Origin of the sequence: Pedobacter rhizosphaerae (assembly GCF_900111155.1) — a bacterium.
In the GTDB taxonomy this organism is placed as follows: domain Bacteria; phylum Bacteroidota; class Bacteroidia; order Sphingobacteriales; family Sphingobacteriaceae; genus Pedobacter; species Pedobacter rhizosphaerae.
This window is the reverse complement of sequence record NZ_FOGG01000018.1, coordinates 57,672-113,504: the sequence shown is the minus strand read 5'-3', so window position 1 is coordinate 113,504 and position 55,833 is coordinate 57,672. Positions and strand designations below refer to the sequence as shown.

The following is a 55,833-nucleotide window of genomic DNA, read 5'->3' as shown; positions in this document are numbered from 1 at the left end:
GGGGATATATTCAGGCTGTGTAAGAGTAAGGAGCAGGCTTTTAAAAGGTTGGCAATATGGTATAATGAGGTTGAATCATGTGAAATTGATTATTTTAGAACTGTTGCCAGATCAATCCAGTCGCACTATTTGTATATCCTTAACTTTTTTATTAATAGATCCACTAATGCTTCTGCAGAATCTTTCAATGCAAAGATAAAAGCTTTTAGAGCAACATCGAGAGGTGTAAGGGATATTAAATTCTTCTTATTCAGATTATCGAAAATATATGCTTAAAAGATGTTCCCCCAACTTTTCCGCTTGATCCCTATTTTCATTTCAATTGGATCTTAATGAATTTACTGAGCCTATGTTCTTTATTGGCAGCACCCTACATGGCTACAGCGCAAACTAAGCCTCGTATTTTGGTTAGCAGTGATATAGGTGGAACTGATGATGACGATTTTCAGTCGGCTATACACCTGTTAATGTATGCTGACAGGTTCCAGATTGAGGGATTGGTCTCTTCACCAACATTTCCGGATACCCTGACCCAGCCTACTTGCGTAGCGTTTGCAAACAAGGTGCTATTCCTATTGCATCATTTAAAGGCTATGATAAGCCCACAGAGGGCTCAAAATGGATTATTGAATGTGCAAAGAAGAAAGATAGGCGGCCGCTGTGGGTATTGGTATGGGGTGGTTTGGAAGATTTGGCCCAGGCGCTTCATGATGCACCGCAAATACAAAACAACATTAGGGTTTATTGGATTGGTGGACCTAATAAAAAATGGAGTGTAAATGCCTACGCTTATATTGCACAGCACTTCCCTCATCTTTGGATGATAGAGGCTAATGCAGCCTACAGGGGGCTGATTATTGATGCAGAAGCCGCTGAGAACTTCCGCTCGCATACCTTTTTCGAAAATAATATTAAAGGAAATGGTGAAATGGGAAAAGCCTTTATCAATTATTATGGTGGCCGACCAAAAATGGGAGATACCCCTTCGCTGGCCTACCTGATGCATGGTAATCCCGAACAGCTAGAGGGCGAATGCTGGGGAGGGAGTTTTACGCCTATTAATCGCAGTTCCAGGCATATATTCTATCGACATACTACGCTTGCTGATACTGTTCCTGCCTATGGCGTAGTAGAGTGGCATTTCAAAGGTATGGAAAGAAACCTGGCAGATACAATTGTCTGTTTTACCATGAAAATTGCAGGACAGGAATTTCCTGGTTACTATCTGGGAAGCGGGAAATATGGAATAAGATATACCTCTAAAGCTCCCGAAACTTTATCCTATGTAATAACGAGTAAGTACCCGGAGCTGAATGATAAAACGGGACAGTTGGTAAGTAACGTTCCCTGGCCAGGGAAGCCTGCAAAACAAGATTATATCCTGGGGAGAAATTGGTATAGTGATCGTAAGGAGCCAGAGTTATTTCTAAACAAACAGCAGGGTGCGAAAACCATCGCCAGATACAGGGAAGCATTTCTTGCAGATTGGGCTATAAGGTGGGAATGGCTCCGTACTAAGGATTGAACAAAGGAAGGCTTGCTTTTTGTTGCGCTCCAATTGACCACAGAAAGTTAATAATCTATTGCCTGTAAATAAATTGGATTTGATCTTTGGGTTATCTCCTAAAATAGGTTATTTTTTTGCAATTTTTGTACTTTTAGCTAAGTTTATCAGCCATGTACGAATCCCTGTTCAATTATATAAAACAACACAGTAAGTCGCCGATTTCGGCAGATGACGAAGAATTGATTAAAAAATCATTCCTTCCCAGAGGCTTAAAAAAGAAAGAATTATTCCTGGAGCAAGGTAGCATCTGCAATTACACTGGCTTTATATTGAAGGGGGCAATGAGGCAATATAGTGTTGACGATAGCGGTACAGAACACATTATTCAATTGGCTATCGAAAACTGGTGGATGGTAGATCGGGAAAGTTTTTTGATGAAAACACCATCGGTGTACAATATTGATGCCTGGGAAAATACCGAACTTTTAGTTTTAAGCCTGGAAAATCTGGAACGGATCCACACCATAGATGCCATCAAAGAAATGTTCTGGCAAATGAACCAGAGCAATTTTATCGCCTCCCAAAAAAGATTGAATTATTCTATTTCCTTACCAGCCTTAGAAAGGTATGAGGAATTGGTTAAAAATTACCCTGATTTTGTTCAGAGATTTCCTCAACATACCATTGCCTCATATCTGGGGATTAGTAAGGAAACCCTCAGCCGTGTGCGCAACAAATATGTGCATAAATAGATATACTGCTTTCCCTGCTTTCGCGGAGTTTTTGAACTTTAATTCTTTATTGACAAATGTCATCGTCGCAGGATTCTGACAGGGTATAACTTTGATCTATCAAATGAAGGTATTAAAACCGAGAACGATGGATCATTTCAAAAAAAAATGTTCAGCAAGATTATTTACACCCTTCAAAATAGGAAGGGTAATGTATTTAGATGGTCAGTGCTTTAATGACAAATGTCATCGTCAAGCGGTTTTAATGCAACGTAATTTTGACTATCAAATCAAGAAAAAAATTATTAAATTAAAATTTTAAACCATGAAACAGTTTAAAAAAGAGGACACTATCATGTTATTGGTAGACCATCAAACAGGAACACTTAATTTCGCGGCAAACAGATCACACGGCATGATTGTAAGCAGAACAAGGGCTTTAGCTCGTTTAGCAAAAGCTCTTGATATACCGGTTGTATTAACCAGCAGCCAGGAAGATCATGCTCAGGGTCCGTTGATTCAGGATTTAGCCGATTTGCTTCCTGAAGAATTTCAAAACAGGGTTAAAAGAGCAGGTATTACCAATGCCTGGGATGATGAAAATTACAAGTCTGCCGTATTGAAAGCAGCAAACGGTAAGAAAAATGTGATTATGGCTGGATTAACGAATGATGTATGTATTGTTTGGCCATCTATATCTATGCGGGAGGAAGGTTTTGATGTTCAGGTGGTGATAGATGCCGGAGGATCTCCATCGCAAATTGCCGACGATATTGCTCAGCAGACCTGGGAAAGCCATGGTGTAAGAACAACCACAATTAATCAATTAATATCTGAACTGGTACACAACTGGGCTACCGAAGATGGTCAAAAAGTATTGCCTATTCTCTTTGAAGAAGTTATGTCGAAAGTAGGACAGTTTTCTTAGTAATCAGGATTGTTAAGCCGGCCTCAGACCTGCTCTTGGGCCGGCTATTTTTAAAATTGATATTATGTTACAGAAAATAAGTAATTCCAGGTTTCTTGGGCACGGACCCATTAAAATATTATATCCTGGAACAGCAGTGTCTGATCGGGATACGGGGATCGGCAGTATAGGTAGAATAGACCATCCGGAAATTCACGGCAATACAGTTATTAAAATTCATCCGCATGTTAATGATGAAATACTCTCGTATTTCAGAACGGGTAAGGCAGAACACAGTGACTCGGAAGGTTTTGTGAAGATGATTGGCAAGAAAACGCTGATGTTAATGAAAGCTGGAAAATCATTCTATCACGAAGAAAAAATAATCGGAGAGGGAGAGCCTTTAGAAGGCTTACAGATTTTTATCCGTCCAGGTAAAAAAGATCTTAAACCAGAGGTTGTTTTTCTGGAACTGGAAGATATACACAGCGAAAATCAATGGCGATTATTGGCATCACCAGATCCGGAAACCACTTTTCAGTTTAGCAGTCAAACCTGGCTTTATGATGTAAAATTGTTAAAGAATAGTAGTATACAGGTGCCAGAATTATCGAAAGAAAATCTTACTGCACTGCTATATGTTTTTCAAGGGGCAGTGGTGGTAAATGATAATATCGCATTAACCAAAAAGGATAGCCTCTTATATCAGAATGAAAAAGTAGTGATCAAAGCTTCAGAAGATGCTGAACTGGTACTTTTTGTGACTGATGAAAGCGGAGAAATTTTTAAAGGTGGCATGTATAGCGGAAATCAAATGTAAAATGGATTTAAGTATAAACATAATTAATCCTGAAGTCGGTATTAGACTAGGGGTTGCCGGAGGCAATTACAGGGTCATTATTTCTGGAGAACAAACAGGTGGTAACTACGCAGTTATAGAGATGATTGTTCCCCCTGGGGGAGGTCCTCCACCGCATGCTCATCCAGATACCCAGGAAATGTTTTATGTCCTGGAAGGAGAGGTGGAATTTAAAACCGAAAGTGGAAAGCAAACTGTTAGCAAAAACGGTTTTGTGAATATTCCACTGGGTGGTGCCATACACTGCTTTAAAAATAACTCAACATCAAATGTCAGGTTGCTTTGTACGGTTGTGCCGGCAGGGCTTGAAAAACTTTTCGAGGAAATAGCTACGCCAGTTACTCCACAAGATATGCTTCCCCCACCAGCCCTTACACCTGAAAGAAAAGCTTTCCTTAAGGAGATGGATGAAAAGTACAATCAAAAAACCTATTCTCCCGATTTTCTCGACTGATGAGGTCGATCCCACTATAAGCTTTGGCTTAACCCTTATGGTTTGGCCTGCTCACTATTGGAGATTCCAAATGCTGAGTAGCTAAAAATATACTCGGATTTGGTTTATTTGTTTGATAATCATATGATCATTGGTGTAACTTTACCGGTGATGATCAGGCTCAAAAACATATTGAAGGCAGACAAGTAATGGGCTGGTATCCAATTTTTCAAGATAATACCTCTAGGTTATCGTGGCAGATTTCGATAAGAACAAGTTTGAAGCGGAATTCGGGAGCATTTTTATATTTTTGGGAATGGGCCACTTCTCGAATGCGATCGTTATTGAAGAGTACTCTCCAAATTGGAAGCTGGAATTTGAGCAAATGTCGAAGATATTTGTTGACAGATTAAGTAACCTTGTCTTATCGGTAGAGCATATAGGCAGTACTGCTGTTCCCGGTCTTTGTGCGAAACCAGTAATTGACATTGATATCGTAGTTGATTCGGTATCTGAGTTAAAAAAAAATATACCCATTTTAGTTGATCTTGGATATCAATATCAGGGAGAAGTATCCATTCCAGACCGCTTTGTGTTTCGTCCAACATCCAGAATTGTTCCAGATGATGGGTCTCAACGCTTATGGCTAAAGCACCATTTGTATTGCTGTATAAATGGGAGTACAGCATTAAGAAATCATCTCATTTTACGTGATGCCCTCAGGAAAGATGAATTGCTGATGAATGCATATGGCTTATTGAAAAGAACACTGGCAAAGACAGCAAACAATATGGATGAATATGTAATGGGAAAAACTAGCTTTATAACCAAGATCCTTTCCCAAAACGGGATGTCAAATGCAGAGCTGGAAGCTATTATGGAACAGAACAAAACCGTAATCCCTTTTCCTAGAAAATGATAATAATGCGGATTTATCTTGTTATTGAACCTGTTTATGGAGATAGGCAATTTCCAAAATATGGTCTAACCAGTTTGGAATTAGATTTCAGGGAGCGATTTTGAATTAACATTTATTATTTATGGTAACTGAAAAGGAAGTTGACGTTGCTTAGGCACTGAAGTCCTTAAATCGCTATATCGTTAATATTTTAAGGGAATATGAGATGATGGTGGGTATTCCGGTAAAATGGTTTTTCCAGGCTTTAAGTCTATAATTTTATTGTTGAATAGCATTTAAATTCTCACCGACTGCTGGTGTCGATATCAATGCTATAAACTTAAGTCGAAAACCAAAATGAATTGTCAATCCTGAGCCTGTCGAAGGGTAATCCATTTTAGTTTTCGACTTATTAAGAAGGTCTTCGATTACTTGTCCCGATTTTTCATATCGGGAAGCTCTGACTGACAGCATTTAGCTTAAGTTAACAGCATTGATGTCCTCATCGGTCAGCATGCAGCTCCCTTTGTTTAATTCTGCGTTCGTACAGCTTTTAAATCAGAGATCTGTCCCTCAAAAAAGGATAGCTTTATTTAAATACAATGTCAGCGAGCTAAAATGAGGGGATAGATAAAACAAATGAATAATTCTCCTCGTCAAAAACTAAAAATGATCTATTTCATTGAAAAAGAAAAAGTTGAGACAAATCGACAAAAAATTGAACAGATAATAAAAACAGTATTGCTTTACTTTGATTTCAATTAACCAAATAACAAACCTTACTGCAACATTGTCTAACTGGCAATAGCAAGCATATGCAGTATCAATACTTTTTATGAGACCAAAACTATTTATTTCAGACGATTGATAGCCATCAAATTAAGTAAGCAAACTAACTCAGGGAAATCAAAACTAAATTTATATTATGCTCATTTATACTTATCAGTTCTGAAAAGTCTTTCTTATCAGAAAGCAACTAAACACCACTAAATATTCTATTGATTAATACAAACCCTATCGGTTAGTATTAACCAAAAATAGCTAAGGATATCTTCAGGTATTCAAAGGAACTGATATGCCTGAATTTTCGGCAAGGCTAAGTATTTTTTTTTCAGAATCACAAACCGGTGTGTCATTTGTAACATCGGAGGGCATTTTTTTGCCTTTTTTCTGAGGAAGAATTGCTCCAGAGAGCCTGACGGCATACTGTGCAGCTTAGCATTAAGGTCGCTTAAGAACCTGTCAATTTTAATAATCCATCAATTAGCCCCTTATAATGGGTAGAGCACAATTAGTGATGAATAACCATCTGCTGCTTACTCCCGATAGGAGCTGGATCAAAACAAGGTGTATATGAAAAGAAAAAACAATGTTAAAAACATGCGTTGGCGAATCCGTTGGATGTTGTTCGCATTAATTGCGCTATCCTTATCGCAGTGTAAGCAAGAAGAATTGTTGTTGGAGGAGGGATATGATCCTTCAATGCCCACGGTGATTACGGATTTTTACCCCAAGCAGGGAAGTGTGGGGAACAATCTGGTGATTTACGGTGAGAATTTTGGTAATGATGTCGCTAAAATTAAGCTCACTATCGGCGGTAAACCGGCCAAAATCATCGGTGTAAAAAACAATAGTTTATACTGTATCATCCCAGAGGGAGCGTATAACGGAGATATAAAAATCAGTATTCTTGATGGCAACCAACAGATTGCGCAGGCAATATCGAAAGAAAATTTATCTTATACCCGTAAATTACTGGTTTCTACCTTCTTGGGTAAATATTATCAGGTAGCAACAGATTTTCAGGAAAAGGAAGGCCCTTTTAATGATTGTGGTGCATTTAAAGGCATCACCTGGCTCACTATGGATCCTAAAAATCCGAATCAGCTCTATTTTACAGCAGATGTTAACAGCTGCCGCCTCATCGATTTTGAAAAGAAGTACGTCAGTTATTTCAGAACAGACCTGGATAGGGTATCGATCATGAACTGGAGGATTGATGGGAACCAGGATATGATCCTCTCTCATAACCATTCGAGCGATACGAAGTACGGCAATTATATCTTCACCAGAGAGTCTAATTTTTTGCAGAAGAAGGCTATCGAGGTTTATGCCCGTGGTGTAAATGGCACGATGATTCATCCACAGAATGGCGAATTGTATTATTCGAGGTATAGAGCTGGAGATATACGCCGGTATGATTTCAACACTAAAGAGGATAAACTAGTCTTTTCTAATCCCTTTAGCGCTGTAGCGGTGTATATGGTGATGCATCCATCAGGCGATTATGCCTATCTGGTTGAATATGAGAAACATTACATCATGCGCACAGACTATGATCGCGCAACCAAAACCTTTAAAATACCCTATACGATTTGTGGAGCTGCAGGCACTGCTGGTTATGCTGATGGCATTGGAACGAATGCCCGCTTAAATAGCCCGGTACAAGGGGTTTTTGTAAAGAACCCTGAATATGCGGCTTCAGGAGGCGACCAATACGATTTTTATTTCTGTGATAAGGCCAATCACGCCATCCGCACCTTAACACCACAGGGAAGGGTAAGCACCTTTGCCGGAAGGGGAAATAATGGGACCAGTGGATACGTAGATGGTGATTTGCGCACGGAAGCCCGTTTTAATAACCCACAGGCCATTACTTATGATGAAACGAGGAAATGTTTCTACATCGGCGACACAGGTAACTGGCTTATTCGCAAAATAGCAAAAGAGGAATAATTACTAAAAACACAGTATATAATGACAAGATTTTTTTTACTCATATGCATTGCCGTGTTTGCAACCTGCTTCAAGGTCAGAGCACAGGATGTAATTGTTAAAGGCGTGGTAACTGATGCCGCAAAATTACCCATCCCAGGGGTAAGTATAGCTGTTGCCAACCAACCCGGAATGGGTGCCATTACCGATGCCGACGGAAAATTTAGCATCAAGATGCCACCTTATAACAGATTGGTATTTACCTATGTAGGATACGAAAAACAGGAGGTGCTGATTAAAGAGCAACGTGTTGTAAACGTTGTTCTTAAAGAATCTGAGGCAAGTGTGCTGAATGAGGTTGTGGTAACGGCCACGGGTGGCGAAAAAAAGATCGCGATAACTGGTGCAATTACTACAGTAAATGTTGATCAATTAAAGTCGAATCCTTCTACATCCATGGCCGATGCCCTCGCAGGGGTAGTGCCGGGTATTCAGGCCATGCAAACCTCTGGCAGGCCGGGAAGTATTTCTGAATTCTGGGTACGGAGTATTTCAACCTTTGGTGCCAGTAACGCAGCCCTGGTGTTAATTGACGGTTTTGAACGTGATTTTAATGAAATCAATGTAGAAGATGTTGAATCCTTTTCTTTATTGAAAGATGCTTCTGCAACTGCTATGTACGGAAGCAGAGGAGCCAATGGCGTGATCTTAATTAAAACGAAAAGAGGAAAGGAGGGAAAAGTAAATATTAATGCCAAAGTAGAAGGCTTTTATAATACACTAACCAAACTACCGGATTTTGTAGATGGGTATACCTATGCCTCTATGGCTAATGAGGCAAAAATTGTAAGAAACCAGGAGCCTCTTTTTTCCAAAACGGAACTCGAAGTGCTGCGGCTGGGGCTGGATCCCGATCTGTTTCCTAATGTGGATTGGATGGATGTGATATTACGTGATGGAGCCCAAAGCCAGCGGAGTATCCTCAATTTGAGCGGAGGTGGAAAAACTGCCCGGTACTATTTATCTGGAAGCTACCAAAACCAGGCAGGAATGTACAAGGTGGATGATGCTTTGAAAAGTTATAATACCAATGCCAACTTTAAGAGGTACACATACCGCTTGAGCGTGGATATGGACATTACCAAATCTACTTTATTAACCGCAGGGGTTTCGGGCTCTTTGCGCAAGCAAAATGATCCGGGGGTAGGAAGCGATGCAATTTGGACCGCCCTGATGGGATACAATGCAATAACAGCTCCATTACGGTACTCGGATGGAAAGATTCCCGCCAGTGATGACCGCGATGGCAATCCGGACAACGATATGGACCGGTTTAATCCCTGGGTTCAGGGTACCATGACTGGTTATAATGAAAACTGGACTAATAATATTCAAACCACGATAAATCTAAACCAGGGTTTGGATTTTATTACCAAAGGTCTTCGGTTTGTGGGGCGTTTTGGTTATGATACTTACAACAATAACTGGATCAAACGCTACAAATTTCCAGAGTTGTGGAGTGCCAACCGTTACCGCGATACGGCCGGACAACTGGTGTTTAAACGAATCAGAGAAGAACAGAAAATGACGCAATCATCAGCCTCGGATGGTGAGAAAAGAGAATTTTTTGAATGGGAAACACACTACAATAACAATATAGGAGCCCATTATTTTGGGGCGGTGGTTAAGTATACCCAACAAGCAAAAATATTTACCCAGAATATTGGTAGTGACCTTAAGAACGGAATTGCCCGTCGCAACCAGGGGATTGCCGGACGAGCCAATTACAACTGGAAAGCCCGCTATTTTGTGGACTTCAACTTCGGCTACACCGGATCAGAAAATTTTCATAAAGATTACCGTTTCGGTTTCTTTCCCGCCATTTCAGGAGCCTGGAATATCGGCGAAGAGGCTATTGTGAAAAAAATGGGTTGGGTAAATATGCTTAAAGTTCGTTATTCGTATGGAAAAACGGGTAATGACAATCTAGGTGATATCCGATTCCCATATCTCTACACCATTGAGCAGATGGCTGGCGGAGGATACAATTTTGGAGATTACGACTCTTCAAATGGATGGAATGGTATGCGTTATACAACCGTTGCCTCTCCAAATGTAACCTGGGAAATAGCAACTAAACAAGATTTAGGACTCGATTATTCTCTGTTTAAAGATAAGTTCAGTGGAACAGTAGACTATTTTCGTGAACGCCGTGAAGGGATTTACATGAGCCGCAATTTTCTTCCTGGTTACGTGGGATTGGAAAATAATCCTTCAGCAAATGTAGGTGAAGTAAAGGCAGCAGGGTTTGATGGCAATTTTACCTTAAAACAAAAGCTATTCAATGTAGACTTTACGCTGCGTGGCAATGCTACCTACAGCAAGAATGAAATTATTGAACGGGATGAAGAAAACACTATTTATAAATACAAACTGCAAGCGGGACATCGGGTTAATCAGGCGCGGGGTTTGGTAGATTTAGGCTTGTTTAAAGATTATGACGATATCCGTAATAGTGCCAGGCAGTCTTTTGGTGAAGTAATGCCCGGAGATATTAAATATAAGGATATTAACGGAGATGGTGTAATTGATGACAATGATATTGTTGCCATTGGCGCAACCACCAGACCAAACCTTACTTATGGTTTCGGCCTCTCCGCAAGTTGGAAAGGTTTGGACGTTAACCTGCATTTTCAAGGGGTAGGGAAGTCTACCTACTTTATAAATGGATCATCAGTTTACATGTTCAGTTTGGGTGAGAACTGGGGGAATATCCTGAGTGATGTTGCCAATGGCAGCCGCTGGCAATTAGGTGTAAATGAAGACCCGAATGCAAAATATCCTCGTTTAACCTATGGGCCGAATCCAAATAATTACCGGGCATCTACCTTCTGGCTCAGAGATGGTTCATATCTCCGTTTAAAAACCCTGGATATTGGCTATTCACTTCCTAAAACCCTTGTAAACAAGGCTCACCTAAATAATGTACGATTCTTTTTTATCGGAACCAACCTATTCACTTTCAGCAATTTTAAGCTATGGGATCCCGAATTGGGAAGTTCTACGGGGAAAGCATATCCGCTTAACAGAACATTGTCTTTAGGTGTATCAGTTAATTTATAAGCAATGAAGAATATGAAAAAAATATTTACAGTCTTAGCCATATTAGCCATCCTCACCAGTATAAATGGTTGCAAGAAATACCTGGATTCAGACTACCTCTTCGATGAGCGTTTGACAACCGAAGAGGTTTTTACCAACCCTGATTATGCCAACAGATGGTTGGCCCAGGCTTACTCTTTTCTGGGGAGCAACTATATGCAGGATATAAGCAGTAAGAAATTTGTGCCTTTTAATTTTGCCGATGATATGTATTATGGCGATGAGAGCGATGGGTACAGGCGATGGAAGAATGGACAATTTACTGAAAACGGCTTAAATGGCGAAAGTAAGGAGATATGGAATACGGCATATAAAGGCATTAGGCAATCCTCTATTTTTATAAAAAATATCGACATCAACCAGAAATTTTCAGCCAAAGAAATTGCTGATTTAAAAGGACAAGCCAGGTTTTTGAGGGCTTATTTTTATTGGGTTCTCCTGCGTACGTATGGACCTGTGCCTATTGTACCGGAGGAAGGTATTGACTACACAAAAGAGTACGATGAAATAGCACAACCGCGTAATACCTATGAAGAATGTGCAGTTTACTTATCGAATGAGCTTGCGGAGGCAGCAAAAGGGCTTCCTCTTCAACAGGGAATTCAACAAATTGCCAGACCAACCCGGGGTGCTGCATTAGCCCTTAGGGCCAGAATTTTATTATATGCTGCCAGCCCATTAGCTAATGGCAAGGCACCTGCTGAAGTGGCTGCCGCACTGGTTACCAAAGATGGAAAACCATTATTGTCGCGTACCTACGAAGAATCTAAGTGGGCAAGAGCTGCTGCTGCGGCAAAAGATGTAATGGACTTGGGTCAATACCGCCTCTACGTTGCTTATAAAAAAACAACCGGAGACATCGCCTACCCGGCAACGGTTACACCGCCATTTGATAGTAACTTTTCTGGCGGAAACTGGCCTTCTGGTTGGAATGATATCGACCCTTATGAGTCCTACCGCTCATTGTTTAATGGAACAGTTCCGGCCTATCAAAATCCAGAACTTATTTTTACACATGCTCAAAATCAGGGTAATGAGGGGATAAATGTACTGGTCCTCCACCAATTACCCCGCTTGGAAGGAAAAGGATATAATTCTCATGGCATGACACAAAAACAGGTAGATGCCTATTACATGAACGATGGAAGTGATATACCTGGAATGAACAACATGTATGCCGGCAGGCAGGGTTATGAAAGTCGTGTTAATACCAATCCACGCACATCAGGCTATGTAAAGCAGGATGAACTGGCCAATTACCCTGAGCTAGGACCATTAGGCCTGGGTGTCAATAAACAGTATGCGCGGCGCGAACCTCGTTTTTATGCCTCCGTTTCATATAACGGATCTACCTGGAATTTTCTAAACGCTGAGACACTAAAAGACGAAAAAACTAACGTTCAAATATTCTACTACAGGGGCGACCCCAACGGTTATAAAAATACATCATACTGGCCACGAACTGGTGTTGGGATAAAAAAATACGTTCACCCCGACGATATCAGTAATGTTTCCATTACCGCATACGACCAAAGCAGACTAAAGCCAAAGGTAGATCCTGCAATTCGCTACGCAGAAGTGTTGCTCATTTATGCTGAGGCCCTGAATGAGCTGAATGGCTCTTATAATATTCCTTCCTGGGATGGCAGCAAAACCCATTCAATATCACGGAATATCTTTGAAATGAAAGCAGGAATCCAGCCCATCCGCATACGTGCCGGATTGGCTGATTATAAAAGTGATGTTTATGCTGACCCCAATAAGTTCCGAATCAAATTAAAAAGAGAACGCCAGATTGAATTATTTGCTGAGGGACATCGCTATTTCGATCTTCGCCGCTGGACCGATGCCCAGGCAGAAGAATCGGCACCGGTTTACGGTTATAATGCCTACGCCACTAAAGCCCAGGCCGACCTTTTCCATACGCCCATTGAGACTCCCTCATTACCATCAATCTTTACATTGAAAATGTGGTTCTGGCCAATTCATTATGACGAGCTCAGAAGGAATAAATACCTGACTCAAAACCCTGGCTGGACAAATCCTGAATAATCTATTAAGCTACAATTATGAAAAGAAGTATATATAGTCTATTTTTATTAATCGCAGCAGCAACTTGCTGTTTGTCCTGTAATGATGAATGGAAAGAGGAGCAATTTGTTCAAATGGCCTCTTTCAAATCAAATCCAACAGCACAGGGTGTAACCTGGTGTTACGTTCGTTATAATGCCCAGGGAAATGTGAGGTTTAATCTCCCCATCATCATGAGCGGTTCTACGCCGAACAACAAAAATCGCACCATACACATTGGCTTAGACCCCGATACCTTGGCTAAACTAAACCAGGAACAATATGGCCATAGACAAGAGTTGTATTTCCGCCAGTTGGGCACCAATTATTATACCATGCCCGCTACAACGGTGGTGCCAGAGGGTGTTAGTACGGTTACAGTTCCTATCGACTTTAAACTGGGTGATTTGGATCAGGCTGATAAGTGGGTTTTGCCCCTGCAAATCTTAAGTGATGCTTCGTATGATTATCAGGCTAATCCAAATAAACATTATCGGAGAACGATGCTACGCATCACGCCGTTTAACGATTATTCGGGCGAATATGGTGGCACCTTGTATAAAATATTTCTGGAAGGCGATACAGAACCTTTAACTCTAAATACACACCGTACATTTGTGGTAGATGATAAAACAATCTTTCTTTACGCCGGAATCAGAGATATAGATTATCTGGATCGCAAAAAATATAAAGTGTTTATCCGGTTTACAAATGATAATATCGACATTCAGAAAAAGAAGTTGGAAATTTGGAGCGATAATCCCGATAATAAATTTAAGCTTGGTTCAACGCAATCTTATTATACAAAAGACGAAGCCTGGGATCCTAAGCTTCCTTATCTGAAGCACGTTTATACAACGCTATACCTTTCTTATGAATTTGAAGATTATACAACTATCCCCGGTCAAAGGCTGAAATATAAAGTAGAAGGAACATTATCGATGCAGCGAGACCTAAATACCTTAATTCCTGATGAAGATCAGCAGATTCAATGGTAAGGATTAAAACTGGCTGTGTAAAAATGGAGGCTGACTCATAGCGTTCAATTGTCTGTCTGAGGGTTAATTATCTGGTCATTGTAAGCTTCCCGATGTGAAATCCGGGACAAGTAGTCGAAGGACAATCAACTATCTTGTAATTTCTCTATTGGTTGTTGCCCCACCGACTGCAAGCCTTGGGTTTTGGGTACCTTTTTGCCAAGAAAAAGGTACGAGCCCTTCCGGCGGCGGGGAAAAGAGAAAAACATTAGGTTGTAGCGAGACGCTACAACTAGAAAAGATTGGAATACAGATTTAGCTAAACATCTTATTGATAGATAGCTATAAAACAACGCCAATAGTAGCTTGTCGAAGGACAATCAACTATCTTGTAATTTCTCTATTGGTTGTTGCCCCACCGACCAGATCATGGAGTTAATCTGAGGAATAATTGATGATATGACTGATATTTTTTATCCTCCTACACAGTCTTTCCCAGGCTCGCCGCCGCCGAAGAGCTCTTTCTTTTTGTTGGCAAAAAGAAACAAAAACCACTGGCTGAAAATTTTTCTTTTGAAGCCAGTGGTGCGGCCTGGGTATTGATGCCCGAAAAATTTGTTAGGCCAGGTTTAAGTAGAACGAAGATGTGGTGGTCTGGCCTTGTTGGGCGGAAATACATATCGACAAAAAGTGCCTGATTAATAAACGCTAATATCTTGTCATCCTGAGCCTGTCGAAGGACCATCAACTATCTTGTAATTTCTCTATTGGTTGTTGCCCCCACCGATCAGATCATGGAGTTAATGTGAGGAATATTTATGATATGACTGATATTTTTTTATCCTCCTACACAGTCTTTCCCCGGCTCGCCGCCGCCGAAGACACTTTCATATCCTAAAACGCATTAAGATTCCCTCCTGCGAGGGAATGACGACCGCCGAGGGGTATGCGCCATGCTAAGTTCCGTTAATAAAGCACTATCAATGCCAAGTATGACCCCGGCCTAGCAGCATATATAAGTTACAAGTTGCGTGTTGTAGGTTACGAGGCAGGATGCAAAGTCTTTTCCAGAGGTTTAACCCGCAACAGGTAACTCATAACCCATAACACAAGTATTACCGCTAATGGCATTCGGATGCTTCTAGCCAAGAAAGTATGCAAGCCTTGGGTTTTGGGTACCTTTTTGCCAAGAAAAAGGTACGAGCCCTTCCGGCGGCGAGGAAAAGAGAAAAACATTAGGTTGCAGCGAGACGCTACAACTAGAAAAGATTGGAATACAGATTTAGCTAAACATTTTATTGATAAATAGTTATAAAATAACGTCAATAGTAGCTTGTCGAAGGACCATCAACTATCTTGTAATTTCTCTACTGGTTGGTGCACCCAATCGACCTCCTACACAGTCAACAAAAAGTGCCTCATTGATAAAGGCTAATGTCAATGTAGCCCCGATCTAAGTTCAATGTGATTTGGGAAGGAGGCTTTTTTGGGGCTTACTCAGCTCAGTTAATCGTTCCTGATTTCAAATCTGCTGAAGATTCCATTTGCTGAAGTATTTCCTTTAGCTACAATCCCCGCCCTATAACCCATACCCCAAGGTACGTATTTGGATGCCAGAAAGGTTGTACTATGGAAACGCTGCCATTCAGCTCCTTCTTTTTTATAGAAAAATGTTATTTCTTTGCCATTATCACTGATCTGCATTTTCAGTTCCAGTGATCCGGATAGGTTATCTTTTGTTTGCTTTAATATGGTGTATTTGCCTTCGAAATTATCAAATACGATCAAACCATCCTGCGAAGCTGTAATGCCAATGCCGCCGAGCTCTCCAGGCCATTTGCTTTTAAAGATGGCACCACCGAGGCAGATTCCTGCATTAGCAGCAGTTGGAGTTATTTTAGCAATGATCTGGAAGTTTACCGTTTTGATGTATTGACCAAGAAAAGTCCCCAATGCATGGTTATCAGCTGAAGCAGCAAGATTTAATCCATTAGCGAAAAACATGGCCGGTTTTTGCAATTTTGAGGGCCACTGCCAGGCGAGATTCAAATTCTTATCCTTTTCGAAATGATCAGTAAAATCGAGTTCGGATTTTGGACGGTTAGCAACAGTTGAATTGTGCAACACAGGCCATCCGTCTTTACCTACAGTGAGCTCTTCAATCACGCCCTCTCTACCTACAAAAACATCATAATTTTTGTTAAATGCATGATACAACATGAACAATCTGTTATTTGCTGTCTTCACTACAGTACCATGTCCGGGACAATTCCATTTGTCGTTGCTTACCATGATCGGGTTGTTACCATATTTTTCCCATACGCCGCTAGATAGATCTTTAGTTCTGGCAATTCCGGTTTTATAGTTACATTTTGCATCACAACATCCACCAACAGCATATAAGCTGTAAACATATTCACCAAGTTTAAAAAAACAAGCCCCTTCAACAAGTGAAGTTTCCCAGGGTTGGCTATTGGTATATACCTTACGCTTTTGTCCGAGCAATTTGGTACGGCTTTCATTTATTTCCTGCTGCCATATCCAACTTTCCTGGCCACAGCCATTACCATCATTTTTCCAGAAGGCATAAATTTTTCCATTATGCTGTAGTTCAAATGCATCAATTGCACCACAGGCATCTTCAACGATGACCGGGCCATTATCCGTAAATTTTCCAGTTTCAATTCTGTCAGCATCAATCCAGGCAGTACCACATTGTAAGCCCGGGTTGCCCTTGGTTTCTCTGTTGTGTGCTGTGTAGTAGGCATAGATGCGGTTTTGTTTTTGATCATAAGCCAGTTCAGAAGCCCAGAAGTTATTTTCTCCCCACTGGTTTTTCATATCCTTAAATCCTTCAGGAAAAACGTGGTTAATCAGTGTCCAGTTTTTAAGATCGGTTGATTTATAAATGGTAAAATAAGGTGCCCATTCGTTTGTAGTGGATGTGGCATAAAATACATTGCCAACCCTTATGATGGAAGGATCAGGATTATCTCCGGGTAATGCCGGATTTACCAGCTCAGTGCTGATGGATATGCCCTCCTCGCTTGTCGATTGATTTTTTTTTATGCCGCAGGCGTTGAACAGCAAAGAACTTATTAAAAATGCAGCGGTTATTAAGTGATTACTACTTTTCAAGCCTTGAGTTTTTAAAATGCCTGAAGAAGCTGATTTTTTTTTGAAAATTGCAAAAGGTCCTGGTATCGAAAAATTATTCATGTATTTCAATGTGAAAAATGTTTGTTGCCATTGATTTATTTTTTCGAATGTAAGGAATTCTTAATACGAAGGAATTTTAGTAATCAAAGCAGCTTGCTTATTAGAAGAGCCTTTATGGCTGATTGATTTTAAATTGAATACTTGTTTATTCTTAGCTAAAGTGTTGGTGTACAGTTTTTTGTGATAATATGTTCTCGGTTGATGTCCATCAGTTTCAACCTCAAATAGCCGCTTGAATCTGCTTTAGCTAAGCTTAAACTGAGACAAATCGACAATAACTTGAACATATTTTACAATGTTCATTGGCTTACTTTGACATTAGAAAACCAATTATAAACATTGTTGCCATTGTAGCAGGCATGGCGGGTATTGTAAAATGAAGCCAGGTATTGACGAAAGCAAAATTATCCATGCCGATGATTGCACAGCATACCAATGTCTCCCTGGCATTATCCAGCCTAATGCGACAGCACAACAATCAAGATCAACATTAAACACATTTAAAATCAAGTAACACAGAACTTAATGAAAAACTACAGGTTAATTTACATGCTATTGTTTGGCATTTGTGCAGTAAATCTGGCTTATGCACAAAATACGCTCAGCAAAAACGAAAAAAAAGCAGGTTTCAAAATGCTTTGGAATGGTAAAGATGCAACAGGTTGGCGTGCCATATTCAAAGCGGAGTTTCCTAACAAGGGTTGGGAAATGAAAAATGGAATTTTAACAGTACTGGCATCGAACGGGCAGGAGCAGGGTTCGGGGGGTGACATTGTAAGTAAAGAAGAATTTTCGGCTTTTATTTTAAAGTTCGATTTCAGGCTTAGTCCGGGGGCGAACAGTGGCATAAAGTATTTTGTAACCGAACAAGAAAAAACCAACATGTCGGGAATAGGGTTAGAATTCCAGGTTTTGGATGATGATAAGCACCCAGATGCTAAGCTTGGCAAAAATGGTAATCGCAAACTGGGATCTTTGTACGATCTTATTCCTGCAAACAAACCAGCATCTGTGCTAAAATCAATTGGCGAATGGAATAGCGGAGAAGTTAGGGTATACCCCAATAACCATGTAGAGCACTGGTTAAATGGTGTGAAGGTAGTAGAATATGAGCGCAGATCGGCAGCTTTTAAACAACTTGTGGCAGGCAGTAAGTATAAAAACTGGAAGAACTTTGGCGAAGCAGAAAAAGGTCACATTCTTATACAGGACCATGGCAACAATGTATCCTACAAAAACATTAAAATCAAAATCCTTAAATAACCAGTTTATGAAAGAATCAAGAAGAGATTTTATAAAGAAAGCAGCTATTGCAACAGCAGGAACCTATATGGGGACTTTTGGCATGTCGGCAAAAAGTTATGGTAATATTATTGGCGCAAATGATCGGGTTAGGGTTGGGGTAGTAGGTTTTTCTGACCGCTTTAAGGATACTTTGTTCCCTTGCTTTTTAAACCACCATAAAGAATTGAATTTTGACATAGTTGCCCTCTCGGATTTGTGGAATCACCGCCGAAATTTAGGAACGGATTACATTAAAAATAAAATAGGTCATGGGATTACTGCCTGTAAAAACAATGACGAACTTTATGCACTTAAAGATCTCGATGCAGTAATTATCAGTACACCCGATTTTGCACATGCTTTACATGCCATAGAGGCTGTAAATCACAAGAAGGATGTTTATTGCGAAAAACCTTTTGCCGAAACGATGGAGGATGCCCGCGCTGCATTGAAAGCGGTAAGATCTTCTACACAAATTTTACAAATAGGATCGCAACGCCGGAGCGGGCAAAACTATCAGGCTGCTGCCGATTTTATTAAACAGGGTAAATTTGGTGATATCACCATGGTTGAACTAAGCTGGAATGTTAATCAACCCGGCCGGTGGCGTCGACCTGATTTAGTGGCCAAACTTAAAGAAGAAGATACTGATTGGAAACGTTTTCTGTTAAACAGACCATTTGAAGCATTCGATCCGCGTATTTATTTAGAATACCGGCTTTTCTGGCCTTATTCTTCGGGTATGCCTGGTCAATGGATGAGTCACCAGATCGATACCGTACATTGGTTTACCGGCTTATCCCACCCTCGGAGTGTAACCGCCAATGGAGGTATTTATCAGTGGAAAGATGGCCGACGCAATTGGGATACCACTACCGCCGTTTTTGATTATGGTCCGGTTGATGATTTGACCAAAGGATTTCAGGTGGTTTTTACCTCCAGAATGCATAACGGCGATGAAAAGCCAGCAGAAATTTACTATTCAAATGGAGGGGAATTGAACCTGATCACCAATACCATATCGCCGCAAGGTGGTTTAACGGCAAGAGCAGCTGCGGCGATGAAAATGAAACCGAACCTATTGCCCGAAATTAAACTTGCCGCTCCTTCAGCTGCTGCGGCATCTGCCAATACCGGTGCCGACGTGTTAAGTTCAAACCATATGCGCAACTGGTTAGCATGTATACGCAGCAGAAAAGAACCTAATGCACCTGTAGAGGCTGGTTATCAGCATTCAATTGCTAATATTATGACCAATGCCGCAGTCCGAACCGGTGGGAAAGCGACTTTTGATGCCAATAAGCAAGAGGTAATGGTTGAAGGTAAAGTTTTTAAATATTAATGCCTTAATTATAAGGGATGGCCAAATTATAGGCTATCCTTTTTTTTTGCGCCCTGATTTTTTAGCATTCAAATGTGCGCAGTTAATCTTCCTGTTCATTCTTGCTTAAGGAGTTCATATATTCCTGGGGCGGGACTTTAAAATATCTCAAGAAATTTTTATTAAAAAGACTTTGAGAACTGTAACCAACCATCTTTGCAATTTCAAAAAAGCTGAACTCGTTTTGGGCTATGAGTTTAGTGGCTTTTTTAAGTCGCGTAACATCAATCAGCTCTTTGGGCGATAAGGAAGAAATTGCCTTTATTTTACGATAAAGGGTAGGGCGACTCATGTGCATATGTTCTGCCAGCTGATCTATATCCAAATAAGGGTCCTGAATATTTTTCCGAACATACTCATCTAACCTTTTTAAAAAGGCTTCTTCGGTTTTAGAGTTTGCAACTACCCTAACATCTTCAAAAGGTGCGTTTGCGAAATGAGCTTTTATTTTTAAGCGGTTTTGGAGTAGATTAGCCACCTGAACACGCAATAGCTGCGGAGAAAAAGGTTTTTTGATGTAAAGATCGGCACCAACTTCCAGCCCTTCAATATGTGCCTTGTAAGTGTTTTTAGCCGTGAGTAATATAATGGGGATGTGGCAATATTCTACATTTGATTTAATGAGTCGGCAAAGCTCAAAACCGTCAATTCCGGGCATCATAATATCAGAAATAATAAGGTCTACAATTTCCTGATCCAGGATTTGTTGAGCCAGCTCTCCATTTATTGCCAAATGCAATTTATACGTATTGCCCAGAACCTGAGTAAGAAACTCAAGAATATCTTCATTGTCATCAATAATCAGAATACTGTCCGTCATATCTTATTTTATTTTTTTCCAACTACTTAATTTGAATTCAAATTCCTGGTGAATGGGTAATGTTAGTTCGAATACAATATGATCTGCCTCACTTTCAACCAATCTGAGTGAACCGTTGTGCAAATCAGTAAGCGATTTGGCTAAAGAGAGCCCTATTCCTGTGCCAGGTTTGTCTTTGCCATAAAGCCTGAAAAATGGTTCGAATATTTGTGCCTGGTATTGTTGTGGTATGCCTTTGCCATCATTGGTGAAGATAATCTTGAAAAGACCATCAGCATCATCAGGCTTTGCTAAGCGTACAATTGCTTTGCTTGTTCCATATTTTATCGCATTAGATATGAGGTTATTGCAAATCTTGATCAGCGCCTCACGGTCGGCAAAAGCGATTACTTTATTTGCCGGGAGTTCAAGATGGAGAGAAATATTGCTTTTTTCAGCCTCCTGTTTAAAGGTGTCAATTTGCTCTTTTAAGAGGTTATTAATGTCTGTATTTACAAAATTTAACCCAAATTGGTGCATTTCGGTTTTCCTGAAATCTAGCAATTGATTGGTTAGTTTCGCCAAACGGTTAGCATTTTTTTCAACCATAAGCAGATTACTTCTGAAAGGTTGTTCGGCCACCTGCTCCATCATCATCTCAACCGGACCTAAAATCAAAGTGAGTGGTGTTTGAATTTCGTGGGCAATGTTTGTAAAGAATTCAATCTTGGATTGATAAATTTCTTTCTCTTTTTCGTGTTCAAAGAGTTGTAATTTGTTGAGGTTTTTGCGTTCGATATAACGGTGGTAGTAGCGAATTGCCAGAAAAAGTGCAACTGATGTAATGATGAGATAAGAAATGTAGGCGGCAATACTCTTCCAAAATGGTGGACGGATTTTGATGAAAAGCCTACGCTCTTTTCCGGTCCAGCTATCCACATTGCTTTTCGCCCTGACTAAAAAAGTGTAATTTCCTGGAGATAAATTGGTAAAATAAGCTCTTCTGTTATTGCTAAGATAAGTGGGAGACTGATCTATACCCTTCATTAAATATTCATATCGGGTAACTTCAGGTGAGGAATAGTTAAGCGCTGCAAATTCAATGTTGAAATTATTCTGATCATATGCCAGTACGATGGTATCTGTATAGGAAATGGACTTGGTAAGGGGGCTGTTTTCGACATTAGGAAAAACTTCTTTATTGTTAATTTGAAAGCTGGTGATGAATGTAGGTGGGGCAGTTTCTTTCTGCTCAAAATCTCCAGGATGAAAGGAAATCATTCCCTTCACCGATCCAAAATACATTTTACCTTGTGGATCTTTATAGGCCGAGCTGAAGTTAAACTGGTCGGCAATCAATCCGTTAGATTTGGTATATATTTTTAACTTTTCCGTACGTAAATCAAAACATATCAGTCCTTTAAGTGAGCTGATCCAAAGTCTCTTAGCATCGTCTTCCAGTGCGCGGAACAAAATGTTGGTAGGTAATCCATCTTCGGTTGTAAATTTTCTTAAGACCTTTTTATCCGGGCTTAAGCGGATCAGGCCATTTCCTTGTGTGGTAAACCATATCGCATGATTGCTGTCTTCCATGATTCCGGAAACGGCAAAATCGTTAGATACCTTATCTCTGGTTTTTTCGCCGAAAGTGAAATTGCCATGTTTGCCTGTTTTGGGATGATAATAAAATGCGCCCCGTGTTTGACTCCCTGTCCATATATTCCCAAAACTGTCTTCAAAGATGTCGAAAACAGAAGAGTTGGGGATTTGCTCTACCCGTTTAAAAGTTTTTTTAGATTGATTGAATATAAACAGGCCTGATTTCGGATTGTATCCTGTACCTACAAATATGGTGCTGTCTTTAGATACGTGAATAGAGAGCACGAAATCACTTGTCGGCTTATTTTTTTCAATGATGGTTTTAAACCTTTCCGTAACCAGGCCCTTTTTGATATCCATTATCTCCAGTCCGTGTAAAAAAGGGCCAACAAACAGCTGGTTTTTGAAAGCGAACAGGCCATGGATATTGGGGTAGGATACATTGCCTTTTTTTCCTGTAGCCGTATAATTGGTAAATAAACCCGTTGCAGGATTAAATTTATTTATTCCGGCATCTTCAGTTCCTATCCACAGATTACCTTCTTCATCGGGACAGATTTCTCTTACTGCATTGCCTGAAATGGAATGGGGATCCAAACGCGGATAATATTTTTCAAATCTCGCATTGCTCCTGGAGAAGTAACTTAAACCTCCAAAATATGTACCTGCCCACATACTTCCTTCATTATCTTTACAAACGGTATAAACTGCATTGTCTGGGAGTGCATATGGATCACCAGTTTTTTTGCGGAGGTTGCGGCTGGTATGTGTCGCCAAGTCGTAAATATAGATCCCGGATTCTGTCGCGATCCAATATTCCTGTTTCTCACCAGCAGTAATATCCCGAACATAAATATCTGTATTATTGCTGTTTCTCAAAATGAGCGATTTGATTATACCACTTTTGGTATCATAACTTTTTAGTCCCTGTTTAAAGCACCCTACCAATATTGTGTTATCGCCTAATGGAAATATTTTACTTATAGATCTGAGATTGGCCGGAACATGCTGATCAATGATTCTTATGCTTGTTTTAGATTTGTTGTGAGGATTGTAGGTAAGCAATTGTCCATCGTCATTTCCTATTAAGATATTTTCCTGAGCGTCCATTGCGATACATGACCCCGAAATTTTCAGATCGATCACCTTATTTTCTTGCTGGATAAACTGATGAAGTTGATTGTTCGCTAAAAAATAAAGATTGTTTTGCTGATCGGTTATGATATGGCTAATGTAATTTTTTGGAGCATTTTGAAGTGGTGTAAAAAACTCATCATAAGGGTTGTATTTAACAATGCCGCTTCCTGTTCCGATCCAGAGCATTCCTTTTTTATCTTCAACAAGGCTGATGATAATGTTGTTGCCAACGTTTCCGAACTTACTGTCTTCGTTCTTTAGTGTTTTGAAAGTATAGCCATCAAAACGATTGAGTCCACCACGTGTTCCAATCCAGATTAGACCTTTCTTATCTTGTATAATAGCTTGTACCGAGTTATGGGCCAAGCCATCTTCGGTTTGGTATTGTCTGAAATAATGAGATTGTCCGTTGCAGTTATATACTGCAAACAAGGGAGCTATTAACCAAAAATATAATAGAAACCGCATAGTTTAGTCATATCAAATATATAGATAAATCGGATCGTCCTGTGGTATAATTTCTTTGCAAAAGTTCTGGAGTAAATGATCTGTTTTGTTTGTTCCTGATATTCAGTGCTTTATATTGTTGTTGAGCATTGTTTTGAGACATATCGACAAAAAGATGAACAATCTTGTTCGTATTGTTGTAATCCAATCTGTCCGTCGAGTTCCGCAGGAGTTCTACGGATTGGTATATGGAGGAGAGCCTTTGACTCGATTTAATTAATGTTGAGTTATGAAACTCAACGCTATGTTGTAATCCGTAGAGACGCTGCGCTTAACTCTACGGACAGGGGTGACGTTTACCCTCAAACATGATATAAAACGACAAAAGAATGAACAGTTTTTATGAGCTACATTCTTTTACTTTGAGAACAAGTAACCAAATATTTCAATGTACAATGTTGCCTTAAAAAGCCACTTTGTTAACAGATAATTGTATGCAAAAAAGTGTTTTATCAAACTGTTTCTCCCCTGCGAAGCCGCCATCATTTCGTCCAATACCTACTCATCCTTAATCCCCTGGTATAGGGTTGTATACAGAAATATCCTAAACCATAATCTAACCAACTATGAAATATAGAATTCTACACCAAAGAATTGTAAACATTACCTTTTTCCAAGTCCTTGTAATAGCCTTCTTTTTTTCAGCTAATGCAGCTGGCACTATTACGGAAAGCAAAGAGCTGAAAAAGGGTCTTTGGGTTCACAATCTTATCGACATTACCATTACCGGTAAAGTGACAGATGAAAAAACCAAAAGCCCAATACCCGGTGTCACTGTTAAAATAAAGAACGGAACGACCATAGCCGTAACTGATGAAAACGGACTTTATAGAATAGCTGTTCCGAATGAACAGACCGTTCTTACCTTTTCATATATCGGATATGACATACAAGAAAAAATTGTTGACAACCTAAAAAATATTGATATCGTACTTAAGTCATCGCAAGCCGATTTGGATGAGGTTGTGGTAGTAGGATATGGCACACAAAAGAAGGCAGATGTAACTGGGTCTGTTGTGAGGGCTAATTTAGATGACTTTAGAAATGCTCCTACTACCAACGTAGCCAATCTTTTGCAAGGAACTGTTCCGGGCCTGAATGTTGGACAGGTAAACCGAGCGGGTTCAACGCCATCCATTAATATCAGGGGTCAAAATACCTTGGGAGGAAATCAGAATGTACTCATAATTTTAGATGGTGTACAATACAATGGCTCCCTAACCTCCATCAACCCCGATGATATTGCCTCTATAGATGTATTGAAAGATGCCAGTGCAACGGCAGTTTATGGTGCGCAAGCGGCAAACGGTGTTATTTTAATAACCAGTAGAAAAGGGGCCAGTGGTCGAACCAGGATATCTTTTTCTACTCAATATGCCACTCAAAAACCAAACATCAATTTAAAACCAATGGCAAGAGATGAATATTTAGATCATATTAAATATTTGTACTATAATGAGGCCTTTCTTGCTCCCGATTTTACGCAACCCAACCCGGCATTTAATCTGGTTAGCAAGGTAGATCCATCCATGAAGGATAATCAGGGAAACCTGTTGCCAAATGATTTTAGCTGGTACAATGAAGCCACGAAAACAGGAGCAATAGTGGATAACCAACTCAGCGTATCGGGTGGTACAGATAAAATAAATTATCTTTTGTCGGGAAGTTTGACCCGAAACTCGGGGTTTATCAATAATGATGTATTTAAAAGAAAAACGCTGCGGGCTAACATTGAAAGTAAAGCAACCAACTGGCTTACTATTGGACTGCAATCTTTTGGAACTTTTGTAAATGAAGACGGCGTAGAGCCTAATTTTAATGATATCAATCTAATGTCTCCTCTTATATTACCTTGGGATAATAACGGAAGCCTGAAAATTAATCCCTTTAACACCAATTTAACTAATCCCTTACTGAGCTATCAGGCTAAGGATTACGACCGTCATAATTACTTTTTTGCCAATATTTATGCCAATATACAATTGCCCGTTAAAGGCTTGAGTTACAAAATAAGCTTTGGCAATAACTATCGCCTCGATTTCAAAAATATCTCGAATATTTATGATGCTAACCTAACCGGACAGGCCTCCAAAGAAAACACCACATATTACGATTATACCTTCGATAATCTTTTAACTTATACCAAAACTTTAGGTAAACACAATTTAACAGGCACTTTGCTGTATGGTGCAATAGAACGGGAGAATAGTTATACAAGAGCTTACTCGACAGGTTTTTCCCGGCTGACCCTTGGCTATGATAATTTGCAGCAGGGAACCAACAGATTTGCTATTTCAAATGCTTTTAAAGAGGCCTTGAATTATCAGATGTTTCGATTTAATTATAGCTATGACAGCAAGTATCTGTTTACTGGTACAGTACGTAGAGATGGCTTTTCCGGTTTCGCAGAAAATAATAAATATGGCATTTTTCCTTCATTATCAGTAGGTTGGGATATTTCGAAAGAATCATTTTTTAAAGTAAACTGGGTAGATAATTTAAAATTCAGACTGGGATACGGGGTTGCTGGAAATCAGACTTCAAGATACTCTTCCTTGGCCAATGTGGGCGTAAATGCAGCCTATGTTTATGGTGATGGCAGTTCTACCGAGCTTGGCCAGCAGGTGAATTCATTACCCAATCCAGATCTAAGATGGGAACGAACTACAGGAGCAAATTTAGGCCTGGAATTTACACTTTTTAAAAACAGGTTATCCGGAGTAGCTGAGTATTATGATACGAAAACAACAGATTTACTCTATTCAGTTAATATACCGGTATTAACAGGCTTTAATAACTACCTTACCAATATCGGGCAATTGAACAACAAGGGTATTGAACTCTCTCTAAACTCCAAAAATATTAATGGCACAAACTTCAAATGGACTTCTACCTTGAATTTTGCCAGAAATGTTAATAAAGTCGTTAAACTACTAGGGGATCTGAACGGAGATGGTGTAGAAGATGACTTGCCGCAAAGCGGTCTTTTTATTGGTGAACCAACTGCCGTAATCTACGATTATAAGGTAGATGGGATATGGCAAATAGGTGAAAAGATTCCATCAGGGTATTCTGCAGGAACTTATCGTATTGTTGATCAAAACGGAGATGGATTAATTAATGCCAGCTACCGGGCGGTGTTAGGATCATCGGCACCTGCTTACAGAATCAGCTTGCTAAACAATTTCCAATACAAGAATTTCACCCTCAGTATATTCTTAAATTCTGTTCAGGGGGGAAATAGATCTTACCTGGCAGGAAATACCCCCAGGCTCATCCGCGATGACAACTCCATTAGAAACAACTATTTAAGTGGGATAGATTTTTGGTCGCCCGACAACCCAGATGGTAAATATCCACGCTCATTTGTATCTGCAACTTTAAATCCTTCCCTGTATCAAAATCGCAGTTTTGTAAGATTACAAGACATCTCACTCGCTTATAAATTTACAGGAAGACTGATTGAGCGATTGAAACTGCAAAACTTAAATCTTTTTGTGAGTGGCAGAAACCTGGCTACATGGACAGATTGGGAAGGTTGGGATCCAGAAACCAATCAAGGACTAACCAACGATGGAAGGCCTGTATTTAAAGGATATTCAATTGGCCTTAATGTTACATTTTAAACCAAAAGTGATGAAAAAAATAACTTTAACAATTATAGCTGCCATTACAATTTTATCTTTCTCCTGCAAAAAGTCTTTCCTGAATGAGGAACCATTAGATTTTTTAACAACCAATAACGCTTACATCACGGTTAAGGATTTTGAAGCTTCCGTTAATAACTTATATGGCCGAGTTAGGAACGAATTTTACAGCAGTGGAGAGCAACGACCCTTTGATTATGTGTTCGGTTGTGATCTCGTTTTTGATGGGCAACCCGCTGCCACCAGGCATACCAACATGGTTGCGGCCTATTCGCCGCTAAGTACCGAAATACCGTTAATCCATTGGACTTCCTTATATAAAATTGTTGCTGAATCCAATACCATTATAGATCGGCTTCCGGCTTCTTCCTTAACTGCTGCCGAAAAGACATTAATGGAGGCCAGGGCAAAGTTTTTCAGAGGCATGGCTTACAGAACACTTGCTTATCTGTATGGCGGTGTGCCATTGAGTTTAACGGAAGCTGTTTCGCCAAAAACGGATTATGTGAGGGCTTCAAAGGCAGCCGTATTGGACCAGGTAATTGTTGATTTGAAGTTTGCAGCTGCAAATTTACCAGCCATTAACGTGGTTCAGGATGGACAAATTAATAACCTGGCAGCCTATCACCTGTTATCCGAGGTTTATCTTGCTGCCGGACAATTTCAGAATGCAGTAGATGCTGCCAGCACTGTTATCAGTAATCCAAATGTAGGACTAATGACCACCAGGTTTGGTGTGAAAGTATCTGATGTCAGCAAAAATGTTTATTGGGATCTTTTTCAGAAAGGAAATCAGAATAGGAAAAATGGCACCAATAAAGAAGGACTTTGGGTAATACAATTTGAAACCGATGTTCCGGGCGGGGGAACTGTGTCAACAGGCATAGCTGGTTCTTATCAAATGGAAAGACATTTTGCGCCGCAGTTTTTGAACTTCAGGCTTGCAGGAAGCAGCGTTCAGCCTTTTCTCTATCCCATCAGTGATTACACAGGTGGCAGAGGGATTGGTTGGGCCATTCCTACCAAACATTTTTCAGATGTAATTTGGCAAAGCGATTTTAACAATGATCTCCGAAATGCACCCTTTAATTTTGTTCGTGAGTTTAAAGTAACCAATCCTGCACACCCGCGTTTTGGTCAAACCATATCAACAATTAATCCTCCGGCGGGTATTACTGTTCCAAGAAGGGATTTTTATCCTTTTCAATCAAAGGTAACCACTCCTGGAGACCATCCTGATGGAATGTTTCAGGACAAGTCGCAACTCCTCCTTAAGGCAAGTGCAGGTGGAACCTACGCTGATCAATATATGTTCAGGCTTGCAGAAACCTATCTCTTGAGAGCGGAAGCTTATTTAGGTTTGAATCAATTGGGAAATGCCGCCGCCGATATAAATGTGGTACGTAGCAGATCGAATGCCTCAGCTGTTTTACCATCAAATGTGAATATTGATTATATCCTTGACGAGCGCATGCGCGAATTGGGCTCGGAAGAGAAAAGGAGAATCACTTTAATGAGATTAGGTCTGGTTTACGAAAGGGTAAAGAAATTCAATCCGTATTATAATGATATTTTAACAACCTACAACCTTTGGCCCATTCCCGCATCCGAAATTGAACGTAACAACGGCGCAAAATTGGAACAGAATCCCGGGTATTGAGCGAGCCGCGATTATGTCGGGTAATGTGCTGAACATAAATGGCCCAACCCTGCCTGTTAAATTTTTCCTTCAGAAATTGATTCTGATGATGCTCTGGTAATCTGCTTTAGATCAGATAGTTTGAGTAGTTGAATCCTCATTGACTAGCGGTGTTTAACCTTGTTCACATGATATGCCCTGGAGGAACGATTTTCCATCTGAGGTCTCTCGGTTTGATACAAAATATCCATTTATAACACTTAACCAAAATATAAATCATATGCGTAAAAAAATATTCATCCTTTTAATTACACTAACTACCTGCCAGTTCTTATATGCCCAAAGTAATTCGCTGAAAGACTTCCCGAAAGGGTTCGGGCCTAAAGAAGTTGGAAAACGTCTTGCTTATCGTTTTTTAGATCGAAAACATATGCTTCATAACGGAAAATGGATCAGTTATCCTGAAACTTTTAACTGGAGTGGGGCACTCAAGTATGCTGCGCTTACCAGAGATAAAAAGCTATTATCACAATTAGAAGCCAGGTTTGAGAAGCTGACTTCCCAGGAGAAGGAGTTGTTGCCCATAATGAACCATGTAGATTTAAATATGTTTGGGAGCCTGCCACTGGAATTGTATCTGATTACTAAAGATAAGCAATATTTTGAAATGGGGATGCCATATGCAGACACGCAATGGGTAGTTCCACAAAATGCTAATGCTAAACAAAAGGAATGGAATGACCAAGGTTATTCCTGGCAAACGCGTCTTTGGATTGATGATATGTATATGATTACTATTGTTCAAGCACAAGCTTTTAAAGCTACTGGAGATAGAAAATACATCGATCGTGCAGCTAAAGAAATGGTTCTCTATTTGGATGAGCTTCAACGGCCGAATGGACTTTTTTACCATGCTCCTGATGTGCCTTACTACTGGGGACGAGGTAATGGTTGGATGGCTGCGGGCATGACCGAGCTTTTACGTGTGCTTCCTCAAGATAATAAAGATCGTAGACGCATACTTGAGGGTTACCAAACGATGATGAAAAGCTTGAAGGCCTATCAAAAACCGAGTGGTATGTGGAACCAGTTAATTGATGAACCCGACTGCTGGGCGGAAACATCTGGATCAGCAATGTTTACCTACGCTTTAATTACCGGGGTAAAACGTGGATGGTTAAATAAAGAAGAATATGCAAGCACTGCCCGAAAAGGGTGGTTAGCCTTGGTTCCCTATATTAATGAGAAGGGAGATGTGGCAGAAGTTTGTGTAGGAACGAATAAGAAAAATGATAAGCAGTATTATTATGACCGCCCACGGAATACAGGAGATTCCCATGGGCAAAGTCCCTACTTGTGGTGTACCTATGCTTTATTAGAAAAATAGGTCAGGTATTTTCAACTGGCAGTATAAGCATATATTTTATTATTCTTTTGTGAAGCTTTATAGCTGTATGCAAACAAGCCTTTCTTAGGAAGGGCAAAACATAATAATTGCGCTTTATTTGGTTTAGAAATTGGCCGATCTCATACGGCCGATTTTGCGCAATCTGATAATCCTGGGGATATTCCCCAGGTTATCTCCGTATTGAGGTAATGAATGATTACTTAAGGCTAATAAAAAAGACGATCAACAAATCAAGATATCTGGTATCGCTGATGATTTGGCCATCCGTTTGGTTCCATCAACCCCGACCAGGTTTAGGTTATTAGTGTTTATCTGCATAGCGAAAAGTTATTTGTGGGTCTGTTTAAAGCGATTTTAACTTATAGAACATAGTCGCCATCAACTTCTACTATGCGTTTTAAATCAGATCCATTAAGCAGGCAACTGTATATAAAAGTGCCCGTACTTTTGCTTTCTACCCCGAAAATAATCCTGGATGATGTACGCTTGAACCCTACATCCTGGGATTCAATTATCAAATCCGGAGGTAATTGAATAGGGATCTTTACGTTGCCTGTTCCATCCAGATTTACTTTCCAGAACTCAGGCTTGTCGTTGGTTCCATCTTCCTTGAGATAAATAATTTCATCGAACTCATATTGCCCTACTAGTAGGGCAGGGATTGCTGTAATCTTACCCTCCTTATCTATTGTTATCGAAGTGCCATCAACCATAACCCCTCCCAAGGTAGTTTTTGTAGCTATAGGCAGTATATAAGCTGCCATCTGAGCAACAGCATATTTTTTACAACTAAATTGAACCAATATTAGTGATAATGCAAAAAATGTGAGCACAACCGTGCTAAGTAGTATTTTTCTCATTTTATTTTGTCTTGAATATTGAAGGAGTTGAATTAAACACTTAAAGCGTAAAGCTCAGTTTGAACTGCATTGTATTGGCCTGGATAGATTCTTTTCCGAAAGTTGGCCCGCTTAATGAGTCGTATGCATCATAGTTACTTTTAACTTTACCCGTGATGTAATCCAGCGATAGTCCTATTCCTTTACGCCGCAAAGTTATTCCAAAGCCCGTTGCTACACCGAAGGCCAAACGGTTTTTAATACTCTCTCCATCATAATCTTCACCGCTTGGGGAATTCTCATTAATGAAGTAAAAATAGCGCCCATCAGAATTGGGAGAGGTTTCCTCGTATCCAAAGTCAAAAAAGCGTAGGGTTGGAGCTACCTGAAAACGTAAATCGATAATGAATTTTTGAAAGGAATTATGGAAAGCGTGGGGCCCAGTTTTGAAGATATGGCTGCGGCAATTGATTCTCCTTCTATTTCTGCTTTTCCTGCCTGTGATGATTTTGCATATGCTCCCCACTCATCCATTTTATTGTAGTTTAAGGATAGGATAGTCCAATCTAAACCATAATTAAGCTGTGTTTCTTTCTTTTTGCTTTTAAAATAATAGATGTGCCCGAATTCCAGAACATAGCCAGTGCCCGCTCCGTATCGATTGTTAAAAATATTTCCTTTTGGGGACAGATTATTGTCGAGCGCCTTGCCAAGTTGATTTATTCCCAATCTTAAATAACCTGAACGAAATACTGAGCGCTCCTGTGAAAATGCTCCAAAAGTAGCCATAAGCCCGGCAATAGTGAGTAATAATTTTAGTTTCATAATTTTTTAGTTTGTTTTAGACTAAACTAACGAGACTATAAAATGCTGGCAATACCCCCGTCGGGGTATTTTTGTGTCGAATTTTGTGGATTAGGTGGGTTTATACCTTTATTTTCAGGTTTTTTGGATTAACCCGATTTTTTTTTTTTGAAGAAGTTTCAATGTTGAATACGGACGAAGATTCTTATCCAATTGTTAAGCAGAATCTAAATTAAGCCATTGGTTATGCATTTTGAAATGAGTTCGCCGGAGTTCTTGCTTTTAGATTTACGCAGGATGTTTTTTCGATGGGTTCTTACAGTTTCGAAAGAAATATAGAGCTTGTCTGCAATATTGATATTCGTTAAACCCAGGCTAAGCAACCTAATGATTTCGATTTCTCTTTTAGTAAATATGGGCTGTGAGGGATTGGGAAAAAGAGTATGATCTTTTGTATCGATATTCAGATAGGAAGGTTCGCCAAACATACCAATAGCTGATATCTGATAATTGTTTTTAGAGGTTAGGTGACTAATATTGGTATGGATGTTTAATGACTTTGCACCTCTTCCATGTTCGTCTGTTGCGAGCAATATGGCCTGATGGTTAAACATTTGATAGGAACCATCTTTTGTCCTGAACCTAAAACAGTAAGACATTTTATATTTTTTATATTTTTCAACTCCTAATGTCTCATAAAACACTTTCATCATGGTTTCTTCAGCCTTTGCAACAAAAGCCATGTCATCTGGATGGATACAATCCAATATATCTTGAAAAGTAGTTTTTTCAGGTCGTAATCCGTGTATTTCCTCTACGCCAGGACTGATGTACTTGATTTCTCTATTAAAGAAATCTACAACATAGAAATAGAATGGGCCATTACTGAAAATTGAGGCGAGGAGGTAATCTATGTCAATGTCATTTTTCTCATTATCAGTTTTGGTAATAAAATGACTCGAATTATCCCACACGGAATGAATAAGCGTTGTATCAGGTTTCATTTTTTATAAGTTTTACAGCTTTATTTAACCCTGAGGGATACTAATTTAATCTCACTGGTAATTAATTTCGTTTGGCTGTGTGCCATTGTATCAATAGCTAATCACTGCTCAAATAAAGAATATTAATTAATGAGATGCAATGCTTGAGGATTCAATGTCAACTTTTGTGCAATTTGTATCTGTATAATGAATTGTTTTAGTGGCTATAATTCTTATGGTAATCCTCTTGAAGTGTGCATAAAGCCTGAAGAGAGAATTTTGCGTAATTTTTTTTACCCAAAAATTGTGCTTGATTCTGTGTAACCCTTTACATAAAAGAATAATAGAATTGCCAGTCGGAAATGCTGCATTTTGAAAAAGCCACAGGCTGTATTAATTAACGTCATAAATGAACAAGCTTTTTGTCTTACTCAAGGATCTTTTTGTCTGTTTTGCGCCCTAATTGCTTAAAGGATATTGTGCAGCTGGCTATTTTCGGCATATCAATTTAAAAAAAGAAAATCTATGAAAATGAAAGGTAAATTTCAATTAATGAAAAGAGTTTGTTTGGTTCTCAGCCTGGGGGTAATTTTGGCTTCCTGTAAGAAAGATATTGATCAAGTATCGGAACCTGAGCTGGTTGCAAAAGACTATCATCAAACTGCCGTTACGCAATTTGTAACATCGGGTGATATTAAGTATGCTTATAGGGTATTGGGAGATCAGGAGGGAACACCACTGCTCATGATATCTGCTTTAGGCGGATCAATGGACGACTGGGATCCTGCTGTTACCAATGGCATCGCGCAGAAGAACAAAGTTATTATTTTTGATATTCAGGGGGTAGGCGCTACGAATGGAAAAACGCCTGATAATATTGCCGACATGGCTAAAAGCGCAGTTAGCTTTATTAAAGCGCTTGGAGTTGGTAAGGTTAACTTAATGGGATTTTCGATGGGTAGCTTTGTTAGTCAGCAAATTGCCCTTACCGAACCAGCGCTGGTAAATAAAATTATATTAACTGGTACAGGCCCCAAAGGTAGTCAGGGGCTTTCTAATCTTCCAAACCTTCTGGCTGCCGCTGCGGGACTTAGTCCGGAAGAAAGCTTTTTAAAATTTGGATTTACCTCTTCAGCGGCCAGTCAGGCAGCTGGTAAGCAATCCTGGGCAAGGGTACAAAAACGTATTTTAAACAGAGATATTCCCTTAAGTCAGGAAGGAAGCTTGGCGGAACTAACTGCAGTATTGGGATGGGCTCAGCCATATCCAAATGCCCTGGCAGAGCTGAAGAGGATTACCCAACCAGTATTAATTGTTCAAGGTGAAAATGATCTTCCCGTACCAGTAATCAATGCCATTAATATGTCTCAGAGTTTTCCTGATGCGAAGCTGATTATTTATCCAGATTCAGGTCATTCTGCTTTTACTCAGAACTACGAGCAATTTGTACCAGCTGCAAATGCTTTCTTAGAAAAATAGTTTTAAGGATTATGAAAATGGAGCCTGTATCATAAAGACCGATCGTTATACTGAGCCTCCCGATACGTTTCGACGGGCTCAACGTGACAGATTTAGATCGAAATTTAATTTATGATACAGGCTCAATTTCTTTGAAAAGGATAGCTTAATTCTTTTTGAAAAGCATTGTTAATATCATTTCCTTACGCTGATTGATTAAAATGGCAAAATCCTCCACCGAGATTTGGAATAGCTGACGATAGAGTGGTGCCATAATCAAAGGATAAGACAATAGGGAGAAGAGGTTCATTAAAAAATGGATAGGATCCATTTCCTCAAGGGTTCCCTTATCCATTTCTGTACGTACATCTTTTAAAAAAGTTTGTATGGGACCAGATTGTATATTGCCCATTAGTTCTTTTCCCAGGGTATTGATTTCGGTTACCAGGAAAGTTTCCTGATAGGGAAAAGCGATCATATCTTTCAAAAACACTTCAATAAGGTTCTCGATTTTTTCTTTAAATGGTTTTTCTGCTTCCATGCATTCAGCCAGCCGAAGGCTAAGTCCTTGCATCGCTTCTTTGAATACCGCTTCAAGAAGTAAATCTCTGGAACGGAAGTAGTAGTGGAGAGATGTGCGGTTTACGCCTGCAGCATCCGCTATCTCCTGCGTAGTGGCGTGGAGTTTCCCCTCCGCAAAAAAAAGTCTTTTGGCGGTTTCTTTGATCAGGCTTTCTGTGCCTGTGTTTTTGAGTGGCATTTTTTCTAACTTAATGTGATGCGCTTATTTATCCCTATTTCATTTATAAAATATCCGTCATGCGAAATGACCAATAGCGTCCCTTCAAATTCTTTAATTGCTGAGCTGAGGATTTCCAGGCTCTGCACATCAAGGTTGTTTGTCGGCTCATCCAATATCAGGATATCAGGGGCCCGGTTGCTTACGGAAAGGCAGCATAGCGAAAGTTTCATTTTCTCTCCGCCGCTCAATCCGTCACATTTCCTATCGAAAGATGCCGCATCGAACTGTGAATAGATGAGCAATGCCTTTATTTCATGTTCCTGTAACCCCCCGGTATTAAAATACTGCACCTGATCGTATATCGTAAGTTCGGGATCAATCAGGGTATAATCCTGGTCGAGGTAAAGATAAGAAAAATCAGCACTGCTAAAATGTCCTTCCAATGCCTGCAGCTGCTGTGTAATAATTTTTAGTAAAGTCGTTTTTCCGGCACCATTTTCACCTTCAATGTGTACGCGGTCTCCCGAACGGATTTGAAAGCTAAGGTTATTCCATAAAGGTTTCGAACGGTAAGCAAAATTGATGTTTTCCGCCTCAGCAAGGACTTTCCCCGGGTGGAGATCAGATGCTGCAATATTGATTTTGAGTACCTGATATTGTAAAATCTGCGATTTCGTTTCCCGCATGGTTTCAGCAAGACCGGATATTTTATCATGATGTGCATCGATAATTTTTGCTGTGCTTCGTTCTGATTTGCTTTTAAGTCCTCCGGCAATAATTCGTGGCATAGAATTGCCTTGTCCGGCCGACTTACCTCTGGATTCTTGTAACTGTCTCTTGTAAGCAACTTCGCGGGCTTTTTTTTCCGTCTGTTTTAAGGTTTTAGCCTGTTCACTAAGCTGTGCCTGGAGCGCATTTACTTTTTCTTCTTTCTGCTGCTGGTAAAATTCAAAGTTACCTCCAAAAACAGCTATTCCTTTTTTGCTCAGCTCAAGGGTTTTGTTCATCAGGTTTAAAAGTAATTTGTCATGGCTCACCACCAGCATAGTAGCCTTACGCTGTAAAATAAAGTTATATAGTTTCTTTCGGCTACGGGCATCAAGGTGGTTAGAAGGCTCATCCAGGAGAATGAGCTCCGGATCGTGCAGGTCTAGCGCGGCCAGAAAGACTTTTGTTTTCTGCCCACCGCTTAAATTTCCCATTTTTTCGTCAAGACTGAAATTTTCAAGTCCCCACTTTTGTAGCGCAGTTTCTACTTTTTTCTCTATCTCCCAGTCATCATCCAGGTCTGTAAAATACTGCGTCTCTGCGCTTCCGTCAAGGATAGCCCGCAAGGCAACTAATTTTTTATCCACCCTAAGCGCGTTTGCAATTGTTAACTTATCATACTCGCCCAGGTGCTGCGGTACATACCAAGGTTTTTCATTAAAAGAAATTTCTCCGGAAGTTGGCCTGATGTTGCCCGCAATCATTTGCAGCAGCGTAGATTTTCCTACACCATTAATACCCACCAGCGCAGCTTTTTCTCCACTATTAAGGTTGAGGTTTAAGTCTAAAAAGAGGGCCTCATTATCAGGATGGATGTAAGACAGGGATTTAATTGTTATACTCATAGAAACGACTTTCTCTAACTATTCTTGATGATTTGACAAAGGTAAATTATATTATTCATTTTTGTTTAACAAAATTGTAAAATAAAAATAATTTCTCTCTGTTTTTTCTTCAATATGGAGATTTGTGATGTTAATTTTCTGATTTTAAGTGTATTGTAGGCTTGGTAAGCTGTGCCTTAGGCGGATATGCCGGAATGAAATTTTTGCTAAGTTACTCCATGCGCGATTCAATTGTCCTTTTGTCGGATATAAAGACGCTGTTTTGGGCCGGGATATGGCATTTAGGTTATGAAGGAGTTTCTGGAACCGAAAGTAATTATCTGAGAATAGGATATCGGATCTGAGAGGGATCTGAATCATGAATAGTTTAGTGATGGTTTTGCACAGCTGATGGATGCAGCTGCGCTAATTTATGTACTATATTTTACCGTCAAAGTTTCTTTGATAGGAACGTGCTACCGTTCTAATGTTATAGAAATGAGCTTTATAACAAACAAAATTGGACTTTTGAACAAAGCCTGGTATTTTAAATATTTCGAAATTTGTATTGACAATCGGTGGTACAAGTGCCGCTAAAAATTTCAATGTTATGCAGTCCTCACAAAATCAACATCCCCTTTCAGCACCAAGACTTATACAGAATGAATATTACGGTAAAAATGTAGAAGGAGAAGCTATGGTAGCCGACCATATTTTTAGCTACATCATTAGTGGTAGCCACGAGGTATGGATTGGAGAAAAAAAATATTTGTTCAAGGCTGGTGATTACCGGTTTTTTAAGCGTAACCAGTTAACCAAATTTGTTAAGCTCACCGAATCAGAAGGATTCAGATCAATCGCGATCCACATCGACCAGGCAACGTTGAAGGAGATTTCCGCAGGATATGAGCTGAAGCCTCGGGGACACTATCGGGCTGAGGGGGTAAAATTAATAAACAGTAACGGTTTTTTAGAAAGTTTTGTAGCTACCCTTAAGCCTTACCTCGGAAGCGCAAATCTGGATAATGGTCTCTTGCGCCTAAAAACAAAAGAACTAATATTAATTCTTGCAGAAAGTGATCCGGATATCAAACACATGCTTTTTGAATTCAGTGATCCAGGAAAACTAGACCTGGAAGCCTTTATGAATGGACATTACCGCTACAATGTTCCATTGGAAAGGTTTGCTTTTCTTACGGGAAGAAGTTTGTCTGGCTTTAAAAGGGATTTTGCAAAACTTTTCCAGGTTACGCCAGGCAGGTGGCTGCTTCAAAAACGCCTCGCTGAGGCGCGATACCTGATTGAGCAGCAGTTTCAGCGGCCCACAAAGGTTTACCTGGAGTTGGGTTTCGTAAACATGTCGCACTTTTCTTATGCTTATAAGAAAGCATTTGGCAAAGCCCCCTCAAATAAATAATACGAATAATACAACATAATAAAAAATGGATTTAAAATTAAAAGGGAAAAGAGCACTGGTTACAGGCTCAAGTTCAGGCCTTGGAGAGGCTATAGTTAAAATGTTGGCAGCAGAAGGGGCCAGTGTTGTGGTTCATGGCCGCAACATCGAACGTGCAAGGAAAGTAAGTGAAGATATTATTTCAAGTGGGGGTACAGCTGACATTGCCGTAGGCGATCTCAGTACAGATGAAGGTGCTGATGCGGTTGCAGCAGCTGCGCTTAAAAATGGCCAAATAGACATCCTGGTCAATAATGCAGGAGCCACATCCCATAAATCATGGGGCGATGCTACAACCTTAGATTGGACAGAAATGTACAATAATAATGTGGTTTCTTATGTGAGGATGGTACAACGTCTTGTGCCTCAGATGAAAACACTGGGATGGGGTAGGGTTGTACATATTGGTGGTGGCCTGGGTATTCAGCCAATTAAAGAACAACCGCACTACAATGCTACCTTAGCAGCCAGGCACAATATGTCTATTTCGCTGGCCAGGCAGCTTAAGGAAACTGGGATCACTTCCAATGTAGTCTCTCCTGGTGCCATCATCAATCCGATGGTGGAGGACTGGCTGATAAGTGCGGCTCCAAAATTTAGCTGGGGTACCGATCTTGAAGAAATCAAATATAAAGCCGTGCAGGAACTGATTCCTAACGATACAGGCAGGTTTGGAGAACCTGATGAAATTGCCGGTGCTGTAGCTTACCTTTGCAGTACCTTCGCAGATTACGTGAGCGGCGCAACAATAAGGGTAGATGGCGGTACAATTAAGTGTATGTAGTGGGCTTTGTTTCAGTATCTTAATCTCACGTTATTCATTATCCAATAATGAGAGGCTGTATCATAAATCAATTAATCTCACCAAAGAGATAGGTCTGATTTATGGATACAGCCTCATTTGTTTTATGTGGATACAGGTGTTTTCCGTCTGAATAATCTAAACTGCACTTTAATTGAATAATACCATTTTAATGGGCTGGGCTTTAGCCGAAAGAGATTTGAAACAGCGTATTTTTCTTAAAATTATAAATTAATAACTTCTACTTGTAGCGATTTATTCTTAAAGATCGTATCGGCTATAAATGAACCAGATATGAACGCCTTACAAAGAAAAAAGTTTTTTTTATTCCTCTCTTCATTGTTATCTATGGGAGTAGTTTTAATATTGATAGCAATACTATATACATATCGTGCTGAAGTTAATCTATATTCGATACTTTGGGTATTGGGCTTAATGTCTGCTGTCATAATCATGGCTGTTACAATCTTACTGATTGGTACTTTTAGGAAGTGTGGGAGAAAGAAGATCGATACAAGATTTGGCTAATTGACAATTGATAAAGAAATATTTAAAATCCGGGAACACAACTGCGTTTATTTAAACAGTTAACCGCCTGAAAAGTCATGGAAATATGCTGTTATGCATTTAGTGTGTTTTTTTAATATCCAATAAGTTAATAGCATTAAGGTGTCTCGGCGCATTTGTTCAGACGAAATTTGCCTGACCGAATTATTTTGCAGCACTTCGCTGCTCCCTATACTCAGTAGGAGACATGCCCATTACTTTGGTAAAAAGCCTGGAGAAATAATATTGGTCATCCAATCCAATCTTAAAAGCAATCTCCTTAATCCTTAATGGCGTAAATTGCAAGAACTGACAGGCCTTTTGAATCTTTAAGTGGTTAAAATATTCGATTGGTGGAAATCCGGTTCGTTTTTTAAAAACCGAAAGAAAGTGACTTGCGGAGGTATTTACACTTTGAGCAATCATGGCTAGCGTTAATGGCTTATCCAGATTATCCTGCATATATCTGAATGACAGTTCAATAATGTCTTCTGAGCTGTTTTTGGGTGATTCTTCAAACTTATCACTAAATAAAAAGGAAGACAGGAATTGCGGAAACCGGAGATTTACATAGCTCAAATTGTCAAAACCGTATCCGCTCTCAAGCGTTTGGTAGATAGAATCAAAGAGGTTAATGCGTGTATCCAAAAAGGTTACATAACCCTTTGGAGAACCTTTTTTTTGAAAGGAGATTTCGATAATTTCATCAGCCTGCTCACCTTTGAAATGGCACCAGTAAATGGTCCAGGGATTATCAGGATCTGTTTTGTAAGAATGGGATTGCCCTTTAGGAATAAATACGAAATCTCCGCTTCCCATGTTGTAGGTAATGTTTTTGACTTTGATGGTCCCCTTTCCATCTACGCAATAGATCAAGATATTCTGTTCGGCACCATGTGGCCTCTCCCTGAAGTGAAGCCTCGCTTTTGGGTAGTAGCCAATATCAGTAATATAGCATTTGTTGATGAGTTTGTTACTGATACAAAATTTTTGCAAAATGGACTTTGGAACCACGATAGCCCGCTGTCCTTCAAATCCATCTCTTTTGAAATTTTCTTTGGAATATTTCATGTGGCAATAGTAATAAAATAGAATTTATTTCACAAATATATTGCCTGTTAATACATGGGTGATGATAGGGGGTGATTTTGATCATGATTTTGTCCATCATATTAAGCTTAATATCCATTTATTCATGTATGGCAAATACATAAAATTGTAAGGTCAACTTTAATCTATTCTAACCAATATTTTTAAAATGGAAAATCAAAACATTTCCTTCAACTCCAGGTACATTTTATTTATTTCCTTCATTTCTGCGCTGGGCGGATATCTTTTTGGATTTGACTTTGCGGTAATTTCCGGTGCTCTGCCATTCCTTCGGACAGCATTCGGACTTAACGAATATTGGGAGGGATTTTTAACTGGATCCCTTGCTTTAGGCTGTATACTTGGGTGTTTAATAGCCGGAAAGAGTGCTGACCTCTATGGCCGTAAACCAGGGCTTATGCTTTCTGCACTAATATTTGCGGTATCATCGGCTGGTATGGCTTTTAGCAACACCCTCACTGTTTTTATCATCATGCGTTTTTGTGCCGGCATAGGCGTGGGAATGGCCTCAATATTAAGCCCTTTGTATATAGCCGAGATTTCTCCTGCGGCGATTCGTGGCAGAAATGTCGCCATCAATCAACTCACTACCGTAATTGGAATTCTGGTTACAAACCTTTGTAATTATTCTCTAGCTGATAATGGTAGTGAAGCATGGCGCTGGATGTTTGGACTGGGGATTGTTCCTTCGGCATTGTTTTTTACTGGCGTTACCTTGTTGCCCGAAAGTCCCAGGTGGCAAATCCAAAAGGGGCTTATAGATAAAGCACACCAGACACTACTCAAGATTGGTAAGGATGGTTTTGCCGTACAAACTATAAAGGAGGTTAATAAATCTTTGGAACATTCTTCAACACCTACCTTGAAGGCTGTATTTCATAAAAGCGTTAGACCAGCACTGCTGATCGGGATTACGCTGGCCGTTTTTCAGCAACTTTGCGGAATCAATGTCGTATTTAACTATACTTCTACCATTTTTGAAGCTGTAGGGGCAGATTTGGATCGGCAGCTTTTTGAAACCGTTGCCATCGGGATTGTAAATCTTTGCTTTACCGTTCTCGCCATGTGGCAGGTTGATAAATTAGGGAGAAGACCGCTGATGCTGATTGGTTCGTTGGGGCTGGCTTTCGCTTATCTGGCTATCGCTTACTTTCTCAATATCAAGGCAAACCCCAACCTGATTTCAATATTCGTCCTATTGGCAATCGCATTATATGCTACATCGCTGGCTCCGGTAACCTGGGTGCTGATTTCAGAAATTTTTCCAAACCACATCAGGGGGCTTGCTTCTTCCATATCGGTGGTGAGTTTGTGGGTAGCGTATTTCATTCTCGTATTTACTTTTCCAATTTTGGCCAAACTCATTGGTACGTACGGCCCATTTTACTTTTACTCTGCCATTTGTTTCGCAGGCTGGCTATTTATTAAGCTAAAAGTAAAGGAAACTAAAGGGCAAACATTAGAACAGTTAGAAAATAATTTTATATCACATTAATAGTAAAAGCATTATGAGTGTAAAAGCTTGGACCGAAAAAATAGTTATCCCAACTTATGAGACCGGAGCACCAGATAAAAATCCAATGTTTTTTGAAAAACGGGTTTATCAGGGCAGCAGTGGCGTAGTTTACCCAAATCCTATTATTGAAAAAATTTACGATGAGAAAACGGATAAGGAATATGAAGGGGTTTTTCTGGAAAATAAATATCTGAAAATCTTAATTCTTCCCGAATTGGGTGGGAGGGTGCAAATGGCTTATGATAAAATCAAAGAACGACACTTTATTTATTATAACCAGGTAATCAAGCCTGCCCTAGTGGGATTGTGCGGCCCATGGATTTCTGGGGGAATTGAGTTCAACTGGCCTCAACACCACCGGCCGAGTACTTATGAACCCATAGAGTACACCATTAAAGAAAACCACGATGGCAGCAAAACCATTTGGGTAAATGAACTGGAGAAAATGTTCCATACCAAAGGATCTGCCGGATTCACCCTGCATCCTGATAAAGCTTACCTGGAAATACATGCCAAACTCAGCAACCCAACCGATACCCCTCAAACTTTTCTTTGGTGGGCAAATCCTGCCGTAAGTGTTCATGATCATTATCAATCAGTATTTCCACCAGATGTGAATGCCGTTTTTGACCATGGAAAAAGAGATGTCTCAGATTTTCCAATTGCGACAGGTACTTATTATAAAGTGGATTATTCGCCAGGAACTGATATATCCAAGTATAAAAATATTCCAGTTCCAACCTCTTACATGGCTATCAATTCGCAATACAATTTTGTAGGTGGTTATGAACATGATATTCAGGCAGGCATGTTGCATATTGCCGATCATCACGTATCGCCGGGAAAAAAACAATGGACCTGGGGTAATGGTGATTTTGGGATTGCCTGGGATAAAAACCTGACCGATGAAGACGGTCCTTATATTGAATTGATGGCTGGTGTATTTACCGACAATCAACCTGATTTTACCTGGCTTAAACCCTATGAGGAAAAGACTTTTACGCAATATTTCCTGCCTTATCGTGAATTGGGAGTAGTTAAAAATGCATCTAAAGATTTATTATTAAGCATAGATCTCATTGACGAAAAATTAACATTAAAACTATTTGCATCTTCAAATCAAAAAGTTGCGATCAAAGTGCTCAAATCTGGAGCTTTGTTCTTTGAGGATGTATTAACCTTGACGCCCGAAGAGGTTTATGATCAAGTGCTTTTATCTGATCGAAACATAAACGTTGATGATTTTCAGGTGTTCTTATATAATGCTGCAGGAATAGAAATTCTCCGCTACAACCCTAAGGATAATGAGCGCGAAGGCAGTTTGCCTGCCGCCGCAAAACCGGCCTTGTTACCAGAAGAAATTGATAGCATAGAACAACTTTTTCTAACCGGTCAACATTTAGAACAGTATAGACACGCCACTTACCGACCGCTTCCATACTACCTTGAAGGCATTAAAAGGGAGCCCGGTGATACCAGGTGCAATAATGCTGTAGGCTTGTGGAAACTCAAAAAGGGCTTATTTGAAGAAAGTCTTGCATTTTTTAATACTGCTATTGATACCATTACAGATAGAAATCCTAATCCATACAATTGTGAGCCTTATTTCAATTTGGGCTTGGCAAATTTATATCTTGGGCGTACAGATGAGGCGTATAATGCTTTCTTTAAGTCTGGCTGGGACAAATCATTCCAGGATGCCGCATTTTATCACATTGCCCAGGTTGACTTGTTGCGCCAGGATTACCAAAATTGTTTGGAGCATATTGATTGGGCAATTGATAGGAATGTAAGAAATGGAAAAGCTTATTTGATTAAGGTAATCACACTTGAAAAATTGGGCAGAGCTGCCGAAGCAAAGCTTACTGTCGAGCTTGCCTTAAGTAAGGATATCTTTAATTTGAGCATTCTTTTTGAAAAGTATAAGGCATTTGAAAGATCAGGAGATACTGAAAACTCATTATCGGCCAAATCAGAATTATTAAAATTAAGTGGCGGAACATCGCATAATGCAATTGAATATGCTATCGATTATATACAGCTGGGGTTATACGAATCGGCTATAGAATTTATTTTACTCGTTGCCGGTGATCATTTGAATGATCCTTTGGTTAATTATTATCTCGCTTACGCCTACAATAAACTGGATGATGATCAGGCAGGAGATTATTATCAAAAGGCAGCTACAGCAAATAGTGCTTACTGTTTCCCAAATCGTTTATTCGATATTTTAGTGCTGGAAAATGCAATTTCCAACAATCAAACAGATGCTAAAGCCTATTATTATCTAGGTAATCTTTTTTATGATAAACAGCAATATGATAAGGCCATCAGTCTTTGGGAAAAGTCTGCTGAATTGGATTTGTTTTTCCCAACAGTATTCCGAAATCTCGGTCTGGCATATTTCAATAAAAGACAGGATGCTGAAAAGGCCGTTGCAAATTATGAGATAGCTTATTCTTTAGATCCTAAGGATAACAGGATAGTGATGGAGCTGGATTCTCTTTACAAAAAAATCAATAAAGACTTCATTTTCAGATTGAAATTTTTGAAGGAAAATACTACAGCGGTGAACGATCGTGATGATTTATACCTTGAATACATCACCCTGCTCAACTTTTCTGGCGACTATCAGCAGGCTTATGATCGGTTGATGTCTAGAAAGTTCCATCCATGGGAAGGTGGCGAAGGCAAGGTTTCTGAACAATATAAGGTTGCCCTGATTGGTATGGCTAAAAAATACATTAAAGATGCTCAATTCGAGGAGGCTGTTTCTTTACTTGAGCAGGCGCAATATTATCCAGATAATCTTGGTGAGGGTAAGTTGGTGGGTACGCAGGAAAATGACATTTTCTATTGGCTCGGAACTGCCCATCAAGGAATGGGAAATATGGAAAAAGCTAAACAATATTTTAAGAAGGCAACTGAAGGATTAAGTGAACCGGGGATGGCTCTGTTCTATAACGATCAGCAACCCGATAAAATATTTTATCAGGGATATGCATGGCAAAAACTTGGAGAACCTGAAAAGGCAGATCTCATTTTTAATCGGTTAATCAACTATGGCGAATCGCATTTGCATGAAGAAATAAAACTCGATTATTTTGCGGTATCCCTACCTGATCTTTTGATCTTTGAAAGTGATCTGTCTGAAAGCAATATAATCCATTGTTTGTATTTGTCTGCCTTGGGCTATCTAGGCTTAGGTGAACACAGTAAAGCAATTAGATTTTTTAAGGAAATATTAAATAAGGACGCATCACATCAAGGTGCTAGGATACATTTAGAATTGACCGAACAGTAAATTTTTCCTATTGCTTAAATTGGTTTTTTTTAATTTTTAACCGGTTGTAGGTGTTTTTGTATGGTTTTTGTGTTGGTGCTGAGGATTCTTTGCATGTTTAAACAGAGCTAAACAAGCTCCAACATTATTTTTTTAAAATACACTTCAGCAAGCCTATTGCCTTTACTCCATGCGCAAAGTTTTTAATGATGACAAAGATCATCACGAAAAACTTTGCGCTTATTTTTTTTAAAAGTGGTTGATTATTTCATTAAATAATCCATCTTTTAAATTATTTCGTCTATTTGGTTGCAGTCCAATAGCAGTAGTTTTGAGTACCAAATATAAATCAAATCTTTATGAGAAGACTAATATTATTTTTTGTGGTACTACTGTTTTCGGTAGGTTCCATCTACGCTCAGATCAAGAAAATTAGCGGCGTGGTCAAAGATGAATCCGGTGTAACCCTTGTTGGGGTTAGTGTTAAAATCAAGGATTCAAATCTGGCTGTTGCTACAGGAAGCAACGGCGGATTTTCCATTGAGGCAAAACCAGGAGATATACTGGTATTTACTTACATTGGATATAAGAATAAGGAAGTACCGGTAACCACTGTGACCAATTACAGTGTAGTGTTAAACAGTGCATCTTATAATCTTGATGATGCGGTAGTTATTGGTTATCAGAGTATTAAAAGAAAAAGTGTAACTACGGCAATATCATCAGTTGGCGTGAAGGACATTGCGCCAACCACCACCAGTAACGTGGCAGAAGCCCTTCAGGGCAAGGTTGCAGGTCTTCAGGTTTTTCAGGGCAGCGGAGCGCCTGGTGCCCAACCCAAAATGTTGGTTAGGGGATTTACTTCTATCACCGGGTCATCCAATCCATTGGTGGTGGTAGATGGAGTAATTACCTCATTTGGAGGATTGAATGATATCAACCCTTCCGACATTGATAAAGTGGATGTGCTGAAGGATGCTGCTGCAACAGCTATCTATGGATCACGTGGTGGAGCAGGTGTGATTTTGGTGACCACTAAACGCGGTGAGGGTAAGCCACAGGTTAATTTCTCTGGAAGTTCCGGTATCAATCATTGGGTTAAACCAAATCTAGCAGGTACAAATGAATTTGTAGATTATTACCAGCGGGTTTATGCAGAGAACAATCAAACATTGCCATCTTATGCTTCAGTGAGAAATGTAGACACCGACTGGTGGGATGAGACGATTTCAAATTCAGAGACGCATAATTATAATGTAAGTGTATCTACCAATAAAAACGGACTTTCTTTTTACGGTAGTGTTGGTTATTTCAATCAAAACAGCATGTATAATTCTCCAAATAAAACGGGTGATTATGAAAAAATTACCGGCCGTTTCAATATTGATTATAGCATCTCTAAGGTTTTTAAAATCGGAATCAATTTAGCACCACGCATAGAAAATTATGGAAACGGGCCTGGTACCAATCTTTCTACTATATTAAACATTGCGCCGAATGTGGCGGCAAGAAAATCTTTAGAGCAGACCAATGCCGATGTAAATGCCTTTGCTGCCAGCACTCCTGCGTTCAGTTTTACGGCATTCGATCCCTCATATAGTCAATTTACATTTTCTCAATTCAATAACACTTCCAACCCCTTGGCAAGTATGCAAAGAACCTTTCAGAAAACTAAGTTTTTTGGAACCCAGGGCTCATCTTATATTGAAATAAAACCCTTAAAGAACCTGACTTTCCGCTCCAGCCTTTCAGGTTTTTACAACACGGCAAACACAACCAATTATAATCCTAAATTCTATATCTCCTCCCAGAATTTTAGCATCATTTCCGGAGTTTCACAAAACACTGTTCAAGATTACCGCTGGCAGATTGATAACACAGTCAATTATGTAGCCAGCTTAGGTAAACACCATTTTAATTTATTGGGTGGTCAGTCTGCCGACAGCTATACCTATGTGAATTCATATGTGTATAGACAAGATATTCCGTATGATGCAGAACCTTACCGTTACATATCCGCTGGAGCAAGCATCGCTGATGCGAGCGGATCTTTTCAACCAGGTGCCGGACCTTTTGGTAAAATGAATTCTTATTTCTCCAGATTTCAGTACGATTACAATGAAACTTATTTTCTTGGTGCATCTTTCAGGGCAGATGGATCTTCATTATTATCTCCGGAGAACAGATGGGGTTATTTTCCAACGGTTTCGGCAGGTTACGTTTTATCTAATGAGAAATATTTGAAGGACGTAAGCTGGATTAATTACCTGAAACTTAGGGCTTCATTTGGTTATGTTGGTGGCAATTTACCAGGTAGTGTTGGTGCTTATCAAAGTACTTTGGGTATTGTGAATGCTGTGAATGGAAATCGCGAACGCGTATTTGGTTATTCACCATCCAATGTTCCGGATCCAAATATCCAATGGGAAACCACTCAAGACCTTACCTTGGGGATAGATGCAGATTTTTTCAATAACAAACTCTCGGTAAGTTTTGATAAATACTGGAGATCGCCAAAAGATATGTTGCTTTATCTTCCTGTTAAACCGTCCCTGGGATTTCCACAGGGTTATATCCCTACGGTATATACCAATGTGGGTAATATGAAAACCAGTGGTTACGAGGGAACCGTTAATTATAAAGATAAAGTAGGGGAGCTGGGTTTTAGTGTTGGCCTTACTCTTCAGCACTTTGTTTCAAAAGCAACGGATTTACGTGGACAGATTTTATATGACGAAATTTCCAATGATGTATTTCAATCTACCAGAAGGACAAAAACGGCAGCTGGAGATATTATGGGGCAGTTTTACGGTTATCAGGTAACTGGCGTATTCCAAAATGCTGCGCAGGTAGCAGCTTACCGAAGTGCTAATGGTACCATTCTTCAACCCAATGCAAGACCAGGAGATTTTATTTATGAGAATGTAAACGGAGACAATAAGATAGATCTCGACGATAGAAAGTTTATCGGTAACCCTTTCCCTAAAATCTCTGGCGGATTGACGCTTCAGGCCAATTATAAAGGCTTCGATTTCAGAACAGAATTTTATGGTTCGTTTGGAAATAAAGTTGCCAATGACTACCTGGTGAGAATGAATCCCGTATATGGCTATAATTTTATCAGTGGAAGTCAGAATAATTACTGGACCGGAGAGGGAACAACCAATGAATATCCAAGATTATCACTTGCTGATCCGAATGGTAATTTTTCTAAAAACTCTTCATTTTTTATTCAGGACGGATCGTATTTGCGAAACAAGTTGATTCAACTGGGATATACCCTGCCAAAAACTCTTTTCAAAGGTGTAGCAAACGTAAGGTTCTATGCATCGGCTCAAAATCTGTTTACCATTACCAAGTACAAGGGCTTAAATCCAGAGATTCCTTTTGGATCTGGCGCACTCACTTACGGTATTGATCAGGGGCAAAACCCAATCCAAAAATTTGTAAGTATTGGTTTGAATGCTAATTTCTAAAAAACTCAAAATGAAAAAGCTAATATATATTATTATTGCCATCAGCTTTTTTGGCTGTAAAAAATCTTTTCTTGAACAAGCTCCTAACGGAAACAGTATTTCTGCAAATACTTATTACAACAGCATTTCTGAAGTGGAAGGAGCAACGTTTGTTCAGTATACGTTTATCGATTATAACGATTGGTGGCAAACCCAGTGGTGGAGAAGTGTAAGCGGCGAGGCCGCATCAGACAATGCCTGGATTGGGGTTAATGGGGGGCAAGGAACAGCTGTACAGGCAGCTCACTATACACTTAATGCTGAAAATGATAGGGTAGAGGCGCACTGGATCATGACTTATAAAGCTATCTTTGGCTTCAATGCCACCATTGAGGGAATTGAGAAATCTACCGTAGATGCCACAGTTAAAAGCCGCTGTATTGCTGAGCTAAAATTTTTAAGAGCATTTATGTATTGGGATTTGGTACGGAATTGGGGAGATGTACCCCTGATTACGAAAACACTTTCTCCCGCTCAAAATGATTATGGCCGCACCAGTGCAGCTGAAGTTTATAATTTTATTAAGGCCGACCTAACCGCTGCCATTGGTGTATTACCCCGCAAATCAGAATATTCTACATCGAATAAGTTCAGGATTTCTAAAGGTGCCGCACAAGCTCTTTTAGCGAAAATTCAGCTCTACACCGAAAATTGGGCCGAGGCATCATCATTGGCCGATCAGGTTATCAATTCAGGAGATTATTCTTTAGAGCCTGAATTCGGAAGCATTTGGTCAATGACTAATTATAATGGCCGGGAATCTATATTTGAAACACAGTTTCAGTTCTCCGTTCAATATCCAACTATCGGGAATTTCTTTCCAACCACTTCCATGTCGCCAGCAGAATCTGGATGGGGCTACTTTACACCTTCAAGCGATTTGGAAAATGCCTTTAAATCAGAGGGGGATAGCACGCGTTTGAACTGGACAATCATGCGTCATAATTTTCCCGTTGCCGGCGATCCTGCAGTAACCAGGTTTGACGCAAGACCTTCTTCCGAAAAATCGGCCAGGTTTAACCGTAAAGTATATATTCCCAGAGCTGAAAGAACCGCTGGAGGACGTTTTTCAAAAGATGTAATTCACTTAAGGCTTGCAGATGTTTATTTGATTAAGGCTGAAGCAGCTGCAATGTTAAGTCAAACAAATCCAGCATTGGCTGCACTTAAGGTAATCAGAGACAGGGTTGGGCTTACAACTAATATGAGTTTAACTGGATGGACATTAATTGACGCGGTTAGAAAAGAACGTCGTTTAGAGATGGCTTTAGAAGGAGATCGTTTGTATGATTTGAGAAGATGGAAAAACCAGTCTGGAACGCCGGTGATTAATACCGTAATGGGGCCAAATGGAAGTTTCGTAAACTACAATACGGTTACCAGCACAGATAAATATGAAAAGGGTAACTTAAATGAAGCCCAGAATAAAGGCTTCAGTTTTGTAGCAGGTAAACACAACCTATGGCCTATCCCTTCAAAAGAGATCATTGCTTCTGAAGGCAGGATTACCCAGAACACAGGTTACTAGCAACACACAAATTATAGCACTGGCTGATAATACTTCGTCAGCTAGTGCTTTTACACCATTTATTTCATCGTTATGAGAAAAATATTCCCCATTTTCATCCCCTTTTTGATTACTGTGCTGTCTTGCTCTAAAGAGCCTGAATCTAACACAGAGCCGCAGAATGGTTGCCTGGTTAACGGCATTGATATTTGTAAAGCAAGTACTGCGAAAATAGTGATTAATCTGAACGAAGAAAAACAAGTGATTGAGCATTTCGGTGCCTCAGATTGCTGGTCGGCAAAATATATAGGCAATTGGGGAAATTCGCTCAAAAAGAATCAGGTTGCCGATTACCTCTTTAGTATGGATACACTCACTAATGGTCAGCCGAAAGGTATAGGTTTGTCGTTATGGCGTTTTAATATCGGGGCAGGAAGCGCTGAGCAAGGGGTAGCCAGCGGCATTCCTGATGAGTGGCGAAGAGAAGAGTGCTTCTTGAAGCCAGATGGTACGTACGACTGGACCAAACAATCTGGCCAGCAATGGTTTTTAAGTGCAGCCAAACAGAGGGGGCTGAATACCTTTATCGCTTTTTCTGTGGCTCCGCCAGTACCATTCTCGCTTAATGGCAAGGCTTATGGTCTCGGTAATGCTCAGCTTAATTTAAAGGCGACAGATACAGAGAAATTCAGTGATTTTATGGTTGAAGTGGTGTCACACTTCAGGCAGCAAGGTTATAATTTTACTCACCTGAGCCCATTTAACGAGCCACAGTGGGATTGGGGGAAAGATAATCCCTCACAGGAAGGAACAGGTGCAACAAGCAGCAGCATGGCATCTGTAATTAAACAGCTGGGACCAAAGTTAAAGGACAAAGGTTTAGATACCAAAATTGCTTTTGGTGAAGCTGCTCAGTGGAATTTTTTAAATACTGCATATAATGATGGACGCGGAAACCAGATCAATGAATTCTTTAATCCAGCTTCGCCGAATTATGTGGGTAATGTTTCGCAGGTAGATCAGCTAATATCTGCACACAGTTATTTTACTACCTGCCCGGAGAACGATCTGATCCGTTACAGACAAGAAGCATTGGATGCTAAAAATAGAATTGCGCCTGGTTTACGGTTGTGGCAAACAGAGTTTGGTATCCTTGGTGATATTTGCGGACAATTAAACGGAAGTCCCAAAAATACAGACATCAATTACGGGCTTTACGTGGCCAAAGTTATCCATCATGATCTGGCGGTGGCAAATGTTTCTTCCTGGAGCTGGTGGCTCGCGGTTAGCCCTTACAATTACAGCGATGCCCTGGTTTATATTAGTGATGCAGCAAACAGTTATAATTTAAATGCAGCAAAAACAGATGGAACGGTGTCAGACTCTAAACAATTATGGTGTTTTGGAAACTACTCCCGATTTATCAGACCTGGTATGGTCAGGGTAGCTTCATCAATCAGCAACATTACCGATCCGGCAATTGCTGCAAGATCGCAAATGATCAGTGCCTATAAAGATAAGATAAACAAGAAAATAGTTATGGTGGTGGTAAACATATCAGGTGATGATCAGAAATTTTTACTTGATACTTCTTCCCTGGCTATAGCTGGCGATGCGCTGCAGGCCTATACTACAAATGCTTCGGGTAACCTTGCCAAATCGAGCCAAAAAATTGGTGATATTAATATTCCAGCGAAATCAGTTGTTACATTAGTAGGTTCTTACAAATAATCGTATGTCAAAAAAAATAACATTTTTTCTTTTCCTTACGGCAATAGCTTTATTCGGTCATGCACAAACCATCACTTTGGCCGGGCAATGGGATGTGAAGTTAGATTCGAACAACGTTGGAAAGGCTAATCATTGGTTTAAGGGATTTACCAGCCACAAGATTTCTCTGCCAGGAACCTTAGATGACGCTAAGATTGGAAAGCAAGTAGTACAGGATACGCTAAACATCAATAAACCTGTTTTACTTTCGTTAACCAGGAAGCACCGCTATATCGGCGCAGCCTGGTATGCCAAGGAAATAGTGATAAAAGAAAACATGGATGGTGCTGAACTTTCTCTGGAACGGGTGATCTGGAAAACTGAATGCTGGGTAGATGGGGTTTTTAAGGGGAATGCCGAAAGCCTGAGTACAGCTCAAAAGTTTTCTTTAGGTAGTTTGAAAGCAGGTAAGCATACCATAGTTTTAAAAATAGACAATACCAAACAGCATGATATCAGCTTCAATGATTTTGCCCATGCCTACACAGACGGTACTCAAATTATCTGGAATGGGGTAATTGGGGAAATCAAGCTCACTGCCAGCCCGGAGCATCACATCAAACAATTGCAGATTTATCCGGATGGGGAACACAAAAAAATAAACGTGAATCTACTACTCGATGAGTTGAAAAATAAGGAAAGCTTCACTGTTAAGTACAAAATCTATAAAGATGGGGTGTTAATCGCTACAAAGCTTCGCGCGAATCAAAATGCTAAGGTAATTAAAAACGAACTTCAGCTAAACGACGTAAAGCTTTGGGATGAGTTTAATCCTGATCTCTATACCCTAAAGGTAGAATTGCTTAATAAAAAATCAAATTTAATTGCACAAGCCAGTTCAACTTTTGGTTTCCGAAAACTTGGCAATCAGGGTGGGGGATTAACACTCAATGGCAAAAGGATTTTTCTTCGGGGAACTCTCGATTGCAACATTTACCCCATTCAAGGACATCCACCAATGGATAAGGAAGCTTGGGTAAAGGTATTTAAAGTGATTAAAGATTACGGACTGAACCATATCAGGTATCATTCCTGGTGTCCTCCTGAAGCAGCATTTCAGGTTGCAGATTCGCTTGGGCTTTACCTCCAGGTTGAATTGCCATTATGGAGCCTGAAAGTTGGCGAAAATAAGGCCACTTTGAAGTTTTTAGAAGATGAAAGTCAGCGCATTATGGCCAGTTATGGAAATCATCCTTCCTTTTGTTTTTGGAGTATGGGTAATGAATTGGAGGGCGATTTTGCTTGGTTAAACAATTTGGTAGCAAAGTTGAAAAAAGAAGACCCACGCAGATTTTATACCGCTACAACTTTTAGTTTTCAAAAAGGACACGGGCTTGCTCCCGAACCTCATGATGATTTCTTTATTACCCAATATACAAAGAAGGGTTGGGTGAGGGGCCAGGGTGTATTCAATGCTGAAGTGCCGCGTTTTGATAAGGATTATCAGCAAAGTGCGGATAGTTTAAGCGTTCCTCTGGTTGCACATGAGGTTGGTCAATATTCTGTCTATCCCAACTTAAAGGAAATTGAAAAATATACTGGTGTATTAGCGCCATTAAATTTTAAAACCATACGACACGATCTTCAGAAAAAGAATTTATATTCCCTTGCCGATTCGTTTAAACTGGCAAGTGGTAAGTTTGCTGCCTTACTATACAAAGAAGAAATTGAAAGAGCATTGAAAACGAAAGAGTTTAGTGGATTTCAATTGTTGGATTTGCACGATTTTCCCGGACAAGGAACGGCATTGGTTGGTTTATTGGATGCATTTTGGGAAAGTAAGGGAATAATAACGCCTAAGGAGTTCAGGGCTTTTTCCTCATCAGTAGTACCCTTATTGAAATTTAAGAATGCGTCTTATTTAAACGATCAGCTTTTTAATGCTGAGCTTCAGGTCGCTAACTTCGGAAAGGATGCCTTTAGTGGTAAGGCAGCATGGAAAGTTACCGATCAGCAAGGTAAGGTACTAAAATCAGGTAACACCGTTACTCAGGAGGTGATTTTGGGAACTTCCAGCTTAGGTAAGGTGGCAGTTGACCTAAGTTCGATTACTCAGCCCACTCAACTCACCTTTGAATTGTCAATCGAAAATACACCTTATCAAAATAGCTGGAATTTCTGGGTTTATCCCAAAACGGAGTCACCTATCAGTTCATCTGTAATTTTTACAACTTCTAAAAATGAGGCCTTTGCTGCATTGAAACAAGGAAAAACTGTTGTATTAAATCCCGATACCGCTATGATAAATGGTATCCCGGGTAGGTTTACTTCTGTTTTCTGGAGCCCGGTTCATTTTCCAGATCAACCAGGTTCTATGGGATTGTTATGCAACCCCTCGCATCCGGTATTTAACGCCTTTCCAACTACATTCTTCTCCAATTGGCAATGGTGGGATTTGATTACGAAATCAAAAAGTTTGAATATGGATGAAATCAGCGATCAGCATAAACCCCTGGTCAGGATCATTGATAATTTTTATAAAAATAGAAAGCTAGGCACCTTACTGGAAGGTCGCGTAGGAAAAGGTAAGCTTATTCTCTGTACAATGGATATCACTCACCAGTTGGAGAATAGGATTGAAGCCCGGCAGCTTAAAAATAGTATTATGCAGTATGCAGACAGTAACCGCTTCAGCCCCAAGGCTGAACTTTCAGTAGAAGCGCTGGAAAAGTGGCTCAAATAAATTTAAATTTGGTTTAGTAAGCGAGGGTCCTGACTCATACGAGCAGGACTTTCTTTTTATAAGCCAATTGCCGGTATCTAGCTTATTAATTATATTTCAAGGCATTACGTGATCAGATTATCATACATTCTTTTTCTGCCTGAGTTTTAATCAGGTTCATTTAAATAATTATAAAATGAGGAAATTATTATTTCATTTGTTTCTGGTAATACTTTTATTTTTTTCCTGTAAACCCTCAGGTAATAACCATACTATTAAAATAATAGATCTTTCGGGAGAATGGTTATTTAGGGAAGATCGTGGAAATATTGGTGAAAATGAGAAATGGTATCAACTGGTTGCCAGTGA

Annotated in this window: 37 protein-coding genes and 1 pseudogene (1 of these 38 cut by a window edge); 27 read left to right on the top strand and 11 right to left on the bottom strand. The window is 39.8% G+C overall.

Features of this window, described 5'->3' with window-relative positions:
* The 12 genes and pseudogenes from BMX11_RS15180 to BMX11_RS15125 all read left to right on the top strand — a co-directional run.
* Positions 1-276 (top strand): transposase (locus BMX11_RS15180; RefSeq protein WP_139180196.1); only part of this gene is annotated, 276 nt, incomplete at its 5' end.
* Positions 277-332: 56 nt separating this feature from the next.
* Positions 333-991: pseudogene (locus tag BMX11_RS24845) on the top strand (DUF1593 domain-containing protein); the annotation flags it as partial.
* Complete coding sequence (locus BMX11_RS24840; RefSeq protein WP_394332677.1) at positions 971-1,525, top strand: DUF5060 domain-containing protein; 555 nt, start codon at positions 971-973, stop codon at positions 1,523-1,525. The pseudogene BMX11_RS24845 and the gene BMX11_RS24840, both read left to right, overlap by 21 nt.
* Before the next feature lie 152 nt (positions 1,526-1,677).
* On the top strand, positions 1,678-2,259 hold the full coding sequence (locus tag BMX11_RS15170) for a Crp/Fnr family transcriptional regulator (RefSeq protein WP_090885734.1): 582 nt from the start codon (positions 1,678-1,680) through the stop codon (positions 2,257-2,259).
* Between the two features lie 304 nt (positions 2,260-2,563).
* Positions 2,564-3,166: an isochorismatase family protein gene (locus BMX11_RS15160; protein WP_090885730.1), complete on the top strand. Its 603-nt coding sequence runs from the start codon at positions 2,564-2,566 to the stop codon at positions 3,164-3,166.
* A gap of 64 nt (positions 3,167-3,230) precedes the next feature.
* The gene (locus tag BMX11_RS15155; RefSeq protein ID WP_090885728.1) at positions 3,231-3,965 is read left to right on the top strand and encodes a pirin family protein; all 735 of its coding nucleotides are present in this window, start codon (positions 3,231-3,233) and stop codon (positions 3,963-3,965) included.
* On the top strand, positions 3,913-4,458 hold the full coding sequence (locus BMX11_RS15150) for a cupin domain-containing protein (protein WP_245738680.1): 546 nt from the start codon (positions 3,913-3,915) through the stop codon (positions 4,456-4,458). Before BMX11_RS15155 ends, BMX11_RS15150 begins: the two co-directional genes overlap by 53 nt.
* A gap of 232 nt (positions 4,459-4,690) precedes the next feature.
* On the top strand, positions 4,691-5,356 hold the full coding sequence (locus tag BMX11_RS15145) for a GrpB family protein (protein ID WP_090885724.1): 666 nt from the start codon (positions 4,691-4,693) through the stop codon (positions 5,354-5,356).
* A gap of 1,332 nt (positions 5,357-6,688) precedes the next feature.
* Positions 6,689-8,071, top strand: coding sequence for an IPT/TIG domain-containing protein (locus tag BMX11_RS15140; protein WP_090885722.1), 1,383 nt, complete (start codon positions 6,689-6,691; stop codon positions 8,069-8,071).
* A 21-nt stretch (positions 8,072-8,092) separates the two neighbouring features.
* The gene (locus tag BMX11_RS15135; RefSeq protein ID WP_090885721.1) at positions 8,093-11,173 is read left to right on the top strand and encodes a SusC/RagA family TonB-linked outer membrane protein; all 3,081 of its coding nucleotides are present in this window, start codon (positions 8,093-8,095) and stop codon (positions 11,171-11,173) included.
* A 12-nt stretch (positions 11,174-11,185) separates the two neighbouring features.
* Positions 11,186-13,264, top strand: a complete 2,079-nt coding sequence (locus tag BMX11_RS15130; RefSeq protein ID WP_090885720.1) for a RagB/SusD family nutrient uptake outer membrane protein — start codon at positions 11,186-11,188, stop codon at positions 13,262-13,264.
* Between the two features lie 17 nt (positions 13,265-13,281).
* Positions 13,282-14,280: a DUF4973 domain-containing protein gene (locus BMX11_RS15125; protein WP_090885718.1), complete on the top strand. Its 999-nt coding sequence runs from the start codon at positions 13,282-13,284 to the stop codon at positions 14,278-14,280.
* 1,485 nt (positions 14,281-15,765) lie between these two features.
* On the opposite strand, the gene BMX11_RS15115 is transcribed toward BMX11_RS15125, so the two are convergent.
* The gene (locus BMX11_RS15115) at positions 15,766-17,397 is read right to left on the bottom strand and encodes a glycoside hydrolase family 43 protein (protein WP_175474573.1); all 1,632 of its coding nucleotides are present in this window, start codon (positions 17,395-17,397) and stop codon (positions 15,766-15,768) included.
* Positions 17,398-18,003: 606 nt separating this feature from the next.
* Between BMX11_RS15115 and BMX11_RS15110 the strand changes: the two genes are divergently transcribed.
* Both BMX11_RS15110 and BMX11_RS15105 read left to right on the top strand, forming a co-directional pair.
* Entirely contained in the window at positions 18,004-18,741 is a 738-nt protein-coding gene (locus BMX11_RS15110) for a 3-keto-disaccharide hydrolase (RefSeq protein WP_090885711.1), read from the top strand.
* A gap of 7 nt (positions 18,742-18,748) precedes the next feature.
* Positions 18,749-20,104: a Gfo/Idh/MocA family protein gene (locus BMX11_RS15105; protein WP_090885749.1), complete on the top strand. Its 1,356-nt coding sequence runs from the start codon at positions 18,749-18,751 to the stop codon at positions 20,102-20,104.
* Between the two features lie 82 nt (positions 20,105-20,186).
* Here BMX11_RS15105 and BMX11_RS15100 read toward each other — a convergent pair whose 3' ends face one another.
* Together BMX11_RS15100 and BMX11_RS15095 are read right to left on the bottom strand one after the other, a co-directional pair.
* Positions 20,187-20,963 (bottom strand): response regulator transcription factor, encoded by a 777-nt coding sequence (locus BMX11_RS15100; protein ID WP_090885708.1) that lies wholly within the window; start codon positions 20,961-20,963, stop codon positions 20,187-20,189.
* Positions 20,964-20,966: 3 nt separating this feature from the next.
* The gene (locus tag BMX11_RS15095) at positions 20,967-24,146 is read right to left on the bottom strand and encodes a ligand-binding sensor domain-containing protein (protein WP_090885706.1); all 3,180 of its coding nucleotides are present in this window, start codon (positions 24,144-24,146) and stop codon (positions 20,967-20,969) included.
* A 605-nt stretch (positions 24,147-24,751) separates the two neighbouring features.
* Between BMX11_RS15095 and BMX11_RS15090 the strand changes: the two genes are divergently transcribed.
* The 3 genes from BMX11_RS15090 (at position 24,752) to BMX11_RS15080 (ending at position 30,858) form a co-directional block, all read left to right on the top strand.
* Positions 24,752-27,811 carry a SusC/RagA family TonB-linked outer membrane protein gene (locus tag BMX11_RS15090; protein WP_090885704.1) on the top strand — a complete coding sequence of 1,020 codons (3,060 nt, stop codon included), beginning with the start codon at positions 24,752-24,754 and terminating at the stop codon, positions 27,809-27,811.
* A gap of 10 nt (positions 27,812-27,821) precedes the next feature.
* Positions 27,822-29,492, top strand: coding sequence for a RagB/SusD family nutrient uptake outer membrane protein (locus BMX11_RS15085; RefSeq protein ID WP_090885747.1), 1,671 nt, complete (start codon positions 27,822-27,824; stop codon positions 29,490-29,492).
* A 259-nt stretch (positions 29,493-29,751) separates the two neighbouring features.
* On the top strand, positions 29,752-30,858 hold the full coding sequence (locus BMX11_RS15080) for a glycoside hydrolase family 88/105 protein (protein ID WP_090885702.1): 1,107 nt from the start codon (positions 29,752-29,754) through the stop codon (positions 30,856-30,858).
* A 380-nt stretch (positions 30,859-31,238) separates the two neighbouring features.
* Here BMX11_RS15080 and BMX11_RS15075 read toward each other — a convergent pair whose 3' ends face one another.
* The 4 genes from BMX11_RS15075 to BMX11_RS15060 all read right to left on the bottom strand — a co-directional run bounded on the left by BMX11_RS15075 (position 31,239) and on the right by BMX11_RS15060 (position 33,526).
* Entirely contained in the window at positions 31,239-31,739 is a 501-nt protein-coding gene (locus BMX11_RS15075) for a hypothetical protein (RefSeq protein WP_090885700.1), read from the bottom strand.
* A 40-nt stretch (positions 31,740-31,779) separates the two neighbouring features.
* Positions 31,780-31,968, bottom strand: a complete 189-nt coding sequence (locus tag BMX11_RS15070) for a hypothetical protein (protein ID WP_090885698.1) — start codon at positions 31,966-31,968, stop codon at positions 31,780-31,782.
* 131 nt (positions 31,969-32,099) lie between these two features.
* Complete coding sequence (locus BMX11_RS15065; protein ID WP_090885696.1) at positions 32,100-32,543, bottom strand: hypothetical protein; 444 nt, start codon at positions 32,541-32,543, stop codon at positions 32,100-32,102.
* Positions 32,544-32,749: 206 nt separating this feature from the next.
* On the bottom strand, positions 32,750-33,526 hold the full coding sequence (locus BMX11_RS15060) for a LuxR C-terminal-related transcriptional regulator (RefSeq protein ID WP_090885694.1): 777 nt from the start codon (positions 33,524-33,526) through the stop codon (positions 32,750-32,752).
* A gap of 531 nt (positions 33,527-34,057) precedes the next feature.
* Here BMX11_RS15060 and BMX11_RS15055 point away from each other — a divergent pair.
* A complete protein-coding gene (locus tag BMX11_RS15055; protein ID WP_090885744.1) occupies positions 34,058-34,984 on the top strand; it encodes an alpha/beta fold hydrolase in 927 nt (308 codons plus the stop codon).
* 145 nt (positions 34,985-35,129) lie between these two features.
* On the opposite strand, the gene BMX11_RS15050 is transcribed toward BMX11_RS15055, so the two are convergent.
* Together BMX11_RS15050 and BMX11_RS15045 are read right to left on the bottom strand one after the other, a co-directional pair.
* Complete coding sequence (locus BMX11_RS15050; RefSeq protein ID WP_090885692.1) at positions 35,130-35,723, bottom strand: TetR/AcrR family transcriptional regulator; 594 nt, start codon at positions 35,721-35,723, stop codon at positions 35,130-35,132.
* Positions 35,724-35,728: 5 nt separating this feature from the next.
* Entirely contained in the window at positions 35,729-37,318 is a 1,590-nt protein-coding gene (locus BMX11_RS15045) for an ABC-F family ATP-binding cassette domain-containing protein (protein WP_090885690.1), read from the bottom strand.
* A gap of 589 nt (positions 37,319-37,907) precedes the next feature.
* Here BMX11_RS15045 and BMX11_RS15040 point away from each other — a divergent pair.
* Both BMX11_RS15040 and BMX11_RS15035 read left to right on the top strand, forming a co-directional pair.
* Positions 37,908-38,714, top strand: coding sequence for a helix-turn-helix domain-containing protein (locus BMX11_RS15040; RefSeq protein ID WP_139180195.1), 807 nt, complete (start codon positions 37,908-37,910; stop codon positions 38,712-38,714).
* 25 nt (positions 38,715-38,739) lie between these two features.
* Positions 38,740-39,537 carry an SDR family NAD(P)-dependent oxidoreductase gene (locus tag BMX11_RS15035; RefSeq protein ID WP_090885686.1) on the top strand — a complete coding sequence of 266 codons (798 nt, stop codon included), beginning with the start codon at positions 38,740-38,742 and terminating at the stop codon, positions 39,535-39,537.
* Between the two features lie 242 nt (positions 39,538-39,779).
* On the opposite strand, the gene BMX11_RS15030 is transcribed toward BMX11_RS15035, so the two are convergent.
* Both BMX11_RS15030 and BMX11_RS15025 read right to left on the bottom strand, forming a co-directional pair.
* On the bottom strand, positions 39,780-40,004 hold the full coding sequence (locus BMX11_RS15030; protein WP_090885685.1) for a hypothetical protein: 225 nt from the start codon (positions 40,002-40,004) through the stop codon (positions 39,780-39,782).
* Between the two features lie 262 nt (positions 40,005-40,266).
* Positions 40,267-41,172 carry an AraC family transcriptional regulator gene (locus BMX11_RS15025; protein ID WP_090885683.1) on the bottom strand — a complete coding sequence of 302 codons (906 nt, stop codon included), beginning with the start codon at positions 41,170-41,172 and terminating at the stop codon, positions 40,267-40,269.
* 187 nt (positions 41,173-41,359) lie between these two features.
* Between BMX11_RS15025 and BMX11_RS15020 the strand changes: the two genes are divergently transcribed.
* From BMX11_RS15020 to BMX11_RS14990, 7 genes are all read left to right on the top strand, one after another.
* The gene (locus BMX11_RS15020) at positions 41,360-42,706 is read left to right on the top strand and encodes a sugar porter family MFS transporter (RefSeq protein ID WP_090885681.1); all 1,347 of its coding nucleotides are present in this window, start codon (positions 41,360-41,362) and stop codon (positions 42,704-42,706) included.
* A 13-nt stretch (positions 42,707-42,719) separates the two neighbouring features.
* Complete coding sequence (locus BMX11_RS15015) at positions 42,720-46,031, top strand: DUF5107 domain-containing protein (protein WP_090885679.1); 3,312 nt, start codon at positions 42,720-42,722, stop codon at positions 46,029-46,031.
* A gap of 338 nt (positions 46,032-46,369) precedes the next feature.
* Complete coding sequence (locus tag BMX11_RS15010; RefSeq protein ID WP_090885677.1) at positions 46,370-49,486, top strand: SusC/RagA family TonB-linked outer membrane protein; 3,117 nt, start codon at positions 46,370-46,372, stop codon at positions 49,484-49,486.
* Between the two features lie 10 nt (positions 49,487-49,496).
* Positions 49,497-51,053, top strand: a complete 1,557-nt coding sequence (locus BMX11_RS15005) for a RagB/SusD family nutrient uptake outer membrane protein (RefSeq protein ID WP_175474572.1) — start codon at positions 49,497-49,499, stop codon at positions 51,051-51,053.
* 72 nt (positions 51,054-51,125) lie between these two features.
* Positions 51,126-52,763 (top strand): glycoside hydrolase, encoded by a 1,638-nt coding sequence (locus tag BMX11_RS15000; RefSeq protein WP_090885673.1) that lies wholly within the window; start codon positions 51,126-51,128, stop codon positions 52,761-52,763.
* 4 nt (positions 52,764-52,767) lie between these two features.
* The gene (locus BMX11_RS14995; RefSeq protein WP_090885671.1) at positions 52,768-55,485 is read left to right on the top strand and encodes a glycoside hydrolase family 2 TIM barrel-domain containing protein; all 2,718 of its coding nucleotides are present in this window, start codon (positions 52,768-52,770) and stop codon (positions 55,483-55,485) included.
* Positions 55,486-55,660: 175 nt separating this feature from the next.
* A protein-coding gene (locus BMX11_RS14990) for a glycoside hydrolase family 2 TIM barrel-domain containing protein (RefSeq protein WP_090885669.1) crosses the window boundary here: on the top strand, positions 55,661-55,833 show its 5' portion. The gene runs 2,704 nt beyond the window's last position; only the first 173 of its 2,877 coding nucleotides appear in the window; it begins with the start codon at positions 55,661-55,663; the stop codon falls past the right edge of the window.

Coding starts and splice junctions, on each gene's coding strand:
- BMX11_RS24840 (WP_394332677.1), top strand. CDS start 971: ATGGGAGATACCCCTTCGCTGGCCTACCTGATGCATGGTAATCCCGAA.
- BMX11_RS15170 (WP_090885734.1), top strand. CDS start 1,678: ATGTACGAATCCCTGTTCAATTATATAAAACAACACAGTAAGTCGCCG.
- BMX11_RS15160 (WP_090885730.1), top strand. CDS start 2,564: ATGAAACAGTTTAAAAAAGAGGACACTATCATGTTATTGGTAGACCAT.
- BMX11_RS15155 (WP_090885728.1), top strand. CDS start 3,231: ATGTTACAGAAAATAAGTAATTCCAGGTTTCTTGGGCACGGACCCATT.
- BMX11_RS15150 (WP_245738680.1), top strand. CDS start 3,913: ATGAAAGCGGAGAAATTTTTAAAGGTGGCATGTATAGCGGAAATCAAA.
- BMX11_RS15140 (WP_090885722.1), top strand. CDS start 6,689: ATGAAAAGAAAAAACAATGTTAAAAACATGCGTTGGCGAATCCGTTGG.
- BMX11_RS15135 (WP_090885721.1), top strand. CDS start 8,093: ATGACAAGATTTTTTTTACTCATATGCATTGCCGTGTTTGCAACCTGC.
- BMX11_RS15130 (WP_090885720.1), top strand. CDS start 11,186: ATGAAAAAAATATTTACAGTCTTAGCCATATTAGCCATCCTCACCAGT.
- BMX11_RS15125 (WP_090885718.1), top strand. CDS start 13,282: ATGAAAAGAAGTATATATAGTCTATTTTTATTAATCGCAGCAGCAACT.
- BMX11_RS15110 (WP_090885711.1), top strand. CDS start 18,004: ATGAAAAACTACAGGTTAATTTACATGCTATTGTTTGGCATTTGTGCA.
- BMX11_RS15105 (WP_090885749.1), top strand. CDS start 18,749: ATGAAAGAATCAAGAAGAGATTTTATAAAGAAAGCAGCTATTGCAACA.
- BMX11_RS15100 (WP_090885708.1), bottom strand. CDS start 20,963: ATGACGGACAGTATTCTGATTATTGATGACAATGAAGATATTCTTGAG.
- BMX11_RS15095 (WP_090885706.1), bottom strand. CDS start 24,146: ATGCGGTTTCTATTATATTTTTGGTTAATAGCTCCCTTGTTTGCAGTA.
- BMX11_RS15090 (WP_090885704.1), top strand. CDS start 24,752: ATGAAATATAGAATTCTACACCAAAGAATTGTAAACATTACCTTTTTC.
- BMX11_RS15085 (WP_090885747.1), top strand. CDS start 27,822: ATGAAAAAAATAACTTTAACAATTATAGCTGCCATTACAATTTTATCT.
- BMX11_RS15080 (WP_090885702.1), top strand. CDS start 29,752: ATGCGTAAAAAAATATTCATCCTTTTAATTACACTAACTACCTGCCAG.
- BMX11_RS15075 (WP_090885700.1), bottom strand. CDS start 31,739: ATGAGAAAAATACTACTTAGCACGGTTGTGCTCACATTTTTTGCATTA.
- BMX11_RS15065 (WP_090885696.1), bottom strand. CDS start 32,543: ATGAAACTAAAATTATTACTCACTATTGCCGGGCTTATGGCTACTTTT.
- BMX11_RS15060 (WP_090885694.1), bottom strand. CDS start 33,526: ATGAAACCTGATACAACGCTTATTCATTCCGTGTGGGATAATTCGAGT.
- BMX11_RS15055 (WP_090885744.1), top strand. CDS start 34,058: ATGAAAAGAGTTTGTTTGGTTCTCAGCCTGGGGGTAATTTTGGCTTCC.
- BMX11_RS15050 (WP_090885692.1), bottom strand. CDS start 35,723: ATGCCACTCAAAAACACAGGCACAGAAAGCCTGATCAAAGAAACCGCC.
- BMX11_RS15045 (WP_090885690.1), bottom strand. CDS start 37,318: ATGAGTATAACAATTAAATCCCTGTCTTACATCCATCCTGATAATGAG.
- BMX11_RS15040 (WP_139180195.1), top strand. CDS start 37,908: ATGCAGTCCTCACAAAATCAACATCCCCTTTCAGCACCAAGACTTATA.
- BMX11_RS15035 (WP_090885686.1), top strand. CDS start 38,740: ATGGATTTAAAATTAAAAGGGAAAAGAGCACTGGTTACAGGCTCAAGT.
- BMX11_RS15030 (WP_090885685.1), bottom strand. CDS start 40,004: ATGACAGCAGACATTAAGCCCAATACCCAAAGTATCGAATATAGATTA.
- BMX11_RS15025 (WP_090885683.1), bottom strand. CDS start 41,172: ATGAAATATTCCAAAGAAAATTTCAAAAGAGATGGATTTGAAGGACAG.
- BMX11_RS15020 (WP_090885681.1), top strand. CDS start 41,360: ATGGAAAATCAAAACATTTCCTTCAACTCCAGGTACATTTTATTTATT.
- BMX11_RS15015 (WP_090885679.1), top strand. CDS start 42,720: ATGAGTGTAAAAGCTTGGACCGAAAAAATAGTTATCCCAACTTATGAG.
- BMX11_RS15010 (WP_090885677.1), top strand. CDS start 46,370: ATGAGAAGACTAATATTATTTTTTGTGGTACTACTGTTTTCGGTAGGT.
- BMX11_RS15005 (WP_175474572.1), top strand. CDS start 49,497: ATGAAAAAGCTAATATATATTATTATTGCCATCAGCTTTTTTGGCTGT.
- BMX11_RS15000 (WP_090885673.1), top strand. CDS start 51,126: ATGAGAAAAATATTCCCCATTTTCATCCCCTTTTTGATTACTGTGCTG.
- BMX11_RS14995 (WP_090885671.1), top strand. CDS start 52,768: ATGTCAAAAAAAATAACATTTTTTCTTTTCCTTACGGCAATAGCTTTA.